Here is a 55466-nt window from a genome sequence, read left to right as displayed (position 1 = left end):
CAGCGGGCGACCTGGTGCGTACGCCCGTCGTGACCGATGACGATCTCGTCAGATCCGCGCAGCTCGAATCCGGCCGGCGCGATGGCCTTCGCCAAGTCCGCGAAGGCGAGTGGCGACTCGCGTACCACTCGCAGCTCGTATCCCATGACGGGGGACCATAGCGGATCTTTCATGACTCTCTACGCTGATTCAGGACGACGATCGCACCACAGAACGTGATGAGCGCCACAAGGGTGCCGCCTCCGTACAACCAGAGCCGCAGCGGGTCGGGCCCCGGCCTCTGGGGCACCGGCGCCTCGCCGCTGCCGAAGTGCTCCTTGCCGCTCGGGTCGACGACGCCGCTCGGCCGGCCGGCCAGCGCGTCGGCGGCGTTGAGCGCGGCGGCGGCGTCGACCACGCCGAAGCCGATCTGGTCGTCGTAGCCGGCGGCGGGCCGGCCGCGGGCGCCGGTCGCGAGGGCCTGCGCCACCTGCTCGGGCCGCAGGCCGGGATGCCGGGACTTGATCAGCGCGGCCACGCCGGAGATCAGCGCGGCGGCCGAGCTGGTGCCCTCCGACAGGTCGTAGCCGCTCCCGCGCCTGACCACCGGCACGCCGACGCCCGGCGCGGACACCAGCACCGACAGGTTGTCGCTGCTGAACGAGGCCCGCCTGCCCTGCTTGTCGGTGGCGGCCACGCCGATCACGCCCGGATAGCCCGCGGGGAAGCTCCAGTAGGAGGTGCCCTTGTCCTGGGCGTACTGGGTCAGGCCGTCGTTGCCCACGGCGGCGACCAGCACGACGCCCTTGTCCAGCGCGTACGACACCGCCTCCCGCTCCGACCTGACCGGGCCGTACGAGCCGATCGACATGCTGACGACCTGCGCCCCGTGGTTGGCCGCGTACCGCAGGGCGCGCGCGAGCGGGCTCTCCGCGGCGGTCTCGGCGTCGGGCGCGGGCGGGATGCCGATCACCGGCTCGTCGTCGGTCGCCATCGGCAGCGACAGGATGCGCGACTCGGGCGCGATGCCGATGAGCCCGCCGCCGGTGCCCGAGCCGGCGATCAGGGCCGCCATGGCGGTGCCGTGCCGGCCGGGCGGCACGTCGTGCACGGCGGTGCCCGAGGTCATGTCGGGGCCCTTGGTGACGCGGCCCTTCAGCTCCTTGACGGTGTCGTCCACGCCGCTGTCCACGACGGCGACGGTGACCCCGGCGCCCTTGGTGACGCTCCACGCCTGCTCGACGTTGAGCGCGTCCAGCACCCACTGCTGCTGGTCCCTGACGGGGGTGGCGGCGGTCTGGCCGGTGAGGGCGAGCAGCACCGCGGCGACGGCGCGCGCGGCGGTCAGCACACGTTCCCCTGGGTGCAGGGCGGGACCTTGGGCGGGTCCGCGAGGAAGTAGGCGATCTGGTTGCCGATGGACTTGCCCGCCGGCCACAGCTCCGGGTGCAGGATCTCCTCGGGCGGGATCGCGGCCCTGGTGCGCCCGTCGGCGTAGCCGCCGGTGGAGAAGACGAGGTAGGGGCCCGCGCCGACCCAGCTCGTACGCTGCCGCTGCTCCGGCCCGAAGCGCTCGCTCACCGTGCCGGGGAAGGCCACGGGCAGCACGCCCACGCGGTCGTCCTGGGTGAGCTCCTCGCCGGCCGACATCCTGGACTCCTCGTCCTTGAGCACGGCCACGCCGACGGTGAAGACGAACGACGCCGTCTGGTCCATGTACGTGGCCCGCAGCATCGTGACGCAGCCGTGGCTGCGCAGCACGTCGGCCACGGGGGCGTCGACGCCCTTGGCGCACTCGGTCTCGGGGGCGATGCCGACCCGGCGGGCGTACTGCTGGGCCCGGTCCAGCCCGAGGTACTTGACCTCGTCGGGGAAGACGCCGGTCGTCGGCCACGCCTGCCAGCGCCGGGCGATCTCCTCCTGCTTGTACTGGTTCTGCTCGGCGGGGGTGAGCGGCCGCGAACGGGTCTCGCTGAGCAGCCCGATCGTGCCGAGCAGCACCACGGCCGCGGACACGGCGACGATGACGCCGAGCAGCGTCACGAAGATGCGCCGGTACTGGATGCCCTGCTGGAGCTCCAGCAGCTCCGCGCGCTGCCGCGCGGCGCTCGCCCGCCTGCGGCCGTCGCCGGCCGGCCAGGCGCGCACCCGAGACCCGCGGCCGGTGGCGGCGCCGAGCGGATTCCTCCGACCCGGCGTGGCTTCCTCTCCGGCGCGCGGCAACCCTGACGTCGTCCTACGTGCCTTCACCACCGCCTCGTTCCCGGTTCGGTCTTGTGTCTAGTTCGTCCCCCTACGGGGACAGATCATGCGTCATGGGGGCTGTGCGCCCGGCGTACCCGTCTGACCAGGGTGAATATGACCCCCAGCGAGGCGAGCGCGCCCGCGCCCGCCGCCGTGGCGATGGCCGCGGAGACGGCCACCCGCCGGTCGTCCCGTACGACGACCTTGACCGGGCCCGTCCGGCCCCCCGCGAGGGGGCGGCCGGGGTCCTGGACCGCGGCGCCGGTGGCGACCGCCGTGTGGCCGGCCAGGCGGTCGGCCGCCGAGAGGGCTCTGGCGGCGCTCACGACGCCGAAGCCCGTGGAGGTGTCGTAGCCGCCCGGAGGCCGGTCGAGCGCGCCGGCGGTGAGCGCCTGCGCGACGAGCGGCGGCGACATCCGCGGGTGCCGCGCCTTGATGAGGGCGACGACGCCGGACACCAGCGCGGTCGCCTGCGAGGTGCCCCGCCCCACCCAGTACTCGTCCCCGGGGCCCGCGCCCATGATGTCCACGCCGGGCGCGGCCACCTGCACGGAGGGGTTCCAGTTCGAGAACGCGGCCCGGCGCAGCCGCCGGTCGGTCGCCCCCACCGCGACCACGCCGGGGAAGGCCGCCGGGTAGGAGTAGGGCGCGTAGTCGCGCATGAGCTTCCTGTCGCCCTCGTTGCCCGCGGCGGCCACCAGCACGACGCCCTTGGAGATCGCGTAGCGGACGGCGGCGCGCTCCTTCGCGGTGGCGAGCTCCTTGGAGATCGACAGGTTGATCACGTCCACCCCCTCGTCGACCGCGTACCTGATGCCGCGCGCCACGACGTCCTCGAAACGCTCGGCGGTGTTGAACTCCCGGAAACCGGGCTCCTCGTCCTCGAGGATGACCCTCACCGACAGTACGTCCGCTTCGGGCGCGACGCCGATGATCCCCCGTTTTCCGGCCGGCCCGTGCCCGTGGCCGGCGATCAGCGAGGCCATGTAGGTGCCGTGCAGCCTGCGCGGCGGCACGCCCGGCGGGTTCGCGCCCGCCGTGAAGTCCTTGCCCGTGCGCACCGCGCCGGTCAGGTCGCGGTGGCCCGGGTCCACGCCGGAGTCGAGCACGGCCACGGTCGCGCCCGCGCCCTTGGTCACCTGCCACGCCTTCTGGAGCTCCAGCGTCTCGATGACCTGGCGCTGCCCGCTGCGTACGTCGTCGGGGTAGGCGGGCGGCGCGCCCAGCAGCAGCGCCCCCACCGCCGCCCCTGCGGCGAGCACCGGCCGCGGCACGCCTCTCAGCACGCCTCGGTGACTGCCCCGCCTCAGCACGCCTCGGTGACTGCCCCGCCTCAGCACTGCCATTCCTCGCCGCCGCAGTCCGGCATGGCGGGGGTGCTGAGCGCGGCGAGGATCCGCTCGGAGATCTCGACGGCGAACGCGAACACCGCGGGCCGCGGCTCGCCGACGGCGCTCCCCGGCCGCCCGTCCACCTCGCCCGCCGTGGTGAGCACGAGGTACGGCCCCGCCTGCCCGACCGATCCGGCCTGACGCACGGCGGGCGTGAACCGCTCGGCGACCGTGCCGGGAAAGGCCAGCGGGAGCAGGCCGGGCACGGGCTCGCCGCCCTCGGGGAAGGCGGCACGCGCGCGCGCGGCCTGTCGCTCGTCCGGCAGGGCCGCCACGCCGACGGTGACGAGCACGCCCTGCAGAGCGTCGAGGTACGTGGCCCGCAGCAGCCCCCGGCAGCCGGCCAGGCGCAGCCCCTCGGCCGCCTCGGGGTCGGCGTGCGCGCAGGAGGTGTCGGGCGAGATGCCGACGCGGCGGGCGTGCTCCTCGCCGCCCTGCTCGGCGGAGTAGGCCAGCGTCGCGGGGAACACCCGCCCGGCGGGCCAGGTGCGCCAGCGCTCGGCCACCTCCCGCGTGGCGGCGGCGCGCAGCTCGGCGGCCGTGGGACCGCGCGTGAGCTCGGTGCCCGCCGAACCGCCGGCGACCCCGGCGGCCACCGCGCAGACCAGGGTCAGCGCGGAGGCCGCCACCAGGGTCGGCCAGGGCCGGGACGTGTTCACGTCATCGACCTTAACCAGGGCGTCACCGGAACACCCCGCAAAAATGCCGCGATATGCCTAATAGCTGGGCAGGCTCGGGTCCACCGTCTTGACCCAGCTCAGCACGCCGCCGCCGACGTGCACGGCGTCGGAGAAACCGGCGTTCTTGACGACCGCCAGCGCCTCGGCCGAGCGCGCGCCCGACTTGCAGTGGAGCACGATGCGCTTGTCCTGCGGCAGCTTCTCCAGGGCCGAGCCGTTGAGGAACTCGCCCTTCGGGATCAGCGTGGCGCCGGGGATGGAGACGATCTCGTACTCGTTGGGCTCGCGGACGTCCACGAGGAAGATGTCCTCGCCGCGGTCCTGCATGCCCTTGAGCTCCAGTGCGGTGATGGTGGAGCCCGTCGCGGCCTCGGCGGCCTCGTCCGAGATCGCGCCGCAGAACGCCTCGTAGTCGTCGAGGAGCTGGGTGAGCGTCGGGTTCTTGCCGCACAGGACGCACTCGGGGTCCTTGCGGACCTTGACGTCGCGGTACTTCATCTCCAGGGCGTCATAGATCATCAGTCGCCCGACCAGCGGCTCGCCGATGCCGGTCAGCAGCTTGATGGCCTCGTTGACCTGGATGGAGCCCACCGACGCGCACAGCACGCCGAGCACGCCGCCCTCGGCGCACGACGGCACCATGCCGGGAGGCGGGGGCTCGGGGTAGAGGCAGCGGTAGCACGGCCCGTGCTCGGCCCAGAAGACGCTCGCCTGGCCGTCGAAACGGTAGATGGAGCCCCAGACGTACGGCTTGCCGAGCAGCACCGCGGCGTCGTTCACCATGTAGCGCGTGGCGAAGTTGTCCGTGCCGTCGACGATGAGGTCGTAGCCGGAGAAGATCTCCATCACGTTCTCGGTGGTCAGCACCTCGTTGTGGACCACGACCTCGACGAGGGGGTTGATCTCGCGGATCGAGGCGGCGGCGCTCTCGGCCTTCGGCCGGCCCACGTCGGACTGGCCGTGGATGACCTGACGCTGCAGGTTGGACTCATCGACCACGTCGAAGTCGATGATGCCGAGGGTGCCGACACCCGCCGCCGCGAGATACAGCAGCGCGGGCGAGCCCAGGCCCCCGGCGCCGACGCACAGCACCTTGGCGTTCTTCAGCCGCTTCTGCCCGGCCATGCCCACATCGGGGATGATCAGGTGGCGCGAGTAGCGGCGCACTTCGTCGACGGTCAGCTCGTCTGCCGGCTCGACCAGCGGTGGCAACGACACTTCAATACGCTCCCGTTTTCGGGGTCTCATCTCACTGTGAAACCTAGCTGGGCAGTGGGGCATTCCCCAATCGAGTCTCACGGATCAGACGGCCTGCTTCGGCCGCCACGACCTGCGGCATCTCCATCATCGCGACGTGGCCGGCGGTCGGCAGCAGCACGATCCTGACGTCGCGGAAGGCCCGCCACGCCCTGCGCGCCATCGCGGGGCGGACCAGCCGGTCGTGCCGGCCGTGCAGGATCAGCGTGGGCGCCTCGACCTTGGCGGCCTGGCGCCAGAGGTTGTCCTCGCCCCGGCGGAAGTACTCGGCCACGATGCCGCGGGCCGAGGCGATCATGGCCTCGCCCGCGTACGGGAGGTCGTCGCGGCGGCGCAGCTCGTCGATGGCGTCGCGCAGCCGTACGGGGTGGACCGCGCCCATGTCGGCCCAGACCATCGCCATCGAGGCGGTGACGCGCTGCTCGGCGGGGATGAGCTGCAGCTTGCCCGCCACCCACTCCCCCAGCACGGGGATCGCGGCGGCGGCCACCCGGGCGGGCCCGTAGCGCGGGACCAGGTCGGGCAGCGCCGGGGAGACCAGCGTGAGCGAGCGGACCAGCTCGGGACGGCTCGCGGCGACCCGCACGGAGACCGCGCCGCCCAGCGAGTTGCCGAACAGGTGGGCCGGCCCCGTCTGCTCCAGCAGGGCGATCACGGCCCTGGCGTGCCCGGCCACCGTGTAGTCGCCGTCCGGCGGCGCCGGGGAGAAGCCCGCGCCCGGCAGGTCGAGTGCGTGGCCCCTGACGGTGTCCTTGAGCTCGTCCATGAGGTCGGTCCAGTTGGTGGCGGACCCGGCCAGGCCGTGGACGAAGACCGCCTGTTCTGACGGGCCCTCGGGGGTGGACCGGACGTGCAACGAGCCGATTGTGCGTCCCGGCCAGTGCGGGATCGGCTCCGCGACCATGCGTCCTCCTCGTCGTTCATGGAACGCGGGGGTGCGTTCCCCCAACGATAACCATCGAGTCTAGAAGCGGCCCAAAAAGGGTCAGAACGGTCTTTACCGGCACATCGTCCACCGGCCTCGGCAGGGGTGAGTCGTCCCGACATGTCCAAGAGACCGGTAAAAAGCCGACGGACGCCGTTTGTGAGGGTCACCGGCGGAAACATGTCAGGCAGCGCCACGGACGGTGACTCGTCCGGCACTGACCGTATTCAGCGGGGACAGGCCGGCACGGAAGTATTGTCCGGGCGTACGTCTATTTCTTTGGGTGTGAAATGACGACCGCCGTCATTGTATGACCGCGAATGAGCTGCCCGTCGGCGGGTGCCCACGGGGGCCATTCCGGTCCGGCGGCCGGCCGGAGTGTTCGCGGCCATTCTCACCGCGCGAAGTCGCGCCGCTTTGTGCTGCCGCTTTTCACGACTCCGGCAAATCGGACATTTCATCTCATTTCATGGGATAGACATGTAAGGCAAGCAATAGGATTCTTAATACACAGCAAAATAGGGTGATCCCAGTTTGCCTGCCCGGCCCTGCGGAAATGACATGCAGCGGATGACTCTTAAGCAGCCGTCCAAGACCTTTTTCAGGTACCCGGAAACGTCTGAAACGGGGCACTCGATCCTTTAGGGGGAAAACGCAATGCCCAAGCTCAAGAGCCTTATCACCGGTCTCGCCTTCAGCACGGCGATGACCGGCGCCGCGGTCGCCATGGGGACCCCGGTCGCCAACGCCACCCCGGTCACCTCTCTCGTCTCCGTCACCACCGGCGACTGGGACGACGACGACACCCTGGGCGATGGCCTGGTCGACGGCCTGGGCACCAACCTGGGCAACAACTGGGGCGGCAACTGGAACAACTGGGGCGGCGGCTGGGGCCACCGCCGGGAGCGCTGCCACCGCCGCGGCGGGGGCGGCTGGGGCGGCTGGGGCCGTCGCGGCGGAGGCAGGATCTGCGTCGTGGTCCGCAACCACAACCGCAACATCAACGACCAGTTCGAGTTCGACCGCCGCCGCCGCCACAACCACAACTTCGACGACAACAACGTGTCGTAATGGCGCGTCCGTGAAGCAACGGCGCAAGGAGTAAGGGGCCGTTTCGCACGACCGCCGGAAATCCGTCCATGAAACGGATGACGGCGCCGTGATGAATGGCTTGTCTCAGGTCGGTCCGCACGAGCGCGTGCGGACCGGCCTGAGATCTCTTTTCTCCTCGCCTGCCACGGCACATTATCTTCGAGGGCCCCGCCGGCTGACAGCCGGCGGGGCTCTCGTCGTGCTTTTGCAGACTTTTCCCTATGTCACAAACCGGCAAAAGTGGACAATTCCGGTTTGTGTGGGTTGGTGGCCGGTTATATGAAGAGTGCGGATGAACGGACTCGTTCCGAACATCCCCCGCCCATACACAGGACGGCAGCAATCAGGCCGTTCAGGAAAGGGCGGTACGGGGCAATCGATCCTTTAGGGGGAAGACAAAATGCCCAAGCTCAAGAGTATTGTCGCGGGCCTCGCCCTCAGCACGGCGATGACCGGAGGCGCGGTCGCCGCGAGCGCGGCCACCTCTGCCGCCAGCGCCGCCACCCAGATCGGCACGCAGACCGGCATCCAGACCGGATGGGGCTGCGGTGCCCGCCGCCGCTGCGGTTGGGGCGGCTGGGGCTGGCGCCGGGCCGGCTGGGGCCACCGGGGCCACGGCCGCATCAGGGTCGTCGTCGTCAACAACAACACCAACGTCAACAGCAACCAGCACCGCCGCTTCCGCCACTTCAACGGCGACGGCGACTGGGATTAGCGGCCAGGCCGGAGCCTGAGGTCTCCTGCGGGAGCCTTTCCAGGTGGTGAACCTCCGGCCGATGAAGCCGCGAGTGCCCGTGTTCACATGGTGAACACGGGCACTTCCTTGTGCCGGGGTCGCCAAGGGAACCGTGCCGATCGAGACCCCGGCCGCGTCAAGGACCCCTGATGGCCAGGCAGCCGTGAGCGGCGTCTCCGAGGCCGGCCCGATCCCCTGGCCCACCGGACGCCGCCGACGGCCCCCAGATTCGCGCACAGCCCCTCGCATCACCCACCCGAGGAACCTGACACGAAGGCCGTTCTTGCGGGAAATGCAATGAGGGTCCCCCGGCGGATGCCGGGAGACCCTCAACAGGATCACCAGGGAGACGAGGAAAAGGAATTCGCCCTCAGCGGGCCTTTCCTTCTTCCACCGTCACGCGACTGGATCAGTCGGTGTCGGTGTCGGCGTCGCTGGTGGTGGCGAGCCCACCGGTCACGCCGTACTCCGAGTTGTACATCGGGTTGTGGTGGTGGTGGTGGAACCGGCGGTCGTGCTCCCGGCGGTTCGTGAAGGTGCGGTTGAAGTTGAAGTTGTTGTTGTGCACGTTCACATGCGTCCTCTGGTTGTGGTGGCGGCGCCCCCACCCGCCCCAGCCACCCCAGCCGCAGCGGCTCCGGTAGCCACAGCCCCATCCGGTCGTGACGGTGGTGCCCGTGCCGATCTGGGTGGCGGCGCTGGCGGCAGAGGTGGCGGCGCTCGCGGCGACCGCGCCACCGGTCATGGCCGTGCCGATGGCGAGGCCCGCGAGAACACTCCTGAGCTTGGGCATTGCGTTTTCCCCCTAAAGGATCGATTGCCCCGTACTCGATCTTTCCGGCATTGCCGGAAAAAACGTTGCGGATGACCGCCGTTGAGCCATCCGGTAAATGTCATTTCCGACACCAGTGGCACACAAACAGAAATCGTCCCTTTTTGCCACACATTAGGAGGGGCATTGCTTGTATTACACGTTTATGCATTGATTCCACATAAATTATCCGAAATGTCCTATTTGGGCGGTCATTCCTCTCTCCCGGACGCCGCACCATAGATCCGCGGGCCCGCCCGCATCTAGGTGGGTGAGACCCGAGGAGAGCCCTTGCACCCCGACCAGCAGCGTGACTTCACCGAGTTCGTCATCAGCCGTTCCGACCGGTTGATCAGGCTCGCGTACCTCCTGACCGGCGATCAGCACGCCGCGGAAGACCTGCTCCAGACCGCGCTGGCCAAGACCGCCGGGCACTGGCGGCGGATCCGCGACAGTCCGGAGGCGTACGTGCGCCGGGTCATGTACCACGAACAGGCCGGCCGCTGGCGAAGCCCGCGCTGGGGACGCGAACGGCCGGTCACGTCACCACCCGACCGGGCCGCCGGCGACCGGACCGACGAGGTCGAGACCCGCGTCACCCTGGCCCGGGCGCTCCGGACCCTGCCGCCGCGCAAGAGAGCGGTCCTGGTGCTCCGTTACTACGAGGACCTCCCGGAGTCGGAGGTCGCCAGGATCATGGGCTGCTCGGTGGGGACCGTACGCAGCCAGACGCACCAAGCCGTCGCCCGGTTGCGCGAGCTGATCGGCGAGACCATCACCCTGGAGGCCTGAGATGACCCTCGACGAACAGCGGATCTCCGCCGAGCTGCGGCGGATGGCGGACGAGGCGAGGCCCGTCGACCCGCTCGCCTACGCGGCACGGGCGCGGGCCGGCTCCACGCGGCGCCGCCGCCTCTCCTGGTCGGTCGCCGGGCTCGCCGCGGCCGCGTCGGTTATCAGCGCGGTGACCGTCGTCACCGGCGGGGGCCCCGGCCAGGTCACCGCGGCGGAGGTGGACCGCCTGCCGGACAACACCCCCGAGCAGACGCGGGCCGTACGCGCCTGCATGCCCCAGGGAGGCCCGGTGCACAACATGGACGGTCGCCGGCGCATCCCCGAGCACGGCTCGGCGGAGGACTTCCGGCTGCTGGTGGAGTACCGGGACGAGGACGGATCGACCGCTCTGGTCGGCAGCCTGTCCGGCTTCGTCCTGTGCACCCCGAGCACGCCGCAGGATCTCTCGGAGCGCGCGGTCTTCACCTACTGGGGATTCCAGGCTCCGGGGAACATGAGGGGCTTCCCCGGCGCGCTCCAGGTGGACGCCTACACCTCGCAATCGCGCTACGAGGAGGGGCGGGACAAGGCGACGAGAGACCAGACCTTCCGGGTCGTGGTCGGCCGCGTCACGGCGGACGTACGCCGGGTCGAGGTCGACTGGGCGGACGGGCGGCGTACCGACGCGCGCATCGCCGGCGGCTTCTTCATCGCCCGGGTGCTCGGAAAGTCGGTCCCCCACCCCGACGGCGAGAAGGACGCGGCCGGCGACCCCGTCACCGTCCTGGACTCCCCACCGGTGACGGTCACCGCCTACGGCTCGCGGAACCAGCTCCTGGAGCAGGTCACGGACGAGGCGTTCGGCCCGTTGGGCCGGGGGACGGGGTACTGACCGGGCCGGGAGGAGGAGGTCAGGCGGACTTGCGGGTCTTGCGCCTGGCGGGGGCCTTCTCCTCCTTGGCGGTCTCGGCCTTGGAGCCCGTCTTCGCGTCCTTCGCCTTGCCCGAGGCGGCCTTCCCGCGCTTGGCGGGGGCGCCCTCCCGCTCCCGTTTGGCCGCCTCGACGCTGGCCCGCAGCGCCGCCATCAGGTCCACGGCCGGTCCGGCCTCCTCCTCCTCGGCGGCCGGGACGACCTCCTTGCCCTCCACCTTGGCCTCGATGACGTGCTGGAGCGCCTCGCGGTAGGTGTCGTGGTACTCGCCCGGGTCGAAGTCGGACTCCATCGTGCTGATGAGCGACTCGGCCATCTTGAGCTCCTGGGCGCGTACCTCGATGTCCTCCTCCAGGAACTCGAAGTCGGGCGCGCGGATCTCGTCCGGCCAGAGCATGGTCTCCAGGACGAACACGCCGTCGCGGACGCGCAGCGTGGCCAGCGACTCCCGCTGCCGCAGCGCCACCTTGACCACGGCGACCTGACCCGAGCTCTCCAGGGCGTCCCGCAGCAGCACGTACGGCTTGGCCCCCTGCGCGTCGGGCTCCAGATAGTACGACTTCGCGAAGTAGATGGGGTCGATCTGCTCGGCCGGGGTGAACTGCAGCACGTCGATCCTGCGTGACGTGGTCAGGGGCAGGTCCTCGAAGTCCTCGTCGGTGAGCACGACCATCTCGCCCGTGGCCAGCTCGTAGCCCTTGGCGATGTCGGCGTAGGGGATCTCCTCGCCGTCGAGCTGGCACACGCGCTTGTAGCGGATGCGTCCGCCGTCCTCGCGGTGCACCTGATGGAACGACACGTCCTTCTGCTCGGTCGCGGAGTAGAGCTTGACGGGGATCGTGACCAGGCCGAAGGAGATCGCACCCTTCCAGATGCTGCGCATGGCTCACTCCTCAGGCTCTCCGTCGTCGTCGGCAGAAGGCACATACCCGGCATGACACGACCAATGCTTGCCATACGTGGCCGTGGCGAAATCGGTGGGTTAGGCGCGATCCATCCGGGGAGGTGGCGTACACCATGCGGACGGAGGTGCCCCCGTGGCCAAGAAGGTCCCCGTCAAGGTGGACGGACGCGAGCTGACCCTCAGCAACCTGGACAAGGTGCTCTATCCGGACTGCGGCTTCACCAAGGCCGAGGTCATCGACTACTACAGCCGGATCGCCCCCGTCCTGCTGCCGCACCTCGCGGGCCGCCCACTGACCGTCAAGCGCTACCCCGACGGCGTGACCGGCCAGTCCTTCTTCGAGAAGAACGCCCCCGACCACACCCCCGGCTGGGTACGCCGGGTCAACCTGCCCGTCCCCGGCAGCACCAAGAACCGCGAGAGCATCGACTTCGCCGTGATCGAGGACCTGCCGACGATCGTCTACTACGCCAACCTCGCCGCGCTGGAGCTGCACGTGCCGCAGTGGCGCGTGGACGACGACGGTAACGCGCTGCCCCCCGACATGATCGTCTTCGACCTCGACCCCGGGGCGCCTGCGACGATCGTCCAGTGCGCCGAGGTCGCGCTGATGCTGCGCGAGGTGCTGAAGGCCGAGGGGCTGACCGCCCGGCCGAAGACGAGCGGCAGCAAGGGCATGCAGCTCTACGCGGACTGGGACTGCAGGGAGGAGCCCTCCGCGTACGCCAAGAGGCTGGCCCAGCTCCTGGAGAAGGAGCACCCGAAGCAGGTCGTGAGCGTCATGGCCAAGGCCGCGCGGCCCGGCAAGGTCTTCATCGACTGGAGCCAGAACAACCCCGCGAAGACCACCGTCGCGCCCTACTCCCTGCGGGCCCGCGAACGGCCGACCGTGTCGACGCCTCTTACGTGGAAAGAGGTGGAAAGCTGTGAGCGTCCGGAGGACCTGGTGTTCACAGCGCCGGACGTACTGGCGAGAGCGGAGAACCGCGGCGACCTTTTCGCGCGGGCGTAGTCTGGAGCCGTCCACACCTGGAGGGGGACCACGAGATGTCGGAGATGGACGTTCGCGGGGACGAGGGGCCCTACGACGAGGAGGTCGAGGAGTTGTCGATCGAGGCGCCCGAGGCCGACGTGGCCGAGCAGCAGCGCGAGGCGGATCGGGCGGCCGGCGGGCTGCGCCGCGAGCTGCCGCTGGACGTCAACCCCGCCGACGCGGCCGAGCAGGACCGCGAGGTCGAGCTCGACGACGACGAATACCGGTGACGATCGCCGCCGGGTGTGACGCCTGCCCGCGCGCGGGACGATCTTCTTCCTGCTCGCGCGCGGGGCGACCTGCCTACTCGTGCGTAGGACGACGTGACTACTCGCCCGTAGGATGTCCGCACGACCCGTTGAGAGCGCTGAGAGACCAATGGAGACCCGCGTGACCGCAACCCCGGACGCCAAGCCCCGGGGCACCCGGCTGCCCCGACTCGCCCGCCGCCGGCAGCTCCTGAGCGCGGCGCAGGAAGTGTTCGTCGAGAACGGCTACCACGCGGCCGCCATGGACGAGATCGCCGACCGGGCCGGGGTCAGCAAGCCCGTGCTCTACCAGCACTTCCCGGGCAAGCTGGAGCTCTACCTCGCGCTGCTCGACCTGCACGTCGACGACATGGTCAACCGCTGCAGGGAGGCCCTGGCCTCCACCAACGAGAACAAACTGCGCGTGCAGGCCACCTTCCAGGCGTTCTTCGACTTCGTCTCCACCCAGGGCGAGGCCTTCCGCCTCGTCTTCGAGTCCGACCTGCGCAACGTCGCCCCGGTGCGCCAGCGGGTGGAGCGGTCCCTGCGCGAGTGCGCGGAGATGGTCAGCGCGCTCATCCAGGAGGACACCGGCTGCACCAGCGACGAGGCCCATCTGCTGGGCGTCGGCCTGGTCGGCATGGCCGAGGTGAGCGCCCGCTACTGGGTGACGACGCACGGCTCCATCCCCAAGGACGCGGCCGAGCAGATGATGGCCCGCCTCGCCTGGCGCGGCATCAGCGGTTTTCCGCGTACGGCATAACCCGTTCGCTGGGCGCGATCATCCGCGTGTCCGTCGTGCGGCAGAGGCCACGATGGAGTAGAGCCAGCCCGTCCATGAGGGAGCCACGATGGAAGTCAAGATCGGCGTACGTTCCGTGCACCGCGAGCTCGTTGTCGAGACCGACCTGTCCGCCGAGCAGGTCGAGGAGGAGATCAGGAACGCGCTCTCCGTCGAGCGTGGCGTCTTCGCCATCACCGACGTCAAGGGACGGCGGGTGGTCGTGCCGGTGGCCGCGCTCGGGTTCATCGAGATCGGCGAGGACGAGGCCAGGCCGGTGGGCTTCGGCGGCACGCTGTAACTTCTGACGGCGCCCGGCGTCGGGGGACGGCTCACACCACCGCCGTGCCCCGGCGTCCTTCCGCGTCCAGCGCGGGAGGCGCGTCCGCACGGACGGCCTGCCCGCGTGGGAGGCGTTTCTTTCCGCGTGGTCAGCGTGGGAGGTGGCGGGCGGCGAGGCGGCAGCCCGGTGGCGGGCGGTGCGCCCTCGGGACGGGATGCCGGGGCTGGGCGATGGCCGGGCAGCGCGAGCTCTCCCGCCGCAGCACGGCCCGTGAGGTCCAGCGGTTAGGCCCGCATCTGGTCAAAGAACCGCCGTCGCGTCGCAAGGCCCTCATGCTCGAACGGTACCGCCGTTGCGCCGCTCCGCGCCGCCCATCCGGCCGACTTTCGGCTGCCCGGGCTTTCATATGCCGAGGGCGGCCATGCGCTTGTTGTGCTCCTCGGTCAGCGTGGCGAAGAGCCGGGAGATGTCGGCCTGCCCGCCGCTCGCCTCCATCAGCGACAGCGCCAGCTCCGGCCGCGCCGCCGCCACCTGCTGGGCCTGGCTGAGCGCCTCGCCCACCAGCCGCCGCGCCCACAGCGCCAGCCGCGCCCCCGCCGTCGGGTCCGCCTCGATCCCGGCGCGCACCCGCTCCACCGCGAACTGCGAGCGCCCCTCGTCCACCAGCACCTCGTCCACCAGCTTGGCGACCGCCGGGTCGAGATGCCTGGCCACCTCCCGGTAGAAGTCGTTGGCGATGCCGTCCCCGACGTACGTCTTGACCAGCGCCTGCAGCCAGTCGGCCGGGCGGGTCTGGGCGTGCCAGGCGTCGAGTGCCCCGGCGAACGGCGCCATCGCCCCGTCAGGATCGGCGCCCAGCTCGGTGAGGCGGTCGCGCAGCAGACGGAAGTGGGCGTACTCGGCGACCGCCAGCTCGCTCAGCGCCGCGCGGTCGGCCAGCGAGGGCGCCAGCGTGGCCGCGTCCTCGGTCATCCGGGCGTAGGCGCTGAGTTCCGCGTACGCCAGCACGCCGAGCAGGTCGACGACTCCTGGAGACTGCTTCATGGTGGCAGCGTACTTCGGGAAATCTTCGGGAACATACGTGAGCTCGGCCAGCGTTGTGCTATCGAGTACACTGCTCTGTGAAAGTGCGACCGCACTGTGTAAATTCGGGGGTTTCTCCCGGATACCTCCGCTCCCAGGAGGCCGCGGTCGCTGATGACGCGAGAGGGCTGGCTCTACCGCGAGGACCCAAGACACGGGGTGTCCATCCACCCGTCGGTCCCGGCAGGCCCGCCTTCATTTGAGACTGAGGCAGGCCACGCTGACGACTTTCCGAGACCTCGGAGTCACACCAGAAATCGCCGACGCCCTCGAGACCGAGGGCATCGTGTCGCCGTTCCCCATTCAGGAAATGGCGCTCCCGCTCGCGCTGAGCGGCCAGGACCTCATCGGTCAGGCACGCACCGGCACGGGCAAGACCTACGCGTTCGGCATCGCCATGCTGCAAGGCATCGGCAAGCCGCGCAAGAACCGCAAGAAGCCCCGCGGGCTGGTCGTCGTACCGACCCGAGAGCTGGCCACCCAGGTCAGCGAGGACCTCGTGACCGCCGCGGGCAAGCTCGGCTCCCGGGTGCTGACCGTCTACGGCGGTCGGGCGTACGAGCCCCAGGTCGAAGCGCTCAAGGCGGGGGTCGACGTCGTCGTCGGCACTCCCGGCCGGCTGCTCGACCTGGTCAAGCAGAAGCACCTCGACCTGAGCCAGGTCACCTCCCTCGTCCTCGACGAGGCCGACCGCATGCTCGACCTGGGCTTCCTGCCCGACGTCGAGCGCATCTTCAAGCTGGTCCCGGCGGAGCGGCAGACGATGCTGTTCTCCGCGACGATGCCGGGTGAGGTCGTCGCGCTGTCGCGCAAATACCTCAACCGCCCGACGCACATCCGCGCCGAGCACGAGAGCGGCGAGGGCGAGGCGACGCCGCAGGTGCGCCAGCTCGTGTGGCGCACCCACCGCATGGACAAGATCGAGATCCTGTCGCGGCTGCTCCAGGCCGAGGGCCGGGGGCTCACCATGGTCTTCTGCGAGACCAAGCGGGCCTGCGACATGGTCGCCGAGCAGCTCGACACGCGCGGCTTCGCCGTCGCGGCCGTGCACGGCGACCTCGGTCAGGGCCAGCGCGAGCAGGCGCTGCGGGCGTTCCGCAACGGCAAGATCGACGTGCTCGTGGCCACCGACGTGGCCGCGCGCGGCATCGACATCGACGACGTCACGCACGTGGTCAACTACGACTGCCCCACCGAGGACAAGACGTACGTGCACCGCATCGGCCGCACCGGCCGGGCCGGGCGCACGGGCATCGCGGTCACCTTCGTGGAGTGGGAGGAGCTGACCCGGTGGAAGATGATCAACAACATGCTCGGGCTGGCCTTCGCCGAGCCTGAGGAGACCTACTCCACCTCGCCGCACGTCTACGCCGAGCTCAACATCCCCAAGGGCACCAAGGGCGTCCTGCCGCACGCGAACCGCTCGCGCGCCGGGCTCTCCGCGGAGCATCTCGAGGACCTCGGCGAGACCGGCAGGGCACGCGGGCGTGGCGGTCGCCGCCGCGACGAGCGTGAGCGCGACCGTGACCGTGAGCGTCCTGCTGCCCGTACGCAGCGCCAGCGCCGCCGCACCCGTGGCGGCAAGGAGCTGGCGGAGACCGCACCCGTCGAGACCTCGGAGGTCGAGCTCGTGGATGCCAAGGCGGAGGAGACTCCCGCGATCCTCACCCCCGACGAGGTCGGCGCCGCCAACGCGCAGCCGAAGCGGGCCCGTACGCGGAGGGGGGCGGCCTCGACGGCGATCGAGCAGGCGCTCGCCGTCGCGCCCGAGTCCGCGCTCGCCTCTTCCGGCGCCCCTTCCGGGGCTCCGGCGGACGGTACGGTCGCGGAGGCGCCGGCGCGGAGCACGCGGAGCACCCGCTCCCGCCGGGTCGTCGCCGACACCCCGGCCGCCACGGCGCCGTTGCCGGAGACGTCCCCGGTGGAGACGCCGGTGGAGACGCCGGTGGAGACGCCGGTGGAGGCACCGGTGGAGGCACCGGCACGGACCACCCGGTCCCGCCGCACCGCCGCCGCCAAGACGACCGAACCGGCCGCCGCGGGCATCGAGCCGGCCCCGCCGATCGCCGACCAGGCCCCGACCGCCAAGCGGCCGTCGGTCGCCGAGCAGGCCCCGGTTGCCAAGCAGGCCCCCGCCGCCAAGCAGGCGCCGGTCGCCGAGCAGGCGCCCGTCGCCAAGCGGGCGTCGGTGGCCGAGCAGGCGCCCGTCGCCAAGCGGGCGTCGGTGGCCGAGCAGGCGCCCGTCGTCGCGGAGCGTCGGGAGGCGCGGGTTCAGGCGGAGCCGGAGCCGAGCTTCCTCGCCCCGCCGCCCCCCGCCCCCGTTCGCCAGCCGGAGCGGATCATCCCGCCGAGCCCGTTCGCGGTGATCTTCCAATCACCCGACCTGGCCACGGACGACGATGACATCGCGCCGTCCGCCGCCAGCGAGCGCAAGCAGCAGCGACGCCAGTCCCGAGGCGGCGGCGGCAACCGCCGCCGCGCCGGCTGACGTCCCGGCACCACCGCGAAAGGCGCGCATCCCGCACTACGGGGTGCGCGCCTTTCGGCATGTGCGGCAGGATCGCTGTACGGCCCCACGGCGCGTCACCCGGCCGCGACGCCTCCACGTGGGCCCGACCCGCTCCAACACCCGCCCACGTGCCTCTGAAGCCGCGTACGCCGGGCGTACGGCGTCGCGTCCCGTCGGCTGCACGGCGATATCCGGCATTCGCGACATCTCCCCCAAAGTCGCACCAGCGTAACGGGCATGCCGGTGTCGAGGCGCTGACCTCTGGGTATTGTTGCCCCACGTGAGTACGCCGCGATTCCTCGACCTGCCTCCTGGCGTCACCCCACAGAAGATCGAGACGCCACAGGGCACGTTCGCGGCCCTGGAGGCCCTTCCGGTCAGTGGTGTGGTTGAGCGCTGGCCCGCGCTCCTCGTCCCCGGCCTGACCGGCAGCAAGGAGGACTTCATCGCGGTCCTGATGACGCTCGCACAGTCCGGCCGCCGCGTGGTGGCGGTCGACCTGCGCGGCCAGTACGAGACCCCGGGCCCCGACGACCCCGCCGCCTACACCTGCGCGGCCCTCGGCGCCGACCTCGACACGCTCGCCCAGGTGATCGGCGGCGGCGGCCCCATGCACCTGGTGGGCCACTCCTTCGGCGGCCTGGTGGCCCGCGAGGCCGTCATCGACGGGCGTACGAAGTTCGCCTCGTTCACGCTCATGGGCTCGGGCCCGGGGGCGATCGAGGGCCGGCGGGCGCGCAACGGCAGGAAGATCATGGAGGAGGTGCCCGCGCTCGGCCTGGAGCACGTGTGGCACCACAGGTTCGAGCCGGACGCGCTGGCGGCCGACGTCCCCGACGACATCGTGGCGTTCCTGCACCGGCGGCTGCTGGCCAACTCGCCGACCGGCCTTTCGTCCATGGCCGAGCAGGTGCTCACCATGCGTGACCGCACCGACGAGCTGCGTCAGATCGAGGTGCCCACCCTCGTCCTCTACGGCGAGGACGACGACGGCTGGTCCCCCGAGACGCAGTCGGAGATGGCCGCCAGGCTGGGCGCGGAGTGCGTGGTCGTGCCGGGCGCCGTCCACTCCCCCGCCGTCGAGGCGCCGGAGACGACGGCGGCCGCGCTGGTCAGGTTCTGGAACGCGGCCGAGAAGCACTATTTGGACATCCATTCCAATAGCCTGTAATCATGTACTTACCATGAACGGCATCGAAGACCTCGTCGTCCAGCCGCCGCACACCGTCACCTACCGCGTGCACATCGACCGCACGATGTGGGTGGGCGGCGTCCGCGGGCTCATGCTGCAGGCGCTGCACCCCCTGGCCATGCGCGGCGTCTGGCAGAACTCCACCTTCCAGGAGGACCCGTTCGGCCGGCTGCGGCGCACCGCCGACTTCGTGGGGCGGGTCACGTTCGGCAGCCCGGAGGAGGCGGCCGAGGCCGGGCGGCGGGTGCGGGGGATCCACAAGACGCTGCGCGTGCAGGACCCCGACACCGGGCGCAGGCACCGGGTGGACGATCCCGAGCTGCTGCTGTGGGTGCACTGCGCCGAGGTGTCGTCCTACCTGGAGGCGGCCAGGCGCGGCGGGCTGCGGCTGAGCGAGCGCCAGGCCGACCGCTACCTGGCCGAGCAGCGCGCCGCCGCGGCCTACGTCGGGCTGCACCCCGAGGACGTGCCGGGCACGTGCGCCGAGCTGGACGCGTACGTCAAGCAGGTGCGGCCCGCACTCCGCGTCACCGAGGAGGCCGCCGCGACCGTGCGGTTCCTCATGTGGCCACGGCTGCCGGAGGAGCTGCGCATGCTGTCGCCGGGCAAGCCGGTCTACTTCCCGTTCGGGGCGCTCTGCTACTACACGCTCCCCGACTGGGCCAGGCGGATGTACGGCGTGCTGCCCGAGGTGCCCCGCGCGGCCGTCACGGCGGCGCTGCGGGCGTTCAGGCTGGCGATGAACTCCGTCCCCGAGCCCGTCCACGACCGGGCCTTCATGCCGGCCACCCGCGAGATGCTCCGGGCGACCAGGGAACGGCTGGGCGCGGCCGGCTACGACGTCAGCGAGGGGCTCAAGGGCCTCACGGACCCCCGCCGCTGGCCCAAGGGGGCAGCGGACCCGGCGCCCGCCGCCTGACCCCGGAAGGGCCGAGGCGGCGGCGCTCATCCAGCGCGGTCGTCCCAGGGACGCTCACTCGGCGAGGCCGTCCCAGGGGTCGCGGTCGGGGGCCACGGCCTGGCCCTCGGGACAGTGGCGGCGGAAGTCGCACCAGGAGCAGATCGGGCCCGGACTGGGCGCGAACAGCTCGTCGATCTCGGGCGGCACCGCAGCGGGCCCCACGAACGGCCGCCCGGACGCCCCCGCGGGAGACGGGACGGAGGTGCGGGACGCCTGGCCGCGTGGGGCGGTGCGGCCCTTGGCGGGGGCGGCGACGGCCCCCCGGTAGCGCTCGTCGGCCTCCGCCGCCTCGCTCGCCAGCTCTTCGGCCCGCCTCAGATGGCGGGCCAGCGACTCGTCGGTGTGCCGCCACTGGACGATCTCGCCGGTGGGCAGATGGTGCAGCTCGACCTCGTGGCACGGGGTGCGCAGCATGCTGGAGGCGGCCACGGCGTAGGCGGCGAGGGCGAGCGAGCCGCGGGCGTCGTCCTGGGTGAGCGGGCGGCGGCCGGTCTTGTAGTCGACCACGACCAGCTCGTCGCCGCGCCGGTCGAGCCGGTCGATGCGGCCCGACAGGGCGATGACCTTGGTGCGCGTGGCGACCGTGCGCTCGACGCCGACCGGCTCATCCGCCGGATCTAAAGTCGCGACATATCCGGACACGAGGTCGCGGGCCCGCGCCAGCCACCGCCCCGACTGCTCGGCGTCCCTGAACCCCTCGGCGATCCACCCGTTGGTGAGCAGGACGGCCGCCGTCAGCGGCGTGCGCCGCTCGTACGGCTCCCGCCACCACCCCGCCAGCGCGTTGTGGACGCTCGCGCCGACGCTGTTGTGCGCCCAGGCGGGCCCTTTGGACGGCTGGGGCCGGTCGAGGTAGCTGAACCGGTAGCGGCGCCGGCAGTCGAGCCAGGCGTTCAACCGCGACGGCGTGCACGAATAGAGCCGCCGCGGCATGTCCTCCAGCGGGAGCTGGCCCTGCACCGAGCTCACCCGGCCGCCTACTCGTCGCCCGGACCGAGCTTGATCCCGGAGATCCTGGTGCCGTCGGCGAGCGGGCCCTCGGACTCCTCGCCCTCGGTGGCGACCCTGGTCAGCGAGCCGGACACCCAGTCGTCGAAGTGCGGCTCCAGGTCGCCGACCGTGACCTCGTCGCCGTGGATCGGCAGCACCCGCGTCTCCGGCGGCAGCGTGAACAGCCGCCCGCCGATCGAGGTGAGCTGGTCGGCCAGCGCCGGGTATTCGCCGCCCAGCTTGCCGGGGCCGTCGGCCTGGAGCGCCTTGCCGGTGAACACGGCCCCGAGCGCCTCGCAGTAGAGCGACACGCCGCCGGGGGTCACGCCCGGCGTCTCCATGACGTCGAGCTGGACGTCGGCGACCTCGAAGATGCCGTCGTCCTCCATGTCGATGTCGGGCCAGGTCTCGGACCAGGTCTCCCGCCACAGGGGCTTGTCCTTGGGGTGGAGCGCCACGACGGCCTCGTCCCTGCTGGCCACCTCGATGGCCGCGGAGACGTGGTCGGGCAGCCCGGCCGTGCAGATGACGGCCAGCACCTCGCGCTCGCCCACCTGCTCCATGATCTTCTCGGCGTCACGGGACGGGTCGATGACGATCACCTCGTCGTCGTCGCCTATGACCCAGGTGTTGTTCTCGACCTTGTGCTCGGTGCCGTCGAGGTCGACCACGCCCTCGGTCACCACTCTCTCGATACGCGCTGTCACGCCTCCGAACTCTAGCCCGTCTGCCTGACAGCGCGAATCGCGAAAGCGCGTCCTAGTCCTCGAGCCGTGGCGAGAAGGCCCCGAAGGGCACGTCCAGATCGTGGTCACGGGCGTCGACCAGGGACAGCTCGGCGAGCGCGATCATGCATCCGGCGTCGGCCGGCCAGCAGATCGTCCACAGCCAGTTGCCCAGGGCCTCGCCCGCGTAGACCGCGCGGTCGTCCTCGCCGTCGACGCACCAGAGCGGGGCGGGATGCCCGAGCACCTCGATCTTGGCGTTCGGCGGGCCCTCGTCGAACCCCGTGCCGGGGTCGGGGCCGTCCAGCCCGGCGAACGCCGCGCCGAGCCCGATGCCCGGCTCCTCGGCGATGATCAGCATGTCGGCCGGCCCTTCGACCAGGGACGGCCCGGTGAGCGCGACGACGCTGGCGCGGGCGCCGGTGCGCTGGTCGCCCACCTCGGCGAAACCGGTCACCACCCATCGGGAGGGCAGCGGCCACGGCAGCCATACGGGCACGACGGAGCTCTTGCGCATCGCGTCCAGGGCCTCGCCGGTCGGCGGCCACGGAGGCTGATACGGCAGGACGTCGCCGTGCGTGTCACATCGGTACGCGCTTGACCAGGCGCCCGGCCCGTGAAGAGGGCCGAAACACCGTGGGCAGGTTGGAGCCGCTCTCACACCTACCCACGGTGCTTTCTCGGGTACGGCCCCGTCAAGGCCGCTCCCCGTTATCCCGTCGTAATCTTGGTCATGTGCGCGTAAATTGTGTCGGCGCCGTCATTCTCGACGCCGCCGGGCAGCGGATCCTGCTCGTCCAGCGGGGGCGTCCTCCTGGCGTGGGCCTGTGGTCCGTGCCCGGCGGCCGGCTGGAGCCCGGCGAGGACGACGAGACGGGCGTGCGGCGCGAGGTCCTGGAGGAGACCGGCCTGCGGGTCGAGGTGGGCCCGCTGGCCGGCGTGGTGGAGCGCCCCGGCCCCGGCGGCGTCACGTACGTGATCCGCGACTACCACGCCACCGTGACCGGCGGGACGGCGGCGGCCGGTGACGACGCCGCCGACCTGCGCTGGTGCACGCCGGCCGACCTCGCCCGGCTGCCGCTCACCGAGGGCCTGCTGGAGACGCTCACCGGCTGGGGAGCCCTACCGGCTTGAGGTCAGGCTGGAGGTCCACAGGATGAGGTGGTCGGCGTCGTACGTGGTGGACCGCCCGAGCGCCACCACCTCCGACCCCGACACCGCCACGGCGGTGAGCCACTGCATCCCCGGGCCGGCCAGCCGGTCCTTGGTGAGCGCCATGCGGTTCCAGTTCAGGCCGTCCTGGGAGGTCCAGGCGGCGCTGTCGCCCTCGCCGGGCGCGCCGTGCCAGCCGACCGCCACCAGGCCCTCGGCCGCCGCCGCGAGGTCGTAGACCGCGGCCGCCTGCTCGGCGGGCAGCCACGCGGTCTCCCAGCTCTCGCCGTCGTCGGCGGAGACCGCCGCGAAGGCGCGGCGGGAGCCGCCGGTGATCGCGGTGCCCATCGCCACCAGCCTGCCCTGGTGCTCGACGATCCGGCGCAGCCCGGCGGACGTGGCGTCCGGCGGGGCCACGCGGGGGCGGGCGCTCCAGTTGAGCCCGTCCTCGGAGTACCAGACGAGGCTGCTCTCCCGGTCGGCCGGGCCCGCGCCGCCCACCGCCACGAACCCGTCCGCCGTCGCGGCCACGTCGTGCACGCGCGCGCCGGCGCCGCCGTTCGGCAGCTTGGCCGCCCTGGTGAACCTGCGCAGGTCGGAGGTGAACCACATGGCCGCGCCCGCGTTGTTCGCCTGGTCGGTGTCCTGGCCGGCGAGCACGTAGCCCTTCTTGCCCGCGGCGACGACCCGCGGCTCCAGGCCCACGTGGCCGGAGCGCCTGGCCAGGTCGCCCGAGACGTTCACCCGCCGCCAGCTCTCGCCGTCGGCCGAGGTCACCAGCAGGGGGTCGGTGACGCCGACGTTGGTCTCGGTGCCGCCGACCGCGAGCCAGCCACGGGAGCCGTGGGCCACGTCCTCCAGCCGCTGGCGGCCGGAGCCGCCGAGGCTCATGGACTTCCAGCTCTGCCAGTTCCTGATCGTCCACAGGCCGGCGTCGCCGGAGGCCGAGCCGACGGCGACGTACCGGCCGCCGAAGCTGGTCAGGGCGCTCGTCTCGCGGGCCATGCGGGTCAGCCCCGCGACGTCGCCGAGCGGCACGCGGGCGGCCTGCCCGCGCGGCGGCGCGGACATCAGCACGAGCTGGTTGTCCACGTCGGAGGCGGCCTGGTCGCCGCCCGCGAACAGGGTGCCGCCCTCGGCGATGGTGAAGCCGCGCAACGTGGCGTTGCGCAGGTTGCCGAGCTCGGCCCGCTTGGTCCAGCCTCGGCCGTCCGTCGTGGTCAGCACGGCGTACCGGCCGAGGCCGGCCTGCGTGATCGCGGCCGCCCCCGACTCGTACGAGATCAGCGACTCCACGCCGACGCTCTCGCCGCCGAGCCCCGCGATCGAGCCGCACTGCGCCCATTCGTCGCCGCCCGGCGAGCAGTAGACGCGTACGTCGCCCGTGATCGTCCGCTGCCGCGTCGGCACCAGCACGAACCGCTTGGGCAGCACCGCCAGCGTCCCCGCGCGCGGCATCGCCTCGGGGAGCAGGAACGCCGTGACCTGCCACGTACGCCCGCCGTCGGCCGACCGGACGACCCGCGAACCCTCGCCTTCCGCGGGTCGCCCGATGGCCACGACGGTGTCGCCCTTGGCGACCACCGCGTTGATCTCGCGTATCTGCAGGCCCGTCGCCTCGGCCCGCTCCCAGGCGCGGCCGTCGGCCGACCGCCAGGCCGCCGGGCCGGGCGCGCCGTCGTCGCCCGTGGTGGTGCCGACCGCGACGAACCCCGACGACGTACGGGCGATGTCGGCGATCCGGTCGCCGGCCCGGAACGCGGTCAGGGCGGAGGCGGGCACGGCGTCCCAGCTGAAGCCGTCGGCGCTGGTCCACAGGCCGCGCTCGCCGGTGCCGTAGTCCTCGCCGCTGGCCAGCCAGCGCCCGCCGCCGCCGACGACGCGCTGGACGGTGGGGGCGGAGGCGCCGTTGACCTGGCCGAGCTGCCACGTCTTGCCACTGTCGGGCGAGAACAGGAACAGCGGGCGCGGGGTGGGATCGGTGATGTCGCTGCCCACGGCGACGACCGCGCGGCCGACCGAGGCCATGTCGTTGAGCTTCTGGTTGACGCCGTCGCCGGCGGCGGGGACGGTGAACAGCTCGTCGCCCGAGCGGCCCGTCCCGGCGGCCAGGCTGAGGCCCTGGGGCTCGTCGCCGGCCCACTGCCAGACGAGCACCCCGGTCGCCACCAGGAGGGCGGCGGCGACGGTGAGGACGACGGGGGTGGCGCGGCTGCCCCGGCGTACGGGGCTGGACCTGCGGACGGCGGCGGGGGCCGGGCCTCTGTGGTGGCGCCCGCTCGCGCCCTGGGGGCGGGGCGGGCCGCTCGCCACGAGCAGGTCGGGCCTGGTCGGCCGGCCGGCCGGCGGGCGGCCGACGCGCCGCACCTCCGGCTCGTCCTCCCCGCCGGGCTCCGCCGGCGCGGCTCCGTCGGCCGGGACCACCAGCCGGTACGGCGCCGTACGCGGGTCCCTGCGCGGCGTCCCCTCCTCCACGCCTTCCCGCACCCCGGAGACGGCCTCCCGGCCCTCCCGGCCCTCCCCGCGCCGCGACTCCTCCTGAGACCCCTGTACGGCCTCCTGAGCGTCCTCCTGCGGCTCGGGCGGCGCGTGGCCGGCAGAGGGGGGTTGGGCGGACGGAGTGTCATGGGGACCCGCCGGGCGATGAGCTGCGCCCTGGGGGACCCCCGCATCATGCGGGGCTGCTGTGCCATCAGCGGCCGTTGCCCCAGAGGGCGCCGCATCCTGCGGGGCCGCTGCGCCTTCGGGGGCCGTGTGCGAAGAGGCCGCCGCGCCCTGAGAGGCCGATGGACCAGGGGGAGCCGACGGGCTCTCGGGGGCCACCACATCCTGCGGGGCTGTGTCCTGGGGGGCCGCTGGGCCCTGGGGGGTCGCTGGGCCCTGGGGGGTCGGGGGCTTTCTGGGGGGGCCGGAGGCGACGAGTTTGTCCGGGCGGTTGACCACGCGGCGCGGCCGGCGGCGCGGCTCGGCCTCGGGCTCCGCCGTCGGCGAGCTGTAGGGCCTACGTCCCTTGGGTGGCTCCTGCGGCGTCTCGTCCGGTACGGGCGCCGCGAAGGGCGGCATGCCCCACGGGGACGTCAGGGGTAAGCCCCGGGCCCGGTCGTCGGTGGGCCCGGGCGGGGAGTGGCTGATCCTCGGCTCTGGAGAAGATTGCGGCTCTGACGCGCCCTCGGAGCGGGGGTCGTCGTCACCTGGCGGTCGCCGTGGCGGTTCGCTGGGGCCGGAGGCCACGCGCCGTACCTCCTAGTCGAACTAGTCGTACGGGAACGGTCACCATCCGGGACCGTTCCAGGAAGGATGTCCATCCTTATGCGCTTATTTCGAGTTTTTCTGTCTCACTCGACGAAGTATCACACGCGCCCACCCCTACCCCGCCGGACCGAAACGATCACCTCCGGAAGACCTCGCCCTCCCCACAGGTTCCAGAGCAGCACGAATGAGCGCGAATGGCGAGACCTCTCTAGTGAGATTCCCCCAACCACTAGCCCGATTTATCTCGAAATTGTGGCGATTGACCGCTTTTTGGCCAGGTACAAAACCCCGAGCGAGAACACCAGGAACTGCACCGCCGTCCCCGTCAGCGCCTGCCACGGCACCGCCACCTCCGCTTGGTTCAGCGACTCCTGCAACTCCCCCGCCGCCGCGCTCAGCCCGAACGCCACCACGTTGTTGAGCACGTGCAGCGCGATCGCCGCCTCCAGCCCCCCGGTACGCACCGACAACCAGCCCATCACCACGCCGAAGGCGAACACGTCGGCGAGCCCCGTCCACGAGTAGCCGTGCAGCGAGGCGAACAGCGCCGCCCCGACGACGATGCCCCACACGGGGTTGCGCACGTGCGCCCCGACGGCCTGGAGGAACCAGCCGCGGAAGACGTACTCCTCGGCGGCGGCCTGGAACGGCACCAGCACCAGGATCACCACGAACACGGGCAGGAACCGCTCCCAGCCCACCCAGCCGAACATGCCGGCCTCCGCGCCCGTCAGGGTCAGCGTCAGCCACTGCGCGGCCTGCCCGAGCACCATCGCCAGCACCGCCAGCCCCGCGCACCGGACCATCCAGCCCCAGCGCAGCCGGCCGGCCACCGACGACAACGTCCCCGGCCTGCGCCGCTGCACCAGTGCCGTCACGCCCACCACGAGGAGCAGCACGGGCGCGATCGACATCAACGTCGTGCCCAGCCCGAACGGGGTGCCCTCGGGCAGCCCGGTGTTCACGTCCACCGGCGAGGGCAGGCCGAACACGGCGGCGAACAGCATGGCCGCGGTGATCACCACGAACCCGATGACGAAGAACCCGATCGCGATCACCAGCGTGCCGACGATCGAGCGCCACGGCCGGGCGGCCTCGTTCCTCGCCAGATGGTCGAAGCGGGCGCCCGAGGGCATCGGCAGGAACCAGGACCGCTGCGGCGGCACGGGCGGATAGGGATATTGCGGCTGCGGGTACGCGGCCCCGTACGGGTGGCGCGGCGGACCAGGGTTCTCCTGCATTCCTCCATTCTGTCCATCTGATGCGCAATAGTTCACAGACGGATCGCGCTTTTGGGCGGATGCTCTCAGAGGTAGGCACTTCAACCCTGGGAGCAGTCCATGTCAAGGCTGGGACCTGTCATCACCCTCGTGGCGGGAGCCGTGCTCGCCGCGGGGCTCGGTGTCGCCAGCGTCAACGCGACACCTGCGGCGAACACCGCCGCCCCCAACGTGGAGAACACCGTTCCCGACGAGGAACAGACGGCTGAACAGCCGGCTGAGGAGCCGGCGCAGGAGGCGCAGCCGACGCCCACCCCCGAGCGCACGGAGGCCAAGAAGATCGACAAGGCCGACTACGGCGGCCGCGTCACCGGCAACGGCGGCCTCATCGCCATCTCGATCAGGAACGGCAAGGCCGTCGGCTACTTCTGCGACGGCCGCGCGGAAGCGTGGTTCAAGGGCACCCAGTCGGGCGACTCGGTCAGCCTGACGGGGGTCAAGACCGGCAAGGTGACCGCCGACCTCGGCGCCGGCAAGGCAACCGGCCAGTTGTCGCTCGGCGGGAAGAAGTGGAGCTTCGTCGCCCAGTCCGTGCGCAAGCCGTCGGGCCTGTACCGCGCCACCGCCCTCGTGCGCGGCGCCCAGTACCGCGCCGGCTGGATCCGGATCAAGAACCCGGACGGCAGCTACACCTCGGTCGGCGCCGCCACCTCGAACGACCGCCTGGTGCCCGTCCCCACGCTGAACCCCGACCAGCCGACCGCGCCGCTGACTGTGGACGGCACCACGGTCCACCCGAAGGACGTCGACGGCTTCATCGAGGAGATGTCATGACCGCCATCCACCGGACGCCCTCGCGCGGCCTGGCCTCGTTGCTGGTGCCGCTGCTGATCGGCGGGCTCGTGGTGCTCGCGCTCGGCGTGTACGGCCGCGCCCACACCCCCACGGGCTACGCCGTCGGCGTGGCGGGCTTCTCCGCCGCCCTGCCGATGAAGGCGTGGCTGACCACGGCCGCGCTCGTGCTGGCGTTCGTCCAGGTCGTCTCGGCCCTGTCGATGTGGGGCAAGCTCGGGATCGCCATACCCGCCGGGGTGCACCGCTGGTCGGGGCGGCTGGCGTTCCTGGTGACGATCCCGGTCGCCTTCCACTGCCTGTACGCGCTCGGCCTCCAGTACGACGTGCCCAGGGTGCTCGCGCACTCCCTGCTCGGCTGCTTCTTCTACGGCGTGTTCACCGCGAAGATGCTGGCCCTGCCCAAGCGGGACACGCCGGGCTGGACGCTGCCGGTGTTCGGCGGGCTGGCGTTCACCGCGCTGGTGGGGCTCTGGCTGACCTCGGCGTTCTGGTTCTTCACGGCCGTGGGCATCAAGGTGTGAAGGTGACGGTCCTGCTCAGCCCGGCCGCCCGCCCCTTGGCGGCCACGACGAGCGCCATCTTGCGCGAGGCCTCGTCGATCATCTCGTCGCCCAGCATGACCGCGCCGCGCTTCTCCACGGTGGTGTAGTACTCGTACGCCTCCAGGATCAGCTCGGCGTGGTCGTAGTCCTCCTGCGCCGGCGAGAACACCTCGTTGGCCGCGTCCACCTGGGAGGGGTGCAGCACCCACTTGCCGTCGAAGCCCAGCGCCGCCGACCGCCTGGCGACCCGGCGGAAGCCGTCGACGTCCTTGATCTGGAGGTAGGGGCCGTCGATGACCTGGAGGTCGTGGCTGCGGGCCGCCATGAGCAGGCGCATGAGGATGTAGTGGTAGGCGTCGCCCTCGGTGTAGCCGGGGGGCTGCTCGCCGACGACGAGCGTGCGCATGTTGATCGAGGCCATGAAGTCGGCGGGCCCGAACACCAGCGTCTCCAGCCGCCGCGACGAGCCGGCGATCATGTCGACGTTGACCAGGCCGCGGGCGTTCTCGATCTGCGCCTCGATCCCGATCCTGCCGGGCTCGTAGCCCATGGCCTTCTCGATCTGCGTGAGCAGCGTGTCGAGCCAGACCACCTCGGTCGGGTCCTGCACCTTGGGCAGCATCACGCAGTCGAGGAACTGCCCGGCGCCCTCGACGACCTCGATGACGTCGCGGTAGGTCCACTGCGTGGCGAGGTCGTTGACCCGCACCACACGCGTCTTGCCCGACCAGTCGCCCTCGCGCAGCGCGGCGACGACGTTGCGCCGCGCGTCCTCCTTGGCGGCCGGCGCGACGGAGTCCTCCAGGTCGAGGAAGACCTCGTCGACGGGCAGGGTCTGGGCCTTCTCCAGGAAGCGCGGGTTGCTCCCCGGAACCGCGAGAACCGAACGACGTGAGCGCATGCGCACACGCTACTGGTGGCGCCGCCCCCTCCCGGTGGCGGCACCCACCCGTACGTCTTCGCTCAGCGGCGCGGGGCCAGGCCGAGCTGGAGGCCCTTCAGGCTGGAGGAGCGCTTGCTCAGGGCGCCCGCGATCGAGCGCAGCTCGGCCGCGGCGGGCGAGTCGGGGTCGGTGAGGACCAGCGGCTTGCCCTCGTCGCCGCCCTCGCGCAGCCGCATGTCGATCGGGACCTGCCCGAGCAGCGGCACCCGCGCGCCGAGGATGCGGGTCAGCGCGTCGGCGACGGTCTGGCCGCCGCCCTCGCCGAACACCGAGATGCGCTCGTCGCAGTGGGGGCAGGGCAGCCAGGACATGTTCTCGATGACGCCGGCGATCTGCTGGTGGGTCTGCGCGGCGATGGAGCCGGCGCGCTCGGCCACCTCGGCGGCGGCCATCTGCGGCGTGGTCACGACCAGGATCTCGGCCCCGGGGAGCCGCTGCGCCACGGAGATGGCGATGTCGCCGGTGCCGGGCGGCAGGTCGAGCAGCAGGACGTCGAGGTCGCCCCAGTAGACGTCGGCCAGGAACTGGTGGAGCGCCCGGTCGAGCATCGGACCGCGCCAGACGACCGGGGTGTTGCCCTCCGGGGGCTTGAACATGCCGACCGAGATGACCTTGATGTCGTGGGCCACCGGCGGCATGATCATGTCTTCGACCTTGGTGGGCCGCTCGGCGGCTCCCAGCATGCGCGGGATGCTGTGGCCGTAGATGTCGGCGTCGACGATGCCCACCTTGAGGCCGCTCGCGGCCATGGAGGCGGCCAGGTTGACGGTCACCGACGACTTGCCGACGCCGCCCTTGCCGCTCGCCACGGCGAACACGCGGGTCAGCGAGCCGGGCTGGTTGAAGGGGATCTCCTTCTCCGGCCCGCGGTTGCCGCGCAGCTTGGTCTGGAGCTCCTTGCGCTGCTCGGTGCTCATCACGTCCAGCTCGATCTGGACGCCGGTCACGCCTTCGACCTTGGAGACGGCGGTGGTGACGTCGCGGGTGATGGTGTCCCGCATGGGACAACCCGCCACGGTGAGGTAGACGCCGACGCGCACCGCACCGCCGGGAGCGATATCGATGCTCTTGACCATGCCGAGGTCCGTGATCGGACGGCGGATCTCGGGGTCGATGACGGTGGAAAGAGCCGCCGTCACCAGTTCCTGGGTAGGTGCCATCGAAGTCTCGGCACGAGGGAGTGCCGTCCCTCCTTTGTCGGTATATGTGTGACAGGCGCTGGACGCCAGCGAGGATGCCCCTCCATGGTATGAACCGGCGGCCCCGCTGAGTTAATCCGTGCTGTTAGATGTCTGTGCAACAACGTCCTAAGGTTACTCCGTGACTCTTCTGCGCGACGAGGGCCTCACCGCCGAGGAGCTGGCGGTCTGGCGAATGTTGCAGCGCGCCCAGGTCCGCATCACCCGCCGCCTGGAGGCTGAGCTGCTCGTCGCCCACGATCTGCCCCTGGCCTCGTACGAGGTGCTCATGCAGCTCGCCGAGGCGGACGGGCGGCGGCTGCGCATGAACGACCTGGCCGATCGCGTGCTGCTGTCGCGCAGCGGCCTGACCCGCCTCATCGACCGGCTGCAGCGCGACGGCCTGGTGACCCGCGAGGCGTGCCCCGACGACGCCCGCGGCCTGTTCGCGGTGCTGACCGACGCCGGAGCGGGCCGGCTGGCCGAGGCCACGCCCACCTATCTGCGCGGCATCAGGACGCAGTTCCTCGACATGCTGGGCAGCGGCGAGATCGGCCAGATCAGGGCCATGCTCGGCAGGCTCGACGGCGCCGAGGCAGGCGCCGGCACAGGCACAGCCGCTAGCGCGGCTGGCGGCGGCGCTCTTTGACCTCGGGCTCCTGGAGCTCCTCCAGCAGCCGGCCCAGCTCGGCGCGCAGGTAGTCGCGGGTGGCGACCTCGTTGATCGCCAGGCGCAGCCCGGCGATCTCCCGCGTCAGATACTCGATCTCGGCCTGGTTGCGCTCGGCGGCCTCGCGGTCCTGCTCGTACTGGATGCGGTCGCGGTCGTCCTGGCGGTTCTGGGCCAGCAGGATGAGCGGCGCGGCGTAGCTGGCCTGCAGCGACAGCATGAGCGTCAGGAAGATGAACGGGTACGGGTCGAACTTGAGCGAGGGCGGCGCGGCCACGTTCCAGATCACCCAGACCCCGACGAACACCGTCATGTAGACGATGAACCTGGCAGTGCCGAGGAAGCGCGCGATCCGCTCGGACAGCCGGCCGAAGGTCTCCGGGTCGTAGTGCGGCCGCAGCGTGCGGCGCAGCTCGCGCGGCTGGTCGAGTCGTTCGGTGGTCACGTGTCGTCCCTCTCGCGCCAGTCCTCGGGCAGCAGGTGGTCCAGCACGTCGTCGACGGTCACCGCGCCGACGAGCCGGCCCAGCTCGTCCACGACAGGCGCCGCGACGAGGTTGTAGTTGGCGAGGTACGAGGTGACCTCGATCAGCGTGAACTCCGGCTTGATGGGGTCGATCGACGGGTCCAGCGCCGCGCCGAGCAGCGTGGAGGGCGGCTCGCGCAGCAGGCGCTGGAAGTGCGCCACCCCCAGGTAGGTGCCGGTGGGGGTCTCGGTCGGCGGCCTGGACACGAACACCTGGGCTGCGACGGCGGGCGAGAGGTCCTGCTGGCGGATGTGCGCCAGCGCCTCGGCCACCGTGGACGAGGGCGGCAGGATGACCGGCTCGCTGGTCATGACGCCGCCCGCGCTGTTCTCCGGGTAGGTGAGCAGCCGCCGCACCGGCGCGGCCTCCCCCGGCTCCATGAGCGCCAGCAGCTCGGACGCCTGCTCGTCGGGCAGCTCGTGCAGCAGGTCGGCGGCGTCGTCGGGGCCCATCTCCTCCAGGACGCGGGCCGCCCGCTCGGGCCCCAGCATGCCGAGGACGCCGACCTGGTCGTCCGGCGGCATCTCCTCCAGCACGTCGGCGAGGCGGTCGTCGTCGAGCGCGCGGGCGATCTCGGTGCGCCGCTTGGGCGGCAGGTGGTGCAGGGCGCTCGCCACGTCGGCGGCCCGCATGGACGCGAACGCCGCGATCAGCCCGGCCGCGCCCTGGTCCTGCTGGAGGGTGTCGAAGCCGGTGACCTCGTTCCAGTCGACCACGCGGGGGTCGCGCCGCCTGCGCCGGTAGACGGCGACCTTGGTGATCTCCCAGGTGGACGGCTTGACCTCCTCCATGGCCACGTCGTAGACGGTGACCTGCTCGCCGCCGACGCGTACGGACAGGTCGAGCAGCTCGCCGACGACCAGCGTCTCGCTCGCGCGCTGCTCGAACCTGCGCATGTTGAGCCGGCCGCTGAAGACGACGGCCCCGGCCTCGATGCGGCGGACGCGGGTGATGGGCAGGAAGACGCGGCGGCGCGGCTGCACCTCCACGACCAGTCCGTGGATGTTGGGGCGGCGGCCGGGGCGCAGGCCCGCCACCAGGTCGCGGACGCGGCCGATCTGGTCGCCCGCCGGGTCGAAGACCGGGGTCCCAGGGAGCCGCGCCACGAAGATCCTCACGTGGCCAGGCTAACAGCGCCGTCCCATTGCGCCAGGTGAGGGCGACATGTCAGGATCAAACCTGCTTGACGGTAATTACGAGGCGGGAATGGTGTTGCGATGAGATATGCGGGGCTGGCGCTCGCGTTCGTGTCCTCGTGTTGTTTCGCGTTCTCGGGGCCCATGGCCAAATATCTGATCGCGGCAGGGCTGGCGCCGATCGAAGCGGTGTGGACGCGGATGGCGGGCGCGGGGCTGCTGCTGCTCGCCGTGCTGGCCATCGTACGGCCACGGGCGCTGCGCATCCCCCGCTCCCGCATGCCGTTCTTCGCCCTGTACGCGATCATGGCCGTGGCCGGGGTCCAGTCGCTCTACTTCGTGGCCATCACGCGGCTGCCGGTGGGCATCGCCCTGCTGCTGGAGTTCATGGCGCCGGTGATGGTCGTGGCCTGGGTGCGGCTGGTGCGCAGGATCCGGCTGGCGCCCGCCGCCTACGTCGGCGCCGTGGCGGCCGTCCTCGGGCTCGCCATCGTGGTCGAGGCGTGGCAGGGCATGCGGATCGACGCGCTCGGCCTGCTGCTCGGGCTGGCGGCCGGGGCCTGCTGCGCGGGCTACTTCCTCATGAGCGACAGCTTCGGCGACGACGTGGACCCGCTCGGGCTCATCGCCTGGGGCATGGCGGGCGCGGCCGTGGTGCTGGTGCCCTTCGCCCGGCCCTGGGACATCCCCTGGAGCGCTTTCACCCTCACCACCACACCGGCCGGGGGCGGGGTGAGCCTGCCGGTGCTGGGGGCGTACGTGTGGATGGTGCTGGTCGCGACCGTGGTGGCGTACATCCTGGGCGTCAACGCGGTGCGGCGGCTGTCGGCCGCCGTCGGGGCCACGGTCGCGTCGCTTGAGGTCATCGGCGGCGCCCTGGTGGCCTGGGGGCTGGTCGGCGAGACCCTCGGCGTGTTCCAGATCACCGGCGGGCTGCTCGTGCTGGCCGGCGCGCTGCTCGCGCAGACCGCGACCGCCTCGGCGCGGCCGGCGGAGGAGCCCGGCGAGCCCGGGCTGGCGTCCCTGGACGGGGTCAGCTCACGGGGGTGAGCCGGACGACGACGCACTCGCGGGCCCACCGCTCAGCGAGGTGCTCGGCATCGCGGGCGTTGAGCCGCTCCTTGGCGAGCGCGGCCACCGCCTCGGGGGCCCGCTCCTGGTCGACGGCCGACACCGCGGCGTCGAACTCCACCAGCCTGGCGCCGTTGTCCTTGCTGCGCAGCGTCACGTGGACCCGGTCGAGCGCGTCGAGCCCGGGCAGGCTCTGCTCCTCGCCGCCCGTCACGAGATAAATCGCGCCGTCGTGCCAGACGTGCCAGGCCAGCCGGGGCCCGTCGGCCAGGCCGAGCCACAAGATGCCCGACTTCTTCGCGCCCTCCTCCACGCCGGGCGCCAGGGAGGGCTCCACGGGCATCAGGTGGCCTCGGAGTCGTACGGCGGGACCTCGCCGTAGCCCAGCTCGTCCACGACCGGCTCCGGCGAGTAGGAGGCCGCGACGGAGTCCAGCTCCTTCGGCTTGTCGTTCCAGGTGTCCTCGATGTCGTCGAGGAGATGCTTGCGGACGAACGTGCGCGGGTTGAGGTCGGCCGGGTCGAAGTTCTGGAACTCCGGGCCCAGCCCGGCCCGCAGGTCGTCGCGCGCGTTGTTGGCCATGCGGCGCAGGTTGCGCAGCGTCCGGCCGGCCTGCGCGGCGGCCTGGGGCAGCTTGTCGGGGCCGAAGACCAGCAGCGCGAGGACGACCAGCGCCGCTATCTCCCCCCACCCGAGTCCGAACACCGTGAGCTCCTACCGCAGTCAACGCCTCCGAGGACAACCCCGGCCTATCCACAGACTAAGGGCTCCCGGGCACCGCTACGATGCCCGGGCTCAGGACAGCCCCGGGACGGCCTCGGATCGGCGTCAGGACGGCGTCGGCGACGGCCCGTCCTCGGCCACCACCGTCAGCGTGGCCGTGCGTTCCTGCCCGGCGCGCTGGTACTTGATGTTGATCTTCGAGCCGGGGGCCTTGCTGCGGATCAGCGCGATCAGCTCGTTGCCGTCCTGCAGGGCGAGGCCGTCCATCTCCAGGATCACGTCACCGGCCCGGAGCCCGGCCTTGTCGGCGGGCCCGCCGGGGGTCACCGGCTGCTGGCCGCCCACGCTCGCGGTGGCGATCTTCACGCCCTGGCCGCGGTAGTCCTTCTCCAGCACGATGCCGATCTTCGGCCGCTTGGCCCGGCCGGTGCTGATCAGCTCCTCGGCCACCCGCCGCGTCTGGTTGACCGGGATCGCGAAGCCCAGGCCGATGCTGCCGCTCTGGCCGCCGATCGACCGGCTGAGCGTGGCGATGGCCGAGTTGACGCCGACGACCTCGCCGCGGCTGTTGACCAGCGGGCCGCCCGAGTTGCCGGGGTTGATCGCGGCGTCGGTCTGGATGGCGCTGATGTACGCGGTCTCCTCGCTGCCCCCGCCGGTCTCGTCGCCGGCGATGACGGGGCGGTTGAGCGAGCTGACGATGCCCGTCGTGACCGTGCCCGTGAGCCCGAGCGGCGAGCCGATCGCGATGACCGGGTCGCCCACGACCACCTGGTCGGAGTTGCCGAGGGTGATCTCCGGCGTGCCGAACGTCTCCTCCGGCTTGACCACGGCCAGGTCGGAGCCGGGGTCGCGGCCGACGATGCGGGCCGAGGTGGTCTTGCGGTTGTTGAACTGGATCTTGATCTCGCCGCCGTTGGCCGCCAGGGCGACCACGTGGTTGTTGGTCACCACGTAGCCGTTCTTGATCAGGAAGCCGGAGCCGGTGGCGCCCTCGGTGTTGGAGCCGTTGCCGACCTCCAGGGAGACCACGCTGGGCAGCACCCGCGCGGCGACGCCCGCGATGGAGCCGGGCTCGCGGCTGGCCGCGCCGGTGGGCACGGGGCCGAGGCTGTAGGAGGGGTCCGTGGCGGCCGAGCCGCTGGGCCTGGTCAGCAGGTAGGTGCCGACGCTGCCGAGGCCGGAGGCCACCAGCGCGATGGCGAGGGCGATGGCGATCAGCCCGCCGGTGCCGGGACCGCGCCGCCGGTCGCCCGCCGGCCCGCCATGGGCCAGGGGCGGCGGGGCCCAGCCCGCGCCCATCCCGAGCGCCTGCCGGGGAGGCGGCGGCGTCCCGGGCCCGTACGGCGCGCCCCCGAACGACGGGCCGCCGAACGGCGGGGCCGCGGAGTACGGTCCCTCGAACGACGGACCGCCGAACGAGGCGCCACCGGACGACGGGCTCTCGAACGACGCGCCGCCGAACGACGGGGCCGAGGAGGACGGGCTCTCGAACGACGCGCCACCATAGGGCGGGGCCGAGGACGACGCGCCGCCGAACGACGGCGCCGATGACGACGGGCTCTCGAACGACGCGCCGCCGTAGGACGGTGCCGAGGAGGACGGAGCCGAGGAGGACGGGCCGGCGAACGACGGGCCGCTGATGGTGTCGGCGAGCGGCCGGTCATCGGACGCCCCGTCGCCGTAGGGGTTGTCGCCGGACGCCGGGCCGCCGTCGGGCCGCCCGAAGCCGGGGCTCTCGTACTGGCGGGTGCCGTTGTCCTGGCCGCCGCCGGGCGCGCCGAAGCCGGGCGCGTACGACGGCCCGCTCCCGCCCCGCTGCTCCCCCGACGACTCGGGCGAGCCGCCGTAGGGCGCGTAGGACGGCTGGTACGGTGGCGCCCCCGCGGGCTCGGCGGCGCGGCCCGACGGATCGCCCCAGGAGGTGCCGCCGAAGGAGGCGGGGGGTTCCGCGCGCCCGCCCGGCGACTCGGCCGGGTGGTCGGCGGGCAGGAACTCCGGCCGCCCCTGTGACTCGGGGTAGTCCGACGGCGTGCGTCCTTCGGTGGGGCGCGGCGTCTCGTCGGTCATCTAAGTCTCACCACTCCTTGGCTCGGCCGCCGCAATCGTCGCCATTGCGACATACGAGGGTTATAAGGACCCGAACCCAGATCGTATGCCCGTACCATGCACGGCTACGCCAACCTCGGCCATCTCCGGCATATCGGAACCTCAGGGAGTGTGGACCGACGGAGCGCCCGTCGGCGAGTGCTGCAACTTGTACAGCTCGACCGGCGGCGTCGGGGTCTCCTGACCCGCGCCGGAGACGGCGAAGAAGGTGCCGAGCGCCACGGCGGCCGAGACCACGCTCACCGCGACGTACGCCGAGCGCCGCCTACCGCCACGGCCGGGGCCCGAAGCCCCTCCAGTGGCGTCCCTGCGGGGCCGGTTGTCCAGCGGGGCGATGCTGTGCGGGCCCGGGATGGGCACACCCCCGAAGGTACGGGTAGGAAAAGGGCGCTCCCTCGGCGGCAGCGGACCGCCCGGCTCCGCCATGCGGAGCAGGGACATCGTGAGGTCGGCCGGCATCGCCGGGGTCTCCAGCGAGCGCAGCCGCGCCTTCAGCGCGCGTACGGACTCGACCTCCGCCCTGCAGTCGGCGCAGAAGGTCAGGTGCGCGAGCGCGCGCTCGCGCTCGTGGTGGCCGAGTTCGCCGTCGACCAGCGCGGAAACGCGTTCTCCAAGATGAGCCATATCAGACTTCCTCCCCAGGGATCACGGACGGGGGGAGTTGGTTGGCACGGGGGGCCCGGTGGTCGAGGGCCTCCCGCAACTGCGCCCGACCACGGTGGATGCGGCTGCGGACCGTGCCCAGCTTGACGCCGAGCGTTTTGGCGATCTCCTCGTAGGAGAGCCCCTCGATGTCGCAGAGCACGATCGCGGCACGGAACTCGGGCGCGAGCGCGTCGAGTGCGGCCTGGATGTCGGGCTCCAGATGGGCGTCGTCGAACGCCTGCGCCGGCGACGGCTCCCGGCCGCGCAGCCGCTCGGCGGCGTCGTCGGCCAGCCCCTCGAACCTGATGCGCTGCTTGCGCCGCGCCATGTCGAGGAACAGGTTGGTCGTGATCCGGTGCAGCCACCCCTCGAACGTGCCAGGGGTGTAGCTGGACAACGACCTGAAGACCCGGACGAAGACCTCCTGCGTGAGGTCCTCGGCGTCGTGGACGTTGCCGGTCAGCCGGTACGCGAGCCGGTACACGCGCGCGGAGTGCGTCCGCACGACTTCCTCCCATGTGGGAGGCGTCCAGTCAGACGACACGGGAGCATCCGTCTGGTGGTCGCTCTCGTCCACCAGAACTCCTCTCTCTGGGACCACCGCTATCGCCATAGTGCCTGGTTTCGTCCCTTCGTGCGCACTGCCTGCCTTCCGGACCGGCAAAGCCCGTTTAAACCTGCAACGCCTCGGGACCCTCCTGAGTTCCCGTCCCGGCGTGTCTCCCCTAGGCTGCGATCGGTGCCAATCACGCGGACACATCGCACGAAAGTGGGGGGAGGCGGCCGATGACCGATCAGGTGGAGGCCACTCTGGCCTATGCGGAGCAGTTTCATCAGGAGGATGAGATCCTGCACGCGGCGCGGCAGCGCGGGCTGGAGATGGGGGCCGTGCCCGTCCTTCCCGGCGCGGGCGCGGCGCTGTGCTTCCTCGCCACCGCGGTCAACGCCAAGGCGGTGGTGGAGATCGGCACGGGCTGCGGCGTCTCGGGGCTGTGGCTGCTGCGCGGCATGCGCGCCGACGGCACGCTGACCAGCGTGGACGTCGAGCCCGAGCACCAGCGCCTGGCCCGGCAGGCGTACGCGGAGGCCGGGTTCTCCGGCGCGCGGGTGCGGCTGATCTCCGGTCGGGCGCTCGACGTGCTGCCCCGCCTGTCCGACGGCGGCTACGACATGGTCTTCGCCGACGGCGCGAAGCAGGAGTACGCCGACTATCTGGCCGAGGCCGTCCGCCTGCTGCGCGTGGGCGGCATCGTGGCCTTCGACAACATGCTGTGGCACAACCGCGTGGCCGACCCGTCGCAGCGCGACCCCGACACGGTCGCGCTGCGCGAGCTCGGCAAGCTGGTGCAGTCGGACGAACGGCTGCGCTCGGTGCTCATGCCCCTCGGCGACGGCCTGCTGGCCGCCGTCAAGGTGTCGGCGTAGGGCGGCGGCTCACCCCCGGGTGAGTCGGCGTAGGACAGCGGCTCACCCCCGGGTGAGCCACTCCAGCAGGACGCGGACGCCGAACCCGGTGGCGCCCTTGCTGAGCGTGCCCTCGTCCACGGTGCTGCGGCCGACCCCGGCGATGTCGAGGTGCGCCCACGGCCGCTTGCCCGCGAACTCCCGCAGGAACAGCGCCGCCGTGATCGAGCCCGCCCCGAAGCGCGAGCCCGCCTCGACGTTGGCGAGGTCGGCGACGGACGACTCCAGCGCGGGGGCGTACTCGTCGATGAGCGGCATCCGCCACAGCCGGTCGTCGCTCGCCTGCCCGGCCGCGACGAGCCGCCCGGCCAGGTCGTCGTCGGAGGCGTAGACGGCGCCGACGCTGCGGCCGAGCGCCACGCTGATGGCCCCGGTGAGGGTGGCGATGTCCACCACCGCGTCGGGGTCGAGCTCGGCGTCGGCGTAGGCGAGCGCGTCGGCCAGCACGAGCCGGCCCTCCGCGTCGGTGTTGAGCACCTCGACCGTGCGGCCGCCGTAGTGGGTGATGACGTCGGTGGGCCGCTGCGCGGTGCCGGAGGGCATGTTCTCGGCGGCGGCGACCAACCCGGTGACCCGCACCGGGGCCTTCAGCTCGGCGAGGGCGCGCAGCACCGCGATGACGACCGCCCCGCCCGCCATGTCGGTCTTCTGGGTCTTCATGTTCTCGGTCGGCTTGAGCGACAGGCCGCCCGAGTCGAACGTGATGCCCTTGCCGACCAGCACCACGTGCCGCTCCGCGGGCTGCTCGGGGGTGTAGGAGAGCTGGATGAGGCGCGGCGGGCTGACCGAGCCCTGCCCGACGGCGAGGATGCCGCCGAAGCCCTCGGCCCGCAGCTGCTCCTCGTCCCACACCCGCACCGGCAGGCCGGTCTCGGCGGCCCGCTCGGCGAGCCAGGCGGGGTTCTTGACCGAGGAGGGCGTGTTGGCGAGGTCGCGCGCCAGCGCCACCGCCCGCGCCGTGACCTCCGCCCGCTCCAGTGCCGCCTGGTCGGCCCCGGCGAACACCAGCCGCGCCACGGCCCTGCGCCCGGCGTCGCCGATGCGGAAGGTGTAGGCGGCCAGCAGCGCCGCCTCGGCGAACGCGGTGATCTCCCCGTCCGGCGGCACCACGGTCAGGGTGTCCTTGCCCTTGGCCCGGCGGGCGAGCGCGGCGCCCGCCCTGCGCAGCGCGGCCGGCTTGCCGTCGCCGACGCCGTAGAACAGCACCCGGCCCACGCCCCCCGCGCGGGCCACGGGCACCTCCACGATCTCCCCGGCCTCCCCCTTCGCCTCGTAGTGGGCCAGCAGGTCGCGTACGGGCAGGTGCAGCTCCACGTCGTGCGCGGGAGCGAGGTCGGAGGCGTACGGGATCGCCAGCAGCTCGGCGTCGGCGGGCACCTCGGCGACCACCGCGGCAGTGGTCTCAATGGGCACGGGAAATTCTCCTCAAACGTCAGCGACCCTGGCGCCGGTTCAGCCGGGTACGCGCCAGGGTCGTGAAACAGGTTGTCTCTCGGGAGCGCTCAGCCGACGACGTTCTTCAACGCCTCACCGAGGGCCTTGGCCTCGTCGGCGGAGATCTCCACGACGAGCCGGCCGCCACCTTCGAGAGGGACCCGCATGACTATGCCGCGCCCTTCCTTGGTGACCTCGAGCGGACCATCGCCGGTCCGCGGCTTCATCGCCGCCATGCGTGCATCCCTTCCTGCCTTGGGCTCCCGCGGCCCGCGATTTCCGACCTCCCAGGAGGGGTGGTCGGCGCATTCACGTCTTCTGTGATGTCCTATTCTCCCGCATCGAGAGCGCTCATGGGTAACGATCTCCTCCCAGAATGCGTTGTCGGGGCGTGCGAAGACGGCCAAACTGGACTGCGTGCACGCTCGCGCCGCTCTGTTCGATCTCTACGGGGACCACCTGCGCCGGCGAGGCGGAGAGGCGTCCGTCGCCGCGCTCGTCAGGCTCATGAAACCCCTGGAAATCGCGGCTCCTGCCGTCCGCACGGCGGTCTCCCGGATGGTGCGCCAGGGCTGGCTGCGTCCGGTCAGGCTGCCGCAGGGGCCCGGCTACGGCCTGACGCCCAAGTGCGTGCGCCGGCTCGATGAGGCGGCCGTGAGAATTTACCGAGCCGGGACCCCTCCCTGGGCGGGCCGCTGGCATGTCGTCGTCCTTGAGCCGGTCAGGGAACGCCCGCGCAGGGAGCGGCTGCGGGCCGACCTCACCTTCCTCGGCTACGCCGCTCTGTCGGAGACGACCTGGATCGGTCCACGCCACGCCGGCGAGCTGGACGCCCTGCTGGAGGGCGAGGGCGTGCGGGCCGACCGGTTCGAGGCCGCGCTCGACGGCGACCCGCGCGAGCTGGTGGCGCGGGCCTGGGATCTGGACGCCATCGGCGAGGCGTACGAGCAATGGCTCGCCGAGGCTGTCACGCTGATCAGCACGCTGCCCGGGTCGGCCCCGGACGACCAGGTCTTCGCCGCCCGCAGCAGGCTCGTCCACGGCTGGCGGAACTTCCTGTTCCGCGACCCCGGCCTGCCGGGCGAGCTGCTGCCGGCCGGCTGGCCAGGTGAGAAGGCCAGGGCCTACTTCGAGCAGGAGGCCGCCAGGCTGCTGCCCGCAGCCACCGCGTTCGTCGACAGGGAGTTGCCTTGATCCGCTACGACGTGGCCGACGCCGTCGCCACCATCACCCTCGACCGCCCCGACGCGATGAACTCGCTCACCACCGAGCTCAAAGTGGCGCTGCTCGACGCGCTGCGGCGCGCCGCGGACGACCGCGCGATCCGCGCCGTGCTGCTGACCGGCGCGGGCCGGGCCTTCTGCGCAGGCCAGGACCTGCGCGAGCACGCCGGCAACCTGGAGGCGGGGCGCGGCCTCGACGACACCGTACGCCTCCACTACAACCCCGTCGTCGAGCTGCTGACCACCATGCCGAAGCCGGTCGTGGCCGCCGTCAACGGGGTCGCGGCGGGCGCGGGCGCGTCGCTCGCCTTCGCCTGCGACCTGCGGGTGGCCTCGGAGAAGGCGAAGTTCGCGCTCGCCTTCACGGGCATCGGCCTCGCCCCCGACTCCGGCGCGTCGTGGACGCTGCAGCGCCTCGTCGGGCTCGGCCGGGCCGCCGAGCTGCTTCTGCTCGGCGAGCCGCTGGACGCCGCCCGCGCCCTGGAGCTGGGGCTGGTCACGCGGGTGGTGCCCGCCGACGACGTGCTGAAGACCGCGTACGAGCTGGCGGCGCGGCTGGCGCAGGGGCCGACGGTGGCGTACGCGGCCACCAAGCGGGCCCTCGCCCACGCCGCCACGCACGCGCTGCCGGACGCGCTCGCCCTGGAGGCCGACCTTCAGGACGAGTGCGCGGCCACCCGCGACCATCGCGAGGCGACCCGGGCCTTCCTCGCCAAGCAGCGCCCGGCCTTCACGGGCGAGTGACGCGCGCCACGCAGTCCGCGAGATGGTCGTTGACCAGGCCGATCGCCTGCATGAGCGCGTAGGCCGTGGTGGGGCCGACGAACCTGAACCCGTGCCGCTTCAGCTCCTTGGCCAGCGCCTTGGAGCCGGGGGTGACGGCGGGGACGTCGGCCATCGTCCTCGGCACCGGCGAGTCGGGGTCGGCGTGCCGCCACACCAGCTCCGACAGGCCGACGGGGAGGTCCTGGGCGGCTCTCGCGTTGCTGATGGCCGCCTCGATCTTGGCGCGGTTGCGGACGATGCCGGCGTCGCCGAGCAGCCGTTCGACGTCCTGCTCGGTGTAGGCGGCGACCTTCGGGATGGAGAAGCCGTCGAAGGCGGCGCGGAAGTTCTCGCGCTTGCGCAGGATGGTCAGCCAGGACAGACCGGACTGGAACGCCTCCAGCGCGACGCGCTCGAACACCGCGTCGTCGCCCCTCACCGGGCGGCCCCACTCCTCGTCGTGGTAGGCGAGGTACATCGGGTCGGACATGCCGGCCCAGGTGCAGCGAATCAGCTCGGTCACTTCCGGTCGTCCCCGTCGGCGTCCTTGGCGTCCTTGGCGTCCTTGACCCGCGCGGCCCGCGCCGGCTCCCCGTCTTCCGCGCCTTCCTTCTCCGGCGCGTCCGGCTCCAGCGCGCCCTTCTCCGCCTGGTCCTTCTCGGCGAAGTCCTTCTCCGGCTCGTTCTCGGCGGGCTCGCCGGTGGTGGCCTGGTCCGTGGCGTCGGCGGGCAGGCGCCACTCGGGGTCCTCGGGCGGGTGCTGGAGCTCGGCCCCGCCGTCCCACGACACCGACGCGCCGCTCGACGTGACGGGATCGCCGGACTCCGGCAGCTCCCTGTCCACGGCCGGCGCCTCGGGCTCGTGCTCGGTCCGCAGCCCCGCGCCCGGCGAGGCGTAGACCTCCTGGCGCGCGTACAGCCGGCTGGACAGCAGCTCGGAGACGCGCTGCTCCAGCACGGCGATCCTGGTGTCGCGCTCGCTGAGCGCGGTGGCCGCCCGGCGCAGGGCCTCATCGACGCTCGCCGTGTGGTAGCCGACCAGGTTGACCGGCAGTTGGAGCGCCATGAAGTCGACCGCCGTGAGCTGTCCCGGCTCGGGCAGGCCGAGCGGAGGCACGTCCGGCGGGAACTCGGTCAGCTCACCGCCCCGGCCGAGGGAGACCACGACCACGCAGGCCAGAATGGCGATGGCGGCGATGGCGAGTATGACCAGCACATTGGCATCGTACTCATACCATCGGGGCATGAGGTCCGCACTTGCCGCGGCAGGTGCCGCTTCGGGCACGACCGTCCTGGTCAGCGGGGCGGGCCCCGATCAGGGGCCCGATCAGGGGGTGGCCTCGCCCAGCTCGGCGACGCTCGGCCGGACCGGCTGGGGGCGGGCCTCCAGCCGGGCGAACGCCTCCTCGACGGTCGTGGTCCACGAGATCGCGTCGAACACCTCGGGCCGGGTGAAGCCCTCGTCGTAGAGGTGGTGCATGAGCCGCTTGAGCGGGTCGTAAAGGCCCCAGGGGTCGAGCACCACGAGGGGCTTGTCGTGCATGCCCAGCACCCGCGCGGTCCAGATCTCGAACAGCTCCTCCAGCGTGCCGATGCCGCCCGGCAGCACCAGGAACGCGTCGGAGCGGGCGTCCATGACGCCCTTGCGCTCGCGCATGTCGCCGGTGACGATCAGCTCGTGCGACTCCTCGTCGGCCACCTCCATGTCGACCAGCACCTGCGGGATCACGCCGACCGTGCGCCCGCCGGCCGCGCGGGCCGCCGAGGTGACCGCGCCCATGCAGGAGATCGATCCGCCGCCGCTGACGAGCGTGTGGCCGCGCCGGCCGAGCTCGGCGCCGACGCGGGCGGCCAGGTCGAGGTATTTCCTGTCGATGTGCAGGCTGGAGGCGCAGAAGACGCAGATGTTCACGTCGCGGAAGCCTATTGCGGCTCGGCGTGGTGGCCCGCGGCGGCCTCGATCTCCTCCTGACGCTGCCTGCTGCGGGCCCGGTCGGACTCCACGATGATGCGTACGGCCTCGTCGACGTCGTCGGTGACGGTGATGAGGTCGAGGTCCTTCGAGGCGATCTTGCCGGTGCCGAGCAGGCTGCTCTTGACCCAGTCGAGCAGGCCGCCCCAGAACTCGCTGCCCACCAGCACGACGGGGAACGAGGTGACCTTGTGCGTCTGCACCAGCGTCAGCGCCTCGAACAGCTCGTCCAGGGTGCCGAAGCCGCCGGGCAGGGCGATGAAGCCGCAGGAGTACTTCACGAACATGGTCTTGCGCACGAAGAAGTAGCGGAACTCGATGCCGAGGTCCACGAAGTCGTTCATGCGCTGCTCGAACGGCAGCTCGATGCCGAGCCCGACCGAGATCGCGCCCTCCACGTCGCGCGCCCCGCGGTTGGCCGCCTCCATCACGCCGGGCCCGCCGCCGGTGATGACGGCGTAGCCGGCCTCGGCCAGCGCCCGGCCGAGCGCCCGGCCCGTGCTGTAGTCGGCGGAGTCGCCGGGCGTGCGGGCCGAGCCGAACACGGTGACGGCGGGCGGCAGCTCGGCGAGCTGGCCGAAGCCCTCCACGAACTCGGCCTGGATGCGCATGACCCGCCACGGGTCCATGTGCACCCAGTCGGAGGAGCCCTGGCGGGCCAGCAGCCGCTGGTCATGGGTGGAGCTGGGCACCAGGCTGCCGCGGACGACGGCCTGGCCCTGACGGCGCTCCCGACGGTTCTGTTCCATGCGGATCACGCTAGCCCTTCTCCCGCGCGGTTCGCGGCCTGACGGCGAAAGCCCAGGTGGCGGGGTGGTTACGGGAATCGAAAAAAACTTTGGAGGCGGGGAACCGGATTTCGGCTCCCTCGCGTCTAACTGGCGAGGGTGCTGCTCGGGACTGAAAGTGGTCTTCCCCGCCAAATGGCCGGCGAGGAAGGCCACTTTCATTTGGTGAGCCAGTCCCGCATCGCGCGCTCGCCCTCCACGATCTTCGGCAGCGACACGTACTCCCCCTGCTGGTGCGCCAGGTTGGGATCGCCGGGGCCGTAGTTCACGGCGGGGACGCCGAGCGCGGAGAAGCGGGCGACGTCCGTCCAGCCCAGCTTGGCCCGCGGCGTGCCGCCCACGGCCGCGGCGAACGCCGCCGCCACCGGATGCGTCAGCCCCGGCCGGGCCGCAGGCGCCGCGTCGGTGAAGGTCACCTCGAAGCCGTCGAACACCTCGCGTACGTGCTGCTCTGCCTGCTCGACGGTCAGGTCGGGGGCGAAACGGTAGTTGACGGTGACCACGCAACGGTCGGGGATGACGTTGCCCGCGACGCCGCCGGTGACGCCGACCGCGTTGAGCCCCTCGTGGTACTCCAGCCCGTCGACCACCGGCCGGCGGGCCTCGTAGGCGTTGAGCCGGGCGAGCACCGGCTCGATCCCGTGGATGGCGTTGACCCCGAACCACGAGCGGGCGCTGTGGGCGCGCTTGCCGGTCACCGCGACCTCGGCGCGCAGCGTGCCCTGGCAGCCGCCCTCGATCACGCCGTCGGTCGGCTCCATCAGCACCGCGAAGTCGGCGAGCAGCCAGTCGGGGTGCTCCCTCGCGACGCGGGTGAGGCCGTTGCGCTCGGCCTCGATCTCCTCGCAGTCGTAGAAGACGTAGGTGACGTCCCTGTTGGGGGCGGGCACGGTGGCGGCCAGCCGGAGCGCGACCGCCACGCCGGCCTTCATGTCGGAGGTGCCGCACCCGTACAGCAGGTCGCCCTCGACCCGGCTCGGCAGGTTGCCCGCGACCGGGACGGTGTCGAGGTGGCCGGCGATCAGCACGCGCTCGGCGCCGCCGAGCTCGGTGCGGGCGACGACGGTCTCGCCGGAACGCTCCACCTTCAGGTACGGCAGCGCGGCCAGCGCCCGCTCGACGGCGTCGGCCAGGGCGCGCTCGGCGCCGCTCACCGACTCGATGTCCACGATCGCGGCGGTGAGCGCGCGTACGTCCTGGGTCAGGTCCAGCATCAGGTGTTCACCCCGTGTTCCCGCAGCACCTCGTTGAGCGCCGCCTTGTCGTGCCGCTGCCCCGGCTCCAGCCGCTTGATCACCAGCACGCACGGCAGCCCGAACGTGCCTCCGGGGAACTCCCGCTGCCGCGTGCCGCTCACGGCCACGCACCAGTCGGGGATCCGGCCCCGCGTCAGCTCCTCGCCGGTCTCCACGTCTATCACGGGGATCGAGGCGGACAGGATCACCCCGGCGCCCACCACCGCGCCCCTGCCGACCCTGGCGCCCTCGACGAGCATCGCGCGGCTGCCCACGAGCGCGTCGTCCTCGACCACGACCGGCACCGCGTTGGGCGGCTCCAGCACGCCGCCGACGCCCACCCCGCCGGACAGGTGCACGTTCTTGCCGATCTGGGCGCAGGAGCCGACGGTGGCCCAGGTGTCGACCATCGTGTTCTCGTCCACGTACGCGCCGATGTTGGTGAACGACGGCATCAGCACCACCCCGGGCGCCAGGTAGGACCCCCAGCGGGCGATCGCGCCGGGCACCACGCGCACGCCCTCGAAGGAGTTCTTCAGCGGGACGCGGTCCTGGTGGTGGAAGTCGCCCACCTGGGAGCGGGCCATGCCGAGCAGCTTGAAGGCGAGCAGGATCGCCCTCCTGGCCCGCTCGTCGACCTCCAGCTCGCCGTCCACCAGCCGGGCGGTGCGGGCCACCCCGGCGTCGAGCAGGTCCACCGCGCCGATCACCAGGTGGCGGGCCTCGTCGTCCTGCGGTGACAGCTCCGCGCGGCGCTCCCAGAGCTCGTCGATGACCGGGGCTATCGGTGAGGAGGTGCTCGCGTCACTCATGGGCACGGAGCTTATCCGTACGGGTAGGTTCTTCAGGGTGCGCATGCGGTTCTCCCGTGAGGTCATCACCATCGTGATCATCGTGGTCGTCCTCGCCGTCGGCATCTCCGTGGGGCTCTACCACCTGATGAAGAGGACCCCTCACCTGGCCGAGCCCGTGGCGGCCCACTGCAGCGTGCGCGCTCTGGGGTTCGACCTCGCCCTCGATCCCGAGCAGGCGCAGATCGCCGCCACGATCGCCGCCGTCGCGGCGCGCAGGAAGCTGCCCGAGCGGGCCGTGGTCATCGCCTACGCCACCGCGATCCAGGAGTCGAAGCTCTACAACCTCGACTACGGCGACCGCGACTCGGTGGGTGTCTTCCAGCAGCGCGAGTCGCAGGGCTGGGGCACGAAGAAGCAGATCATGGACCCCGTCTACGCCACCAACCGGTTCTTCGCCGCGCTGGTCAAGGTGAAGAACTACCGGAAGATCCCGCTGGCGGAGGCGGCGCAGGCGGTGCAGCGCTCGGCAGGCGGCTACGCCTACGCGCCCCACGAGGAGCAGGCGAAGGCCCTCGCGGCGGCGTTCACCGGGCGCGTGCCCGAGTCGGTGCACTGCTGGTATCCGTCGGGCGGCCGGACCCCGGCCCCTGCGCCGCGCACGGAGGAGGCGCGCAAGCAGCTCGCCCGCGCCCTCGGCAGCACGACGATCACCTCGCGCAGGCGGGGGTGGCTGGTGGCCGCCTGGTCGGTGGCCCACGCCGAGAAGTACGGCCTGAGCCGGGTGCGCTACGCGGGTGCGTCCTGGTCGAACGACCTGGAGGCCAAGGGATGGCGCACCGGCGACGGGTCGGGCACCGGCAAGGTCGAGCTGTCCTGAACCCGCGCCCCACTACGGTGATTGCGTGCAATTCCCGCGAGATTGCGGCGCGTCAGGAGGCGCGGCGGATGACGGAGATGGAGCCGGGCGGGAGGGGCTGGGCGTAGCTGGCGGTCCAGGACTGGCCCTGGATGCGCTCGAAGGAGAGCAGCCGGCCGTCGCCCGCGCGGTAGTCGGCGAAGTCGAGCAGGCCCCGGTCGGGGTTGCCCGTGTCGCCCTCGCTGCGGAAGGCGGCCGTGCCCCGCTCGACGGGGAAGAACTCCACGCCCTCCATGATGAGCATGTGCTTGGCGGGGACCATGCCCTGGGTGGGCACCTCGGTCCAGAGCAGCACCACCAGGTGCGGCGGGTCGCCGGCGCGGACCTCGACCGACAGCCACTGCCGGCGTCGCGCGCTGTCGCGCAGCAGGAACTCCGTCCACTGCTGACCCTGGCCGGAGATGTGCAGGGCGCCGAGCACCCGCGCGACCGAGCCCTGGACGTCGATCTTGTCGCCCACCCGGAGGGTGCGGGGGTCGGTGTAGTCGGCGCCGACCTGACGGGGGACGCTGGAGGGCACGTTCGGGGGCATGGCGGCGGACGCGGAGACGGGCGCGCTCACGGGCCCGCTCGTCGGGGCCGGCATCGGGCTCTCCGCGCGCGCGGACCCGGCCGCCGGCGGCGGCGTGCCCGCGCGGCCTCTCCTGTCTTGCCGCAACGTCGCCAGGAAGGCTCCGAGCAGGAGCAGGACGAGGGCGATGCTCAGCCCGAGAACGACCATGGAGGTCATGCTCATCGATCAGCTCGCTCCACTCGCGGTCTGCCTCGGCATAAGCCCTTATCGATTTATGCGTGCCAAACCTCACGGTTTGCTCTGACGCGCGATCCTACTGGAGGCGGCGCACCGCCGCACTGATGCGTTCGTCGGTGGCGGTGACGGCGATGCGGATGTGCCGCTCACCTGCCGATCCGTAGAACTCGCCCGGCGCGACCAAAATCCCTATTTCGGAAAGCTTTCGTACCTGGTCCCATGCGTTCTGCCCGTTGGATGCCCAGAAGTACAGCCCTGCGGTCGAATGGTCGATGTGCCAGCCGGCCTTCTCCAGCGCGGGGCGGAGCAGGGCGCGGCGGGCGGCGTAGCGCTCGCGCTGGGCGTCGGCGTGGGCGTCGTCCTCGAAGGCGGCCGTCATCGCGGCCTGGACCGGGGCGGGCATGAGCATGCCGGCGTGCTTGCGGATCTCCAGCAGCCGCTTGACCAGGGCGGGGTCGCCGGTCACGAACCCGGCGCGGTAGCCCGCCAGGTTGGAGCGCTTGGAGAGCGAGTGGACGGCGAGCAGCCCCTCGTGGGAGCCGCCGCAGATGTCGGGGTGGAGGATGGAGATCGGCTCCTCCTCCCAGCCGAGCTCGATGTAGCACTCGTCGGAGGCGACGACCGCGCCGCGCTCGCGCGCCCAGGCCACCACCTTGCGCAGGTGCTCGGCGGGCAGCACCCGGCCCGTCGGGTTGCCGGGCGAGTTGACCCAGACGAGGTCGACGCGCTCGGGGCCGAGCGCGAGCGTGCTGTCGGAGGCCGTGCCCTCCGCCCCCGCGAGCCGCGCGCCCACGTCGTACGTGGGATAGGCCAGCTCGGGGAAGACCACCCTGCGCGCGCCCAGATAGGTGGGCAGCCAGGCGACGAACTCCTTGGAGCCGATCAGCGGGAGCACGTCACGCTGGCCGACCTCGACGCCGTGCCGGCGGCGCAGCCAGCCGGCCGCCGCCTCGCGCAGCGCCTTGGTGCCGTGCGTCAAGGGATAGCCGGGGCTGTCGGCGGCCCCGGTCAGCGCCTGCCGGACGATCTCGGGCACGGGATCGACCGGCGTGCCGACCGAGAGGTCGACGATGCCGTCGGGATGAGCGAGCGCGCGCTCTTTGTACGGCTCCAGCCGGTCCCAGGGAAAGTCAGGCAGGTTGTTCACGGTGCTCCAGGGTGTCGCTCTGCCGTACGGCGCGTGCGCGGGCACGCCACGCGGACGGGGCGCATCCAGACGTGGATGCCCCCGTGCCCGACGTGGGACCGCTCAGTGATCCTCGCCCTGCGGCGGCAGCGCCGCCACCACCGGGTGGTCCTTGTCGATCTTGCCGACCTTCGAGGCGCCGCCCGGCGAGCCGAGCTCCTCGAAGAAGTCGACGTTGGCCTTGTAGAAGTCCTTCCACTGCTCGGGAAGGTCGTCCTCATAGAAAATGGCCTCGACGGGGCATACAGGCTCACACGCGCCGCAGTCCACGCACTCGTCGGGGTGGATGTAAAGCATGCGCTCGCCCTCGTAGATGCAATCGACGGGGCACTCCTCGATGCACGCCTTGTCCAGGACGTCCACGCAAGGCTGCGCGATGACGTAGGTCACCTCGAGCTCCTTCTTCTCCGCACCATGGCATGACTTCTGACCGCGGTTTGCTACGCCCTAGTATTGCCGTGCTTGCCAGCTGGCCGAAACGGAGGGTGGCAAACTCGTGGCCGCACGCCTCGTCATCGCGATCACAACTCAGGACATAGGCGCCCGGATCACCACGCGGCGCAGGGTTCCCGGCGGGTTCCGTGACGCGGTGGGCGTCCTGGAATCCTGGGAGCACGGGGTTCTGCGCGTACGTAAAAAAGACGGCACGCTGGTGGAGATCTCCGAGGAGACGCTGGTCGCGGCCAGGGTCGTTCCCGCCGCGCCTCCTCGACCTGCGGCGCGGTAGCGGTCAGTATTCGTCATGTGACCGTACGTACCTGCGCCGCCGCAGCCGCAATCCTCGCCAGCGCCGGATGCGGCGCGTCGTCCACCGACCCCGCCCCGGCCAAGAACCTGCCGCCGGTGAACGTGCAGGCGGGCTCGCTCAAGGCGGGCTTCTCCAGCATGGACCGCCTGGTCGAGGCGGCCAAGCGCGAGGGGCAGCTCAACGTCATCGCGCTGCCGCGCGAATGGGTCAACTACGGCGAGGTGATCGACGCCTTCGCCGACAAGTACGGCATCAAGGTCAACGAGCTGGAGCCGAACGCCAGCAGCAGGCGGCAGATCGACGCCGCCGCCACGCTCAAGCCCGACGTGTTCGATCTCACGCTGGACGTGGCGGTCAAGGAGGCGGCCAGGTTCGCGCCGTACAAGGTGCAGGGCTGGCTGGACGTCCCCGACCGCGTCAAGGACCCGTCCGGCGCCTGGTACGCCGCCTACGGCGGCTACATGTCCATCGGCTACGACCCTCGCGCCGTCAAGGCCCCGGCCAGTTTCGCCGACCTGCTCAACCCCGGCTACCAGGTGGCGCTCGACGGCGACCCGCTCCGCTCGGCGTCCGCCTTCGGCGGCGTGATGGCGGCCTCCATGCGCGGCGGCGTGCCGCGGCCCGACCAGGGCGTGAGCCTGTTCGCCAGGCTCAAGCAGGCCGGGCGGCTCACCGACCTCGCCAAGGCCAACACCATCGTGGCCTGGGACCACCTCAACGCCGCCCGCGGCGCCGCGCACTCCGACCGCTGGAAGGTCGTCATCCCGAGGGACGCGGCGCTCGGCGACTACCACGTGCAGGCGATCAACAAGGCCGCCCCGCATCCGGCCGCCGCCCGGCTGTGGCAGGAGTTCCTGTTCTCCGACGAGGGCCAGAACCTGCTGCAGAAGGGCTGGGCCCGTCCGTCCCGGAGCGAGGCCATGGCCATGAAGGGCACGCTGGACGCCGAGCAGGCCGCCAGGCTGCCCAAGGCGCCCGGCCCGCCGATCCTGCTCACGATCCCGCAGGAGGATGCCGGGAAGGCGTACCTGCGTAAGGAATGGGCCAAGAGTGTGGGATGAGTCAGTAGTGACTTGATATGTCGTAGGGACGATCAGGCTCTAAAGTGAACAGACAGCACGGCCACGGGGGCCCGATGTCTGAGGAAAAGTGAGCTGATCGTCTTGCGATACGACACACCGAGTTTGGAGCGGTGGAACAGTCGCGCCTACGACAGCAGCTTCGGCTACGTCTCCACCCAGGGCGCGCCACTGGTCGACCTGCTGGATCCGCGGCCCGGGGAGCGGGTGCTCGACCTCGGCTGCGGCACCGGCGTGCTCACCGCGCAGATCGCCTTCCGCGGCGCCGAGGTCCTCGGCATCGACGGCTCGTCCGCGATGATCGAGAAGGCGCTGGCGCAATACCCGGGCATCAACTTCATCGTCGGCGACGGGCACGACTTCTCCGTGGTGGACCCGTACGACGCGGTCTTCTCCAACGCGGCGCTGCACTGGATGAGCCGCGACCCCGACACCGTGATCGCCAACGTGCGCGAGTCGCTGACGCCCGGCGGGCGCTTCGTCGCCGAGATGGGCGGGGCCGGCAACTGCGCCGAGCTGACCGCCGCGATGCTGACCGCCTGGCGCGAGTACGGCCTGCGCGAGCCCGAGATGCCGTGGTACTTTCCCTCGCCCGCGGAATACGCCCGCCGTCTGGAGAAAGAGGGTTTCGTCGTCCGGTTGCTGGAATACTTCGACCGGCCGACCCCGCTCGACGAATGCCCTGGCGGAGCCGCCGACTGGGTGCGGATGTTCGCCTCGTCGGCCCTCGCCGGGCTGCCCCCGGAGATCGTGGAGCCCCTGCTTCATCGCGTCAACGAACTGGCGGCGCCCGCGCTTCGCAGGGAGACTGGCTGGATGGCCGACTACGTGCGTCTACGCTTCGCCGCCGTACGGCGCTGATGCGTAGTGCATGATGCGTAGGGCTAATTTGCCGGACTATGGTCTGTTCCGTGGGCGGCGAGATGACGGCTGCACCGCCGCGGCGGCGTGAGGGGTGAACGGAACGGGATGAATTTCTGCCTGAGCGACCTCGTTCCACCGTTGAGGTGGAGCGACGCGTCGACGATCACGCTGTTGACCGGGCAGCCGGATCTGCCGGATGCGTGGTGGCGCACTCTGCCCGTGCCGCACGTCCTCGCCGCGATCGGCCCCGAGGCGCTGGCCGAGCTGCTCACGGAGATCGCCCTTGAGCACTGGCCGGCGGCGGCGGTGGGCGACGTGCTGCCCGCGCTGCACGTCCTCGACCCCGAGGAGGCCGACGAGCCGCCGGTCGCCATCGCGCTGGACCGTGCCGGATCGTGGACGGGGCTGCTCGCGCTGACCGGGCGGGAGCTGGCCGACCAGCCGTTCATCAGGGCGCGGCCGGTGCTGAGCACGTTGTTCGGGGCGGTGTTCACGCGGCTGGCGCAGCCGTACGCGGGCGCGGCCGGGGCGGGGTCCGCCCCCGCGGTGCCCGCTCCCCGGAGCGAGGCCGCGCCTGCGACGGCGGACGAGGCGCTGCCGCTCCTCGCGGTCCCCGCCCCGGCGGACCCGGAGCCCGCCCAGGACGACCTGCGCCTTCCGGCCCCCGAGGCCCCGGCAGTCCCCGAGACTCCCGAGACCCCGGAGCCGACCGGCACGAAGGCGGAGGCGGAGGCCGGCGCCGAGGCCACGCGGGACGCGGCGGCTCCGGCCGAGGACGCCGCGCCGGAAGCCGAGGACGCGCAAAACCTGGCGGCTCACGCCGAGGAAGCCCCACGGTCCGAGGACGCCGCGCCGGAGGCCGGGCCTGTGCAGGACCTGGCGGCTCGCGCCGGGGAAGCCCCACGGCCGGAGGACGCCGCGCCGGAGGCCCAGGACGCGCAGGACGTGGCGGCTCACGCCGAGGAAGCCCCACTGCCGGAACCTCGCGTCCGGGAGTTCCCCGCCAAGGAGGCGGAGCCCGGGGACGCCGACGGGGAGGAGGCGTCAGAGGACGCCGCCCCCGCCGAGGGCAAGCAGGCGGCCGACGCTGCCGCCGAGGGCAAGCAGGTGGCCGGCGCCGCCGGCCCCGAGCCCCGCGCGCACGGGTTCGCCGAGGAGGGCGAAGCCTCCCGCGCCGAGGAGCACGAAGCCTCCGCAGACGTCGCATCCGGCTCGGCGGCGAACGAGCGCGCCCCGCACGCCTTCGCCGCCCTGGAGGAGGTCCCCGCCTTCGCCGCCCCGCGTGCCGGCGAGGAGAACGACGCTCCGGCGCACGCCTTCGCCGTCGTCCCCCTGAAGGAGGAGGACGAGCGGCCGGTGCTGGACGCGGACGTCGAGCCCGCGGCCGACGCGGGTGACGGTCCCGAGCCCACGCCCGACTCCGTCGAGGAGCCCGCCCCTGAGCCCGCCGCCGCGGAGGCCGAGGCCCTGGAGGCGGACGGCCCCTCGTCCGGCGCCCCCACCGAGGACGACGAGGTGGAGAGCCCCGAGGGCCAGGAGGACCGGGAGCTGCCCGAGCTCATCGAGGCCGCTTTCGCCGGCCTGGACGACAAGAGCTGGGCCGTGGCCCAGAACCGGGTCTTCACCGACGAGCCGTCGGCGGTGGACCAGCTCGCCAAGCTGTTCGCCGTCCCCCCGTCGGAGATCACGGCCACGGAGAAGCAGTTCCGCGTCCGGCTCGGCGAGTGGCTGGACAGCGACGAGGCCGCCCCCTACCGGGCCTATCTGGACGAGCTGCGCAGCACGCTCGGCCCGGAGGCTCCCAAGGAGCGGGTGATCGGCGCGGCCGACTGGCACAAGGTCGAGATCCGCGCCCTGGAGGTCCCCGCCTGGCAGTTCGTGCTTGCGACCCTGCCCGGCAAGCAGGCGGTGCTGACCGTGCAGGCACCTGGGCCGGCCGCCGTGGCGGCCCCGCCGCCCCCGGTCGAGCTGCCGCCTCCCCCGCCCTCGCCGTCCCCGAGGCTCGATCCGGTGCTGCACTTCGACGCGCCGCGGCAGCCGCCGATGGACATGCCGCCGCAGTCGGCGTTCGGGCCGGTGCCGCTGCCGCCGCCGCCTCCGGGGCCGCCGCAGTTCCAGGCGTTCAAGCCGGTGACGACCCACGAGCAGAACGGCGGCTCGGGCGAGCAGAAGCCGTACCAGCCGCTCAAGGACGTCTCGCAGACCAGGCGCTGCTTCCGCCAGCCGGACGGCCGGTGGTGGCTGCGCGTGGACGTCACCGCCGAGCAGATGGCGGGCGGCGAGTGCGCGCTGCCGACGGGCTTCGCGGCCTACCTGGGGCTGTCGCCGGGCGAGTCGAGGACGGTCAGGAGCGCCGCGGGCGAGCTGACCATGACCTGGCACGGCCGCCCGGTGCTGGAGTCCATCGAGCACCTGCTCGGCGACGTGGGCGCGCGCGAGGGCGGGCACCTGTTCCTCACGCTGTCGGACGAGGGCGTGCTGCGGGCCAGGCACCTGCCGGCGGCCGCGCAGGGCGCCGAGAAGATCACCAAGGCGCTGCGCCTGGTCGGCTACACCGCTCCGGGCGGCACGCGTGACCAGGCGGCCCGGGTGATCGCGACGAGGATCGGCTTGACGGGCCCGGTCAGCCTGCCGGACCTGCTCACCAGGCTCCGCGAGCGCGGGGACCGCGACCTGCTCGCACTGCTGGACTGAGCC

59 protein-coding genes (1 of these 59 only partly in view) are annotated in these 55466 nt (G+C 72.0%); 24 read left to right on the top strand and 35 right to left on the bottom strand.

The genetic code is table 11. The annotated features are described in order from the left end of the window. The 7 genes from ACBR40_RS40850 to ACBR40_RS40820 form a co-directional block, all read right to left on the bottom strand. On the bottom strand, positions 1–146 hold the beginning of the coding sequence (locus ACBR40_RS40850) for a hypothetical protein (RefSeq protein WP_344210551.1). Its footprint begins 214 nt before the window's first position; the window shows 146 of its 360 coding nt (coding positions 1–146); the start codon lies at positions 144–146; the stop codon falls past the left edge of the window. A gap of 23 nt (positions 147–169) precedes the next feature. After that, entirely contained in the window at positions 170–1330 is a 1161-nt protein-coding gene (locus ACBR40_RS40845) for a S8 family serine peptidase (RefSeq protein WP_344210553.1), read from the bottom strand. Further along, positions 1324–2127 (bottom strand): hypothetical protein, encoded by an 804-nt coding sequence (locus ACBR40_RS40840; protein WP_344210555.1) that lies wholly within the window; start codon positions 2125–2127, stop codon positions 1324–1326. The genes ACBR40_RS40845 and ACBR40_RS40840 overlap by 7 nt, the downstream gene beginning before the upstream one ends. A 158-nt stretch (positions 2128–2285) precedes the next feature. Next, positions 2286–3509, bottom strand: coding sequence for a S8 family serine peptidase (locus tag ACBR40_RS40835; protein WP_371252175.1), 1224 nt, complete (start codon positions 3507–3509; stop codon positions 2286–2288). A gap of 47 nt (positions 3510–3556) precedes the next feature. Further along, the gene (locus ACBR40_RS40830) at positions 3557–4273 is read right to left on the bottom strand and encodes a hypothetical protein (protein ID WP_371252174.1); all 717 of its coding nucleotides are present in this window, start codon (positions 4271–4273) and stop codon (positions 3557–3559) included. A gap of 57 nt (positions 4274–4330) precedes the next feature. Next, positions 4331–5512: an adenylyltransferase/sulfurtransferase MoeZ gene (moeZ, locus tag ACBR40_RS40825; RefSeq protein WP_344210561.1), complete on the bottom strand. Its 1182-nt coding sequence runs from the start codon at positions 5510–5512 to the stop codon at positions 4331–4333. Positions 5513–5555: 43 nt separating this feature from the next. Further along, positions 5556–6455: an alpha/beta hydrolase gene (locus tag ACBR40_RS40820; protein WP_344210563.1), complete on the bottom strand. Its 900-nt coding sequence runs from the start codon at positions 6453–6455 to the stop codon at positions 5556–5558. 678 nt (positions 6456–7133) lie between these two features. Between ACBR40_RS40820 and ACBR40_RS40815 the strand changes: the two genes are divergently transcribed. Next, complete coding sequence (locus ACBR40_RS40815) at positions 7134–7547, top strand: hypothetical protein (protein ID WP_344210565.1); 414 nt, start codon at positions 7134–7136, stop codon at positions 7545–7547. A 421-nt stretch (positions 7548–7968) separates the two neighbouring features. After that, positions 7969–8283, top strand: a complete 315-nt coding sequence (locus tag ACBR40_RS40810) for a hypothetical protein (RefSeq protein ID WP_344210567.1) — start codon at positions 7969–7971, stop codon at positions 8281–8283. A 430-nt stretch (positions 8284–8713) separates the two neighbouring features. On the opposite strand, the gene ACBR40_RS40805 is transcribed toward ACBR40_RS40810, so the two are convergent. Continuing rightward, a complete protein-coding gene (locus ACBR40_RS40805) occupies positions 8714–9097 on the bottom strand; it encodes a hypothetical protein (protein ID WP_344210569.1) in 384 nt (127 codons plus the stop codon). A gap of 309 nt (positions 9098–9406) precedes the next feature. On the opposite strand from ACBR40_RS40805, the gene ACBR40_RS40800 reads away from it, so the two are divergent. Together ACBR40_RS40800 and ACBR40_RS40795 are read left to right on the top strand one after the other, a co-directional pair. Then, the gene (locus tag ACBR40_RS40800; RefSeq protein ID WP_344210571.1) at positions 9407–9907 is read left to right on the top strand and encodes a SigE family RNA polymerase sigma factor; all 501 of its coding nucleotides are present in this window, start codon (positions 9407–9409) and stop codon (positions 9905–9907) included. Between the two features lies 1 nt (position 9908). Continuing rightward, positions 9909–10781, top strand: a complete 873-nt coding sequence (locus ACBR40_RS40795) for a hypothetical protein (protein WP_371252173.1) — start codon at positions 9909–9911, stop codon at positions 10779–10781. A 19-nt stretch (positions 10782–10800) separates the two neighbouring features. On the opposite strand, the gene ACBR40_RS40790 is transcribed toward ACBR40_RS40795, so the two are convergent. After that, positions 10801–11703, bottom strand: a complete 903-nt coding sequence (locus tag ACBR40_RS40790) for a Ku protein (RefSeq protein WP_364454608.1) — start codon at positions 11701–11703, stop codon at positions 10801–10803. A gap of 154 nt (positions 11704–11857) precedes the next feature. On the opposite strand from ACBR40_RS40790, the gene ligD reads away from it, so the two are divergent. The 4 genes from ligD to ACBR40_RS40770 all read left to right on the top strand — a co-directional run bounded on the left by ligD (position 11858) and on the right by ACBR40_RS40770 (position 14087). Next, on the top strand, positions 11858–12736 hold the full coding sequence (ligD, locus tag ACBR40_RS40785; RefSeq protein ID WP_371252172.1) for a non-homologous end-joining DNA ligase: 879 nt from the start codon (positions 11858–11860) through the stop codon (positions 12734–12736). A gap of 44 nt (positions 12737–12780) precedes the next feature. After that, positions 12781–12987, top strand: a complete 207-nt coding sequence (locus ACBR40_RS40780) for a hypothetical protein (RefSeq protein WP_344210579.1) — start codon at positions 12781–12783, stop codon at positions 12985–12987. A gap of 160 nt (positions 12988–13147) precedes the next feature. Beyond that, positions 13148–13768, top strand: coding sequence for a TetR/AcrR family transcriptional regulator (locus tag ACBR40_RS40775; protein ID WP_218155950.1), 621 nt, complete (start codon positions 13148–13150; stop codon positions 13766–13768). A gap of 88 nt (positions 13769–13856) precedes the next feature. Further along, positions 13857–14087, top strand: coding sequence for a DUF3107 domain-containing protein (locus tag ACBR40_RS40770; protein ID WP_344210582.1), 231 nt, complete (start codon positions 13857–13859; stop codon positions 14085–14087). Positions 14088–14471: 384 nt separating this feature from the next. Here ACBR40_RS40770 and ACBR40_RS40765 read toward each other — a convergent pair whose 3' ends face one another. Then, positions 14472–15113, bottom strand: a complete 642-nt coding sequence (locus ACBR40_RS40765; protein WP_371252171.1) for a ferritin-like fold-containing protein — start codon at positions 15111–15113, stop codon at positions 14472–14474. 349 nt (positions 15114–15462) lie between these two features. Here ACBR40_RS40765 and ACBR40_RS40760 point away from each other — a divergent pair, with 349 nt between their 5' ends. From ACBR40_RS40760 to ACBR40_RS40750, 3 genes are all read left to right on the top strand, one after another. After that, a complete protein-coding gene (locus ACBR40_RS40760; protein ID WP_371252170.1) occupies positions 15463–17640 on the top strand; it encodes a DEAD/DEAH box helicase in 2178 nt (725 codons plus the stop codon). 301 nt (positions 17641–17941) lie between these two features. Then, a complete protein-coding gene (locus ACBR40_RS40755; RefSeq protein WP_371252169.1) occupies positions 17942–18832 on the top strand; it encodes an alpha/beta fold hydrolase in 891 nt (296 codons plus the stop codon). Positions 18833–18845: 13 nt separating this feature from the next. Next, the gene (locus ACBR40_RS40750) at positions 18846–19772 is read left to right on the top strand and encodes an oxygenase MpaB family protein (protein ID WP_371252168.1); all 927 of its coding nucleotides are present in this window, start codon (positions 18846–18848) and stop codon (positions 19770–19772) included. 54 nt (positions 19773–19826) lie between these two features. On the opposite strand, the gene ACBR40_RS40745 is transcribed toward ACBR40_RS40750, so the two are convergent. From ACBR40_RS40745 to ACBR40_RS40735, 3 genes are read right to left on the bottom strand one after another with little or no spacing between them, the layout of a single operon-like run. Next, the gene (locus ACBR40_RS40745) at positions 19827–20783 is read right to left on the bottom strand and encodes a RecB family exonuclease (RefSeq protein WP_371252167.1); all 957 of its coding nucleotides are present in this window, start codon (positions 20781–20783) and stop codon (positions 19827–19829) included. An 8-nt stretch (positions 20784–20791) separates the two neighbouring features. Next, a complete protein-coding gene (locus tag ACBR40_RS40740; protein WP_344210592.1) occupies positions 20792–21511 on the bottom strand; it encodes an MBL fold metallo-hydrolase in 720 nt (239 codons plus the stop codon). A gap of 52 nt (positions 21512–21563) precedes the next feature. After that, on the bottom strand, positions 21564–22190 hold the full coding sequence (locus ACBR40_RS40735) for a DUF6758 family protein (protein ID WP_344210594.1): 627 nt from the start codon (positions 22188–22190) through the stop codon (positions 21564–21566). A 74-nt stretch (positions 22191–22264) separates the two neighbouring features. Between ACBR40_RS40735 and ACBR40_RS40730 the strand changes: the two genes are divergently transcribed. Then, positions 22265–22663 (top strand): NUDIX hydrolase, encoded by a 399-nt coding sequence (locus tag ACBR40_RS40730; RefSeq protein ID WP_371252166.1) that lies wholly within the window; start codon positions 22265–22267, stop codon positions 22661–22663. On the opposite strand, the gene ACBR40_RS40725 is transcribed toward ACBR40_RS40730, so the two are convergent. Further along, positions 22652–25156, bottom strand: a complete 2505-nt coding sequence (locus ACBR40_RS40725) for a hypothetical protein (RefSeq protein ID WP_371252165.1) — start codon at positions 25154–25156, stop codon at positions 22652–22654. The two genes, ACBR40_RS40730 and ACBR40_RS40725, sit on opposite strands and share 12 nt — an antisense overlap. A 1016-nt stretch (positions 25157–26172) precedes the next feature. Beyond that, positions 26173–27174 (bottom strand): lysostaphin resistance A-like protein, encoded by a 1002-nt coding sequence (locus ACBR40_RS40720; RefSeq protein ID WP_371252164.1) that lies wholly within the window; start codon positions 27172–27174, stop codon positions 26173–26175. Positions 27175–27273: 99 nt separating this feature from the next. Between ACBR40_RS40720 and ACBR40_RS40715 the strand changes: the two genes are divergently transcribed. Continuing rightward, positions 27274–27987, top strand: a complete 714-nt coding sequence (locus ACBR40_RS40715) for a hypothetical protein (RefSeq protein WP_371252163.1) — start codon at positions 27274–27276, stop codon at positions 27985–27987. Then, positions 27984–28529 carry a DUF6529 family protein gene (locus ACBR40_RS40710; RefSeq protein ID WP_364454641.1) on the top strand — a complete coding sequence of 182 codons (546 nt, stop codon included), beginning with the start codon at positions 27984–27986 and terminating at the stop codon, positions 28527–28529. The genes ACBR40_RS40715 and ACBR40_RS40710 overlap by 4 nt, the downstream gene beginning before the upstream one ends. On the opposite strand, the gene ACBR40_RS40705 is transcribed toward ACBR40_RS40710, so the two are convergent. Together ACBR40_RS40705 and ACBR40_RS40700 are read right to left on the bottom strand one after the other, a co-directional pair. Further along, complete coding sequence (locus ACBR40_RS40705; protein WP_344210606.1) at positions 28519–29451, bottom strand: CoA ester lyase; 933 nt, start codon at positions 29449–29451, stop codon at positions 28519–28521. The two genes, ACBR40_RS40710 and ACBR40_RS40705, sit on opposite strands and share 11 nt — an antisense overlap. 62 nt (positions 29452–29513) lie before the next feature. Continuing rightward, positions 29514–30653 (bottom strand): Mrp/NBP35 family ATP-binding protein, encoded by a 1140-nt coding sequence (locus ACBR40_RS40700; RefSeq protein ID WP_344210608.1) that lies wholly within the window; start codon positions 30651–30653, stop codon positions 29514–29516. A gap of 160 nt (positions 30654–30813) precedes the next feature. Here ACBR40_RS40700 and ACBR40_RS40695 point away from each other — a divergent pair, with 160 nt between their 5' ends. Continuing rightward, positions 30814–31320, top strand: coding sequence for a MarR family winged helix-turn-helix transcriptional regulator (locus ACBR40_RS40695; protein ID WP_371252162.1), 507 nt, complete (start codon positions 30814–30816; stop codon positions 31318–31320). On the opposite strand, the gene ACBR40_RS40690 is transcribed toward ACBR40_RS40695, so the two are convergent. Further along, positions 31292–31786, bottom strand: a complete 495-nt coding sequence (locus ACBR40_RS40690) for a DUF1003 domain-containing protein (RefSeq protein WP_344210612.1) — start codon at positions 31784–31786, stop codon at positions 31292–31294. The genes ACBR40_RS40695 and ACBR40_RS40690 overlap by 29 nt on opposite strands. After that, positions 31783–32985, bottom strand: coding sequence for a magnesium transporter MgtE N-terminal domain-containing protein (locus tag ACBR40_RS40685; protein WP_371252161.1), 1203 nt, complete (start codon positions 32983–32985; stop codon positions 31783–31785). Before ACBR40_RS40685 ends, ACBR40_RS40690 begins: the two co-directional genes overlap by 4 nt. A gap of 99 nt (positions 32986–33084) precedes the next feature. On the opposite strand from ACBR40_RS40685, the gene ACBR40_RS40680 reads away from it, so the two are divergent. Continuing rightward, a complete protein-coding gene (locus tag ACBR40_RS40680) occupies positions 33085–34053 on the top strand; it encodes an EamA family transporter (RefSeq protein WP_344210616.1) in 969 nt (322 codons plus the stop codon). On the opposite strand, the gene ACBR40_RS40675 is transcribed toward ACBR40_RS40680, so the two are convergent. The 5 genes from ACBR40_RS40675 to sigE all read right to left on the bottom strand — a co-directional run bounded on the left by ACBR40_RS40675 (position 34037) and on the right by sigE (position 38164). After that, positions 34037–34417 carry a hypothetical protein gene (locus ACBR40_RS40675; RefSeq protein ID WP_371252160.1) on the bottom strand — a complete coding sequence of 127 codons (381 nt, stop codon included), beginning with the start codon at positions 34415–34417 and terminating at the stop codon, positions 34037–34039. The two genes, ACBR40_RS40680 and ACBR40_RS40675, sit on opposite strands and share 17 nt — an antisense overlap. Then, positions 34417–34779 carry a sec-independent translocase gene (locus ACBR40_RS40670; protein ID WP_329590060.1) on the bottom strand — a complete coding sequence of 121 codons (363 nt, stop codon included), beginning with the start codon at positions 34777–34779 and terminating at the stop codon, positions 34417–34419. Before ACBR40_RS40670 ends, ACBR40_RS40675 begins: the two co-directional genes overlap by 1 nt. A gap of 123 nt (positions 34780–34902) precedes the next feature. After that, the gene (locus ACBR40_RS40665) at positions 34903–36867 is read right to left on the bottom strand and encodes a trypsin-like peptidase domain-containing protein (protein WP_371252159.1); all 1965 of its coding nucleotides are present in this window, start codon (positions 36865–36867) and stop codon (positions 34903–34905) included. Positions 36868–37008: 141 nt separating this feature from the next. Then, positions 37009–37530, bottom strand: coding sequence for an anti-sigma factor (locus ACBR40_RS40660; RefSeq protein ID WP_371252158.1), 522 nt, complete (start codon positions 37528–37530; stop codon positions 37009–37011). A 1-nt stretch (position 37531) separates the two neighbouring features. Beyond that, positions 37532–38164 carry an RNA polymerase sigma factor SigE gene (gene sigE / locus ACBR40_RS40655; RefSeq protein WP_329590055.1) on the bottom strand — a complete coding sequence of 211 codons (633 nt, stop codon included), beginning with the start codon at positions 38162–38164 and terminating at the stop codon, positions 37532–37534. A 173-nt stretch (positions 38165–38337) separates the two neighbouring features. Between sigE and ACBR40_RS40650 the strand changes: the two genes are divergently transcribed. Next, positions 38338–38976: an O-methyltransferase gene (locus ACBR40_RS40650; RefSeq protein ID WP_344210627.1), complete on the top strand. Its 639-nt coding sequence runs from the start codon at positions 38338–38340 to the stop codon at positions 38974–38976. Positions 38977–39018: 42 nt separating this feature from the next. On the opposite strand, the gene ACBR40_RS40645 is transcribed toward ACBR40_RS40650, so the two are convergent. Further along, positions 39019–40428: a leucyl aminopeptidase gene (locus ACBR40_RS40645; protein ID WP_344210629.1), complete on the bottom strand. Its 1410-nt coding sequence runs from the start codon at positions 40426–40428 to the stop codon at positions 39019–39021. An 89-nt stretch (positions 40429–40517) separates the two neighbouring features. Further along, the gene (locus ACBR40_RS40640) at positions 40518–40685 is read right to left on the bottom strand and encodes a DUF3117 domain-containing protein (protein ID WP_020545024.1); all 168 of its coding nucleotides are present in this window, start codon (positions 40683–40685) and stop codon (positions 40518–40520) included. A 181-nt stretch (positions 40686–40866) separates the two neighbouring features. On the opposite strand from ACBR40_RS40640, the gene ACBR40_RS40635 reads away from it, so the two are divergent. Together ACBR40_RS40635 and ACBR40_RS40630 are read left to right on the top strand one after the other, a co-directional pair. After that, positions 40867–41643 (top strand): PaaX family transcriptional regulator C-terminal domain-containing protein, encoded by a 777-nt coding sequence (locus ACBR40_RS40635; RefSeq protein WP_344210631.1) that lies wholly within the window; start codon positions 40867–40869, stop codon positions 41641–41643. Then, on the top strand, positions 41640–42416 hold the full coding sequence (locus ACBR40_RS40630) for an enoyl-CoA hydratase-related protein (protein ID WP_344210633.1): 777 nt from the start codon (positions 41640–41642) through the stop codon (positions 42414–42416). Before ACBR40_RS40635 ends, ACBR40_RS40630 begins: the two co-directional genes overlap by 4 nt. Here ACBR40_RS40630 and ACBR40_RS40625 read toward each other — a convergent pair. The 6 genes from ACBR40_RS40625 to ACBR40_RS40600 all read right to left on the bottom strand — a co-directional run bounded on the left by ACBR40_RS40625 (position 42403) and on the right by ACBR40_RS40600 (position 47243). Beyond that, positions 42403–42960 (bottom strand): DNA-3-methyladenine glycosylase I, encoded by a 558-nt coding sequence (locus ACBR40_RS40625; RefSeq protein ID WP_344210635.1) that lies wholly within the window; start codon positions 42958–42960, stop codon positions 42403–42405. The genes ACBR40_RS40630 and ACBR40_RS40625 overlap by 14 nt on opposite strands. Continuing rightward, positions 42957–43652 carry a hypothetical protein gene (locus ACBR40_RS40620; protein WP_371252157.1) on the bottom strand — a complete coding sequence of 232 codons (696 nt, stop codon included), beginning with the start codon at positions 43650–43652 and terminating at the stop codon, positions 42957–42959. Before ACBR40_RS40620 ends, ACBR40_RS40625 begins: the two co-directional genes overlap by 4 nt. Before the next feature lie 111 nt (positions 43653–43763). Continuing rightward, positions 43764–44348: a TIGR00730 family Rossman fold protein gene (locus ACBR40_RS40615; RefSeq protein WP_344210639.1), complete on the bottom strand. Its 585-nt coding sequence runs from the start codon at positions 44346–44348 to the stop codon at positions 43764–43766. A gap of 11 nt (positions 44349–44359) precedes the next feature. Continuing rightward, positions 44360–45157 (bottom strand): TIGR00730 family Rossman fold protein, encoded by a 798-nt coding sequence (locus ACBR40_RS40610; RefSeq protein WP_344210641.1) that lies wholly within the window; start codon positions 45155–45157, stop codon positions 44360–44362. Positions 45158–45354: 197 nt separating this feature from the next. Then, positions 45355–46410, bottom strand: a complete 1056-nt coding sequence (gene dapE / locus ACBR40_RS40605) for a succinyl-diaminopimelate desuccinylase (protein ID WP_371252156.1) — start codon at positions 46408–46410, stop codon at positions 45355–45357. After that, positions 46410–47243: a 2,3,4,5-tetrahydropyridine-2,6-dicarboxylate N-succinyltransferase gene (locus ACBR40_RS40600; RefSeq protein ID WP_344210645.1), complete on the bottom strand. Its 834-nt coding sequence runs from the start codon at positions 47241–47243 to the stop codon at positions 46410–46412. Before ACBR40_RS40600 ends, dapE begins: the two co-directional genes overlap by 1 nt. Positions 47244–47286: 43 nt before the next feature. On the opposite strand from ACBR40_RS40600, the gene ACBR40_RS40595 reads away from it, so the two are divergent. Then, on the top strand, positions 47287–48102 hold the full coding sequence (locus tag ACBR40_RS40595) for a hypothetical protein (protein ID WP_371252195.1): 816 nt from the start codon (positions 47287–47289) through the stop codon (positions 48100–48102). Positions 48103–48154: 52 nt separating this feature from the next. Here the strand turns inward: ACBR40_RS40595 and ACBR40_RS40590 are convergent, their stop codons facing one another. The 3 genes from ACBR40_RS40590 to fdxA form a co-directional block, all read right to left on the bottom strand. Further along, a complete protein-coding gene (locus ACBR40_RS40590; protein ID WP_371252155.1) occupies positions 48155–48877 on the bottom strand; it encodes a DUF4178 domain-containing protein in 723 nt (240 codons plus the stop codon). Positions 48878–48968: 91 nt separating this feature from the next. After that, positions 48969–50039 (bottom strand): succinyldiaminopimelate transaminase, encoded by a 1071-nt coding sequence (gene dapC, locus ACBR40_RS40585; RefSeq protein WP_344210651.1) that lies wholly within the window; start codon positions 50037–50039, stop codon positions 48969–48971. 102 nt (positions 50040–50141) lie between these two features. Beyond that, positions 50142–50468 (bottom strand): ferredoxin, encoded by a 327-nt coding sequence (gene fdxA / locus ACBR40_RS40580; protein WP_242372683.1) that lies wholly within the window; start codon positions 50466–50468, stop codon positions 50142–50144. Positions 50469–50574: 106 nt separating this feature from the next. On the opposite strand from fdxA, the gene ACBR40_RS40575 reads away from it, so the two are divergent. The 4 genes from ACBR40_RS40575 (at position 50575) to ACBR40_RS40560 (ending at position 55463) form a co-directional block, all read left to right on the top strand. Continuing rightward, complete coding sequence (locus ACBR40_RS40575; RefSeq protein ID WP_344210654.1) at positions 50575–50805, top strand: hypothetical protein; 231 nt, start codon at positions 50575–50577, stop codon at positions 50803–50805. 17 nt (positions 50806–50822) lie between these two features. Continuing rightward, positions 50823–51887 carry an ABC transporter substrate-binding protein gene (locus ACBR40_RS40570; RefSeq protein ID WP_371252154.1) on the top strand — a complete coding sequence of 355 codons (1065 nt, stop codon included), beginning with the start codon at positions 50823–50825 and terminating at the stop codon, positions 51885–51887. A gap of 102 nt (positions 51888–51989) precedes the next feature. Further along, the gene (locus tag ACBR40_RS40565) at positions 51990–52766 is read left to right on the top strand and encodes a methyltransferase domain-containing protein (protein ID WP_344210658.1); all 777 of its coding nucleotides are present in this window, start codon (positions 51990–51992) and stop codon (positions 52764–52766) included. A gap of 174 nt (positions 52767–52940) precedes the next feature. Further along, positions 52941–55463, top strand: coding sequence for a hypothetical protein (locus ACBR40_RS40560; protein ID WP_371252153.1), 2523 nt, complete (start codon positions 52941–52943; stop codon positions 55461–55463). The last annotated feature ends 3 nt before the right edge of the window (positions 55464–55466 follow it).

Origin of the sequence: Nonomuraea sp. AD125B (assembly GCF_041402765.1) — a bacterium.
GTDB classification, from domain to species: Bacteria; Actinomycetota; Actinomycetes; order Streptosporangiales; family Streptosporangiaceae; genus Nonomuraea; species Nonomuraea bangladeshensis.
Note: the sequence above shows the minus strand (reverse complement) of the source record. Positions and strands in the feature narration are given on the sequence as shown.

What these genes read in the sequence shown, in the direction of transcription:
- ACBR40_RS40820 (WP_344210563.1), bottom strand. Translation starts at nt 6,455, where the DNA reads ATGGTCGCGGAGCCGATCCCGCACTGGCCGGGACGCACAATCGGCTCG.
- ACBR40_RS40815 (WP_344210565.1), top strand. Translation starts at nt 7,134, where the DNA reads ATGCCCAAGCTCAAGAGCCTTATCACCGGTCTCGCCTTCAGCACGGCG.
- ACBR40_RS40810 (WP_344210567.1), top strand. Translation starts at nt 7,969, where the DNA reads ATGCCCAAGCTCAAGAGTATTGTCGCGGGCCTCGCCCTCAGCACGGCG.
- ACBR40_RS40805 (WP_344210569.1), bottom strand. Translation starts at nt 9,097, where the DNA reads ATGCCCAAGCTCAGGAGTGTTCTCGCGGGCCTCGCCATCGGCACGGCC.
- ACBR40_RS40795 (WP_371252173.1), top strand. Translation starts at nt 9,909, where the DNA reads ATGACCCTCGACGAACAGCGGATCTCCGCCGAGCTGCGGCGGATGGCG.
- ACBR40_RS40790 (WP_364454608.1), bottom strand. Translation starts at nt 11,703, where the DNA reads ATGCGCAGCATCTGGAAGGGTGCGATCTCCTTCGGCCTGGTCACGATC.
- ACBR40_RS40780 (WP_344210579.1), top strand. Translation starts at nt 12,781, where the DNA reads ATGGACGTTCGCGGGGACGAGGGGCCCTACGACGAGGAGGTCGAGGAG.
- ACBR40_RS40770 (WP_344210582.1), top strand. Translation starts at nt 13,857, where the DNA reads ATGGAAGTCAAGATCGGCGTACGTTCCGTGCACCGCGAGCTCGTTGTC.
- ACBR40_RS40765 (WP_371252171.1), bottom strand. Translation starts at nt 15,113, where the DNA reads ATGAAGCAGTCTCCAGGAGTCGTCGACCTGCTCGGCGTGCTGGCGTAC.
- ACBR40_RS40760 (WP_371252170.1), top strand. Translation starts at nt 15,463, where the DNA reads ATGGCGCTCCCGCTCGCGCTGAGCGGCCAGGACCTCATCGGTCAGGCA.
- ACBR40_RS40750 (WP_371252168.1), top strand. Translation starts at nt 18,846, where the DNA reads ATGAACGGCATCGAAGACCTCGTCGTCCAGCCGCCGCACACCGTCACC.
- ACBR40_RS40720 (WP_371252164.1), bottom strand. Translation starts at nt 27,174, where the DNA reads ATGCAGGAGAACCCTGGTCCGCCGCGCCACCCGTACGGGGCCGCGTAC.
- ACBR40_RS40715 (WP_371252163.1), top strand. Translation starts at nt 27,274, where the DNA reads ATGTCAAGGCTGGGACCTGTCATCACCCTCGTGGCGGGAGCCGTGCTC.
- ACBR40_RS40710 (WP_364454641.1), top strand. Translation starts at nt 27,984, where the DNA reads ATGACCGCCATCCACCGGACGCCCTCGCGCGGCCTGGCCTCGTTGCTG.
- ACBR40_RS40705 (WP_344210606.1), bottom strand. Translation starts at nt 29,451, where the DNA reads ATGCGCTCACGTCGTTCGGTTCTCGCGGTTCCGGGGAGCAACCCGCGC.
- ACBR40_RS40700 (WP_344210608.1), bottom strand. Translation starts at nt 30,653, where the DNA reads ATGGCACCTACCCAGGAACTGGTGACGGCGGCTCTTTCCACCGTCATC.
- ACBR40_RS40680 (WP_344210616.1), top strand. Translation starts at nt 33,085, where the DNA reads ATGAGATATGCGGGGCTGGCGCTCGCGTTCGTGTCCTCGTGTTGTTTC.
- ACBR40_RS40675 (WP_371252160.1), bottom strand. Translation starts at nt 34,417, where the DNA reads ATGCCCGTGGAGCCCTCCCTGGCGCCCGGCGTGGAGGAGGGCGCGAAG.
- ACBR40_RS40665 (WP_371252159.1), bottom strand. Translation starts at nt 36,867, where the DNA reads ATGACCGACGAGACGCCGCGCCCCACCGAAGGACGCACGCCGTCGGAC.
- ACBR40_RS40660 (WP_371252158.1), bottom strand. Translation starts at nt 37,530, where the DNA reads ATGGCTCATCTTGGAGAACGCGTTTCCGCGCTGGTCGACGGCGAACTC.
- sigE (WP_329590055.1), bottom strand. Translation starts at nt 38,164, where the DNA reads ATGGCGATAGCGGTGGTCCCAGAGAGAGGAGTTCTGGTGGACGAGAGC.
- ACBR40_RS40650 (WP_344210627.1), top strand. Translation starts at nt 38,338, where the DNA reads ATGACCGATCAGGTGGAGGCCACTCTGGCCTATGCGGAGCAGTTTCAT.
- ACBR40_RS40640 (WP_020545024.1), bottom strand. Translation starts at nt 40,685, where the DNA reads ATGGCGGCGATGAAGCCGCGGACCGGCGATGGTCCGCTCGAGGTCACC.
- ACBR40_RS40610 (WP_344210641.1), bottom strand. Translation starts at nt 45,157, where the DNA reads ATGGAACAGAACCGTCGGGAGCGCCGTCAGGGCCAGGCCGTCGTCCGC.
- dapE (WP_371252156.1), bottom strand. Translation starts at nt 46,410, where the DNA reads ATGCTGGACCTGACCCAGGACGTACGCGCGCTCACCGCCGCGATCGTG.
- ACBR40_RS40600 (WP_344210645.1), bottom strand. Translation starts at nt 47,243, where the DNA reads ATGAGTGACGCGAGCACCTCCTCACCGATAGCCCCGGTCATCGACGAG.
- ACBR40_RS40595 (WP_371252195.1), top strand. Translation starts at nt 47,287, where the DNA reads ATGCGGTTCTCCCGTGAGGTCATCACCATCGTGATCATCGTGGTCGTC.
- ACBR40_RS40590 (WP_371252155.1), bottom strand. Translation starts at nt 48,877, where the DNA reads ATGAGCATGACCTCCATGGTCGTTCTCGGGCTGAGCATCGCCCTCGTC.